This is a genomic window from Microbacterium sp. CFBP9034, from assembly GCF_034045255.1.
GTDB lineage: Bacteria > Actinomycetota > Actinomycetes > Actinomycetales > Microbacteriaceae > Microbacterium.
This window is the reverse complement of sequence record NZ_JAXCWC010000002.1, coordinates 400,571-455,732: the sequence shown is the minus strand read 5'-3', so window position 1 is coordinate 455,732 and position 55,162 is coordinate 400,571. Positions and strand designations below refer to the sequence as shown.

General features: G+C 70.1%; 56 protein-coding genes and 1 pseudogene (2 of these 57 cut by a window edge). 20 read left to right on the top strand and 37 right to left on the bottom strand.

The features are described from left to right. On the bottom strand, window positions 1-311 hold the 5' end (the start) of the coding sequence (locus SOM19_RS13365) for a hypothetical protein (RefSeq protein ID WP_320487089.1). It extends 595 nt beyond the left edge of the window; the window shows 311 of its 906 coding nt (coding positions 1-311); its start codon is at window positions 309-311; its stop codon lies off the left edge, out of view. A 137-nt stretch (window positions 312-448) separates the two neighbouring features. On the opposite strand from SOM19_RS13365, the gene SOM19_RS13360 reads away from it, so the two are divergent. After that, window positions 449-1,894 carry an MFS transporter gene (locus SOM19_RS13360; protein ID WP_320487088.1) on the top strand — a complete coding sequence of 482 codons (1,446 nt, stop codon included), beginning with the start codon at window positions 449-451 and terminating at the stop codon, window positions 1,892-1,894. A gap of 15 nt (window positions 1,895-1,909) precedes the next feature. Here SOM19_RS13360 and SOM19_RS13355 read toward each other — a convergent pair whose 3' ends face one another. Continuing rightward, a complete protein-coding gene (locus SOM19_RS13355) occupies window positions 1,910-2,458 on the bottom strand; it encodes a type 1 glutamine amidotransferase domain-containing protein (RefSeq protein WP_320487087.1) in 549 nt (182 codons plus the stop codon). Window positions 2,459-2,571: 113 nt separating this feature from the next. Here SOM19_RS13355 and SOM19_RS13350 point away from each other — a divergent pair, with 113 nt between their 5' ends. Beyond that, complete coding sequence (locus SOM19_RS13350; protein WP_320487086.1) at window positions 2,572-2,841, top strand: hypothetical protein; 270 nt, start codon at window positions 2,572-2,574, stop codon at window positions 2,839-2,841. A 109-nt stretch (window positions 2,842-2,950) separates the two neighbouring features. Here the strand turns inward: SOM19_RS13350 and SOM19_RS13345 are convergent, their stop codons facing one another. Then, window positions 2,951-4,723 (bottom strand): alkyl sulfatase dimerization domain-containing protein, encoded by a 1,773-nt coding sequence (locus tag SOM19_RS13345; protein WP_320487085.1) that lies wholly within the window; start codon window positions 4,721-4,723, stop codon window positions 2,951-2,953. Between the two features lie 130 nt (window positions 4,724-4,853). Further along, on the bottom strand, window positions 4,854-5,069 hold the full coding sequence (locus SOM19_RS13340; RefSeq protein WP_320487084.1) for a three-helix bundle dimerization domain-containing protein: 216 nt from the start codon (window positions 5,067-5,069) through the stop codon (window positions 4,854-4,856). A gap of 149 nt (window positions 5,070-5,218) precedes the next feature. Between SOM19_RS13340 and SOM19_RS13335 the strand changes: the two genes are divergently transcribed. Next, a complete protein-coding gene (locus tag SOM19_RS13335) occupies window positions 5,219-5,845 on the top strand; it encodes a chemotaxis protein CheY (protein WP_320487083.1) in 627 nt (208 codons plus the stop codon). Here SOM19_RS13335 and SOM19_RS13330 read toward each other — a convergent pair. The 3 genes from SOM19_RS13330 to SOM19_RS13320 are packed head-to-tail and all read right to left on the bottom strand — an operon-like array spanning window position 5,799 to window position 11,981. After that, window positions 5,799-7,100: a M1 family metallopeptidase gene (locus SOM19_RS13330; protein WP_320487082.1), complete on the bottom strand. Its 1,302-nt coding sequence runs from the start codon at window positions 7,098-7,100 to the stop codon at window positions 5,799-5,801. The genes SOM19_RS13335 and SOM19_RS13330 overlap by 47 nt on opposite strands. Next, entirely contained in the window at window positions 7,097-11,044 is a 3,948-nt protein-coding gene (locus SOM19_RS13325; protein ID WP_320487081.1) for a Pls/PosA family non-ribosomal peptide synthetase, read from the bottom strand. Before SOM19_RS13325 ends, SOM19_RS13330 begins: the two co-directional genes overlap by 4 nt. Before the next feature lie 10 nt (window positions 11,045-11,054). Further along, window positions 11,055-11,981, bottom strand: a complete 927-nt coding sequence (locus SOM19_RS13320) for a hypothetical protein (RefSeq protein ID WP_320487080.1) — start codon at window positions 11,979-11,981, stop codon at window positions 11,055-11,057. A 93-nt stretch (window positions 11,982-12,074) separates the two neighbouring features. Here SOM19_RS13320 and SOM19_RS13315 point away from each other — a divergent pair, with 93 nt between their 5' ends. Next, a complete protein-coding gene (locus SOM19_RS13315; RefSeq protein ID WP_320487079.1) occupies window positions 12,075-12,419 on the top strand; it encodes an ArsR/SmtB family transcription factor in 345 nt (114 codons plus the stop codon). Continuing rightward, window positions 12,416-13,720 (top strand): MFS transporter, encoded by a 1,305-nt coding sequence (locus SOM19_RS13310; protein ID WP_320487078.1) that lies wholly within the window; start codon window positions 12,416-12,418, stop codon window positions 13,718-13,720. The genes SOM19_RS13315 and SOM19_RS13310 overlap by 4 nt, the downstream gene beginning before the upstream one ends. Before the next feature lie 8 nt (window positions 13,721-13,728). On the opposite strand, the gene SOM19_RS13305 is transcribed toward SOM19_RS13310, so the two are convergent. Continuing rightward, window positions 13,729-15,108 carry a serine/threonine-protein kinase gene (locus SOM19_RS13305; protein ID WP_320487077.1) on the bottom strand — a complete coding sequence of 460 codons (1,380 nt, stop codon included), beginning with the start codon at window positions 15,106-15,108 and terminating at the stop codon, window positions 13,729-13,731. A gap of 222 nt (window positions 15,109-15,330) precedes the next feature. Here SOM19_RS13305 and SOM19_RS13300 point away from each other — a divergent pair, with 222 nt between their 5' ends. Further along, window positions 15,331-16,431: a fatty acid desaturase family protein gene (locus SOM19_RS13300; RefSeq protein ID WP_320487076.1), complete on the top strand. Its 1,101-nt coding sequence runs from the start codon at window positions 15,331-15,333 to the stop codon at window positions 16,429-16,431. A gap of 421 nt (window positions 16,432-16,852) precedes the next feature. On the opposite strand, the gene SOM19_RS13295 is transcribed toward SOM19_RS13300, so the two are convergent. Both SOM19_RS13295 and SOM19_RS13290 read right to left on the bottom strand, forming a co-directional pair. After that, window positions 16,853-18,232, bottom strand: coding sequence for a sensor domain-containing protein (locus tag SOM19_RS13295; protein WP_320487075.1), 1,380 nt, complete (start codon window positions 18,230-18,232; stop codon window positions 16,853-16,855). Further along, window positions 18,229-19,041: an alpha/beta fold hydrolase gene (locus SOM19_RS13290; protein ID WP_320487074.1), complete on the bottom strand. Its 813-nt coding sequence runs from the start codon at window positions 19,039-19,041 to the stop codon at window positions 18,229-18,231. The genes SOM19_RS13295 and SOM19_RS13290 overlap by 4 nt, the downstream gene beginning before the upstream one ends. A gap of 148 nt (window positions 19,042-19,189) precedes the next feature. Here SOM19_RS13290 and SOM19_RS13285 point away from each other — a divergent pair, with 148 nt between their 5' ends. Then, a complete protein-coding gene (locus SOM19_RS13285) occupies window positions 19,190-19,969 on the top strand; it encodes an EAL domain-containing protein (protein WP_320487073.1) in 780 nt (259 codons plus the stop codon). Window positions 19,970-19,978: 9 nt separating this feature from the next. On the opposite strand, the gene SOM19_RS13280 is transcribed toward SOM19_RS13285, so the two are convergent. The 8 genes from SOM19_RS13280 to SOM19_RS13245 all read right to left on the bottom strand — a co-directional run bounded on the left by SOM19_RS13280 (window position 19,979) and on the right by SOM19_RS13245 (window position 23,769). Further along, on the bottom strand, window positions 19,979-20,239 hold the full coding sequence (locus tag SOM19_RS13280; RefSeq protein ID WP_320487072.1) for a hypothetical protein: 261 nt from the start codon (window positions 20,237-20,239) through the stop codon (window positions 19,979-19,981). A gap of 37 nt (window positions 20,240-20,276) precedes the next feature. Further along, a complete protein-coding gene (locus tag SOM19_RS13275; protein ID WP_491715924.1) occupies window positions 20,277-20,600 on the bottom strand; it encodes a DUF7882 family protein in 324 nt (107 codons plus the stop codon). Between the two features lie 106 nt (window positions 20,601-20,706). Continuing rightward, window positions 20,707-21,054 (bottom strand): hypothetical protein, encoded by a 348-nt coding sequence (locus SOM19_RS13270; protein WP_320487070.1) that lies wholly within the window; start codon window positions 21,052-21,054, stop codon window positions 20,707-20,709. Between the two features lie 83 nt (window positions 21,055-21,137). After that, entirely contained in the window at window positions 21,138-21,344 is a 207-nt protein-coding gene (locus SOM19_RS13265) for a multidrug transporter (protein ID WP_320487069.1), read from the bottom strand. Window positions 21,345-21,406: 62 nt separating this feature from the next. Then, window positions 21,407-22,129, bottom strand: a complete 723-nt coding sequence (locus tag SOM19_RS13260) for a GAF and ANTAR domain-containing protein (protein WP_320487068.1) — start codon at window positions 22,127-22,129, stop codon at window positions 21,407-21,409. Then, window positions 22,126-22,911 (bottom strand): GAF and ANTAR domain-containing protein, encoded by a 786-nt coding sequence (locus tag SOM19_RS13255; RefSeq protein ID WP_320487067.1) that lies wholly within the window; start codon window positions 22,909-22,911, stop codon window positions 22,126-22,128. The genes SOM19_RS13260 and SOM19_RS13255 overlap by 4 nt, the downstream gene beginning before the upstream one ends. Window positions 22,912-22,978: 67 nt before the next feature. Beyond that, on the bottom strand, window positions 22,979-23,332 hold the full coding sequence (locus tag SOM19_RS13250; RefSeq protein ID WP_320487066.1) for a hypothetical protein: 354 nt from the start codon (window positions 23,330-23,332) through the stop codon (window positions 22,979-22,981). A 104-nt stretch (window positions 23,333-23,436) separates the two neighbouring features. Beyond that, on the bottom strand, window positions 23,437-23,769 hold the full coding sequence (locus SOM19_RS13245) for a hypothetical protein (RefSeq protein WP_320487065.1): 333 nt from the start codon (window positions 23,767-23,769) through the stop codon (window positions 23,437-23,439). A 110-nt stretch (window positions 23,770-23,879) separates the two neighbouring features. On the opposite strand from SOM19_RS13245, the gene SOM19_RS13240 reads away from it, so the two are divergent. Then, a complete protein-coding gene (locus tag SOM19_RS13240; protein ID WP_320487064.1) occupies window positions 23,880-24,584 on the top strand; it encodes a GAF domain-containing protein in 705 nt (234 codons plus the stop codon). After that, window positions 24,581-25,306, top strand: a complete 726-nt coding sequence (locus SOM19_RS13235) for a GAF and ANTAR domain-containing protein (RefSeq protein ID WP_320487063.1) — start codon at window positions 24,581-24,583, stop codon at window positions 25,304-25,306. Before SOM19_RS13240 ends, SOM19_RS13235 begins: the two co-directional genes overlap by 4 nt. A gap of 8 nt (window positions 25,307-25,314) precedes the next feature. Here the strand turns inward: SOM19_RS13235 and SOM19_RS13230 are convergent, their stop codons facing one another. The 4 genes from SOM19_RS13230 to SOM19_RS13215 form a co-directional block, all read right to left on the bottom strand. Further along, window positions 25,315-25,632: an ArsR/SmtB family transcription factor gene (locus tag SOM19_RS13230; protein WP_320487062.1), complete on the bottom strand. Its 318-nt coding sequence runs from the start codon at window positions 25,630-25,632 to the stop codon at window positions 25,315-25,317. Further along, entirely contained in the window at window positions 25,629-26,102 is a 474-nt protein-coding gene (locus SOM19_RS13225; protein ID WP_320487061.1) for an SRPBCC domain-containing protein, read from the bottom strand. Before SOM19_RS13225 ends, SOM19_RS13230 begins: the two co-directional genes overlap by 4 nt. A gap of 117 nt (window positions 26,103-26,219) precedes the next feature. Further along, on the bottom strand, window positions 26,220-26,885 hold the full coding sequence (locus SOM19_RS13220; RefSeq protein WP_320487060.1) for a GAP family protein: 666 nt from the start codon (window positions 26,883-26,885) through the stop codon (window positions 26,220-26,222). A gap of 74 nt (window positions 26,886-26,959) precedes the next feature. Beyond that, window positions 26,960-28,369, bottom strand: coding sequence for an aminotransferase-like domain-containing protein (locus tag SOM19_RS13215; protein WP_320487059.1), 1,410 nt, complete (start codon window positions 28,367-28,369; stop codon window positions 26,960-26,962). Between SOM19_RS13215 and SOM19_RS13210 the strand changes: the two genes are divergently transcribed. Both SOM19_RS13210 and SOM19_RS13205 read left to right on the top strand, forming a co-directional pair. After that, a complete protein-coding gene (locus SOM19_RS13210) occupies window positions 28,368-29,297 on the top strand; it encodes a DMT family transporter (protein ID WP_320487058.1) in 930 nt (309 codons plus the stop codon). The genes SOM19_RS13215 and SOM19_RS13210 overlap by 2 nt on opposite strands. Beyond that, window positions 29,297-29,908 (top strand): FMN-binding negative transcriptional regulator, encoded by a 612-nt coding sequence (locus tag SOM19_RS13205; RefSeq protein ID WP_320487057.1) that lies wholly within the window; start codon window positions 29,297-29,299, stop codon window positions 29,906-29,908. Before SOM19_RS13210 ends, SOM19_RS13205 begins: the two co-directional genes overlap by 1 nt. 12 nt (window positions 29,909-29,920) lie before the next feature. Here the strand turns inward: SOM19_RS13205 and SOM19_RS13200 are convergent, their stop codons facing one another. The 3 genes from SOM19_RS13200 to SOM19_RS13190 are packed head-to-tail and all read right to left on the bottom strand — an operon-like array spanning window position 29,921 to window position 33,078. Next, window positions 29,921-31,027, bottom strand: a complete 1,107-nt coding sequence (locus SOM19_RS13200; protein ID WP_320487056.1) for an ABC transporter permease — start codon at window positions 31,025-31,027, stop codon at window positions 29,921-29,923. Then, window positions 31,024-32,034: an ABC transporter ATP-binding protein gene (locus tag SOM19_RS13195; RefSeq protein WP_320487055.1), complete on the bottom strand. Its 1,011-nt coding sequence runs from the start codon at window positions 32,032-32,034 to the stop codon at window positions 31,024-31,026. The genes SOM19_RS13200 and SOM19_RS13195 overlap by 4 nt, the downstream gene beginning before the upstream one ends. A gap of 33 nt (window positions 32,035-32,067) precedes the next feature. Then, a complete protein-coding gene (locus tag SOM19_RS13190; RefSeq protein WP_320487054.1) occupies window positions 32,068-33,078 on the bottom strand; it encodes a glycerophosphodiester phosphodiesterase family protein in 1,011 nt (336 codons plus the stop codon). Between the two features lie 157 nt (window positions 33,079-33,235). On the opposite strand from SOM19_RS13190, the gene SOM19_RS13185 reads away from it, so the two are divergent. The 3 genes and pseudogenes from SOM19_RS13185 to ligD all read left to right on the top strand — a co-directional run bounded on the left by SOM19_RS13185 (window position 33,236) and on the right by ligD (window position 35,970). Continuing rightward, window positions 33,236-34,162 (top strand): Bax inhibitor-1/YccA family protein, encoded by a 927-nt coding sequence (locus SOM19_RS13185; RefSeq protein WP_320487739.1) that lies wholly within the window; start codon window positions 33,236-33,238, stop codon window positions 34,160-34,162. A 105-nt stretch (window positions 34,163-34,267) separates the two neighbouring features. Continuing rightward, the gene (locus SOM19_RS13180; RefSeq protein WP_320487053.1) at window positions 34,268-34,603 is read left to right on the top strand and encodes a helix-turn-helix domain-containing protein; all 336 of its coding nucleotides are present in this window, start codon (window positions 34,268-34,270) and stop codon (window positions 34,601-34,603) included. Between the two features lie 119 nt (window positions 34,604-34,722). Beyond that, window positions 34,723-35,970: pseudogene (ligD, locus tag SOM19_RS13175) on the top strand (non-homologous end-joining DNA ligase). Here ligD and SOM19_RS13170 read toward each other — a convergent pair. Continuing rightward, window positions 35,916-36,506 carry a TetR/AcrR family transcriptional regulator gene (locus SOM19_RS13170; RefSeq protein ID WP_320487052.1) on the bottom strand — a complete coding sequence of 197 codons (591 nt, stop codon included), beginning with the start codon at window positions 36,504-36,506 and terminating at the stop codon, window positions 35,916-35,918. The pseudogene ligD and the gene SOM19_RS13170 overlap by 55 nt on opposite strands. Before the next feature lie 79 nt (window positions 36,507-36,585). Between SOM19_RS13170 and SOM19_RS13165 the strand changes: the two genes are divergently transcribed. Then, window positions 36,586-37,299: an MBL fold metallo-hydrolase gene (locus SOM19_RS13165; RefSeq protein ID WP_320487051.1), complete on the top strand. Its 714-nt coding sequence runs from the start codon at window positions 36,586-36,588 to the stop codon at window positions 37,297-37,299. A 422-nt stretch (window positions 37,300-37,721) separates the two neighbouring features. Here SOM19_RS13165 and SOM19_RS13160 read toward each other — a convergent pair whose 3' ends face one another. From SOM19_RS13160 to SOM19_RS13115, 10 genes are all read right to left on the bottom strand, one after another. After that, complete coding sequence (locus SOM19_RS13160) at window positions 37,722-38,306, bottom strand: ClpP family protease (RefSeq protein WP_320487050.1); 585 nt, start codon at window positions 38,304-38,306, stop codon at window positions 37,722-37,724. Then, window positions 38,303-38,932 carry a ClpP family protease gene (locus SOM19_RS13155; RefSeq protein WP_320487049.1) on the bottom strand — a complete coding sequence of 210 codons (630 nt, stop codon included), beginning with the start codon at window positions 38,930-38,932 and terminating at the stop codon, window positions 38,303-38,305. Before SOM19_RS13155 ends, SOM19_RS13160 begins: the two co-directional genes overlap by 4 nt. Window positions 38,933-39,149: 217 nt before the next feature. Next, complete coding sequence (locus SOM19_RS13150) at window positions 39,150-40,544, bottom strand: glycosyltransferase (protein ID WP_320487048.1); 1,395 nt, start codon at window positions 40,542-40,544, stop codon at window positions 39,150-39,152. 168 nt (window positions 40,545-40,712) lie between these two features. Continuing rightward, window positions 40,713-42,296: a glutamine-hydrolyzing GMP synthase gene (gene guaA, locus SOM19_RS13145; protein WP_320487047.1), complete on the bottom strand. Its 1,584-nt coding sequence runs from the start codon at window positions 42,294-42,296 to the stop codon at window positions 40,713-40,715. Then, window positions 42,293-42,796 (bottom strand): DUF3817 domain-containing protein, encoded by a 504-nt coding sequence (locus tag SOM19_RS13140; protein ID WP_320487046.1) that lies wholly within the window; start codon window positions 42,794-42,796, stop codon window positions 42,293-42,295. Before SOM19_RS13140 ends, guaA begins: the two co-directional genes overlap by 4 nt. A gap of 52 nt (window positions 42,797-42,848) precedes the next feature. Further along, on the bottom strand, window positions 42,849-43,682 hold the full coding sequence (locus tag SOM19_RS13135; RefSeq protein WP_414683654.1) for an SURF1 family protein: 834 nt from the start codon (window positions 43,680-43,682) through the stop codon (window positions 42,849-42,851). After that, entirely contained in the window at window positions 43,679-44,797 is a 1,119-nt protein-coding gene (locus SOM19_RS13130) for a GuaB3 family IMP dehydrogenase-related protein (protein ID WP_320487737.1), read from the bottom strand. The genes SOM19_RS13135 and SOM19_RS13130 overlap by 4 nt, the downstream gene beginning before the upstream one ends. 61 nt (window positions 44,798-44,858) lie before the next feature. Continuing rightward, window positions 44,859-46,547: an ABC-F family ATP-binding cassette domain-containing protein gene (locus SOM19_RS13125; RefSeq protein ID WP_320487045.1), complete on the bottom strand. Its 1,689-nt coding sequence runs from the start codon at window positions 46,545-46,547 to the stop codon at window positions 44,859-44,861. An 86-nt stretch (window positions 46,548-46,633) separates the two neighbouring features. Continuing rightward, window positions 46,634-46,912, bottom strand: coding sequence for a DUF2277 domain-containing protein (locus SOM19_RS13120; protein WP_320487044.1), 279 nt, complete (start codon window positions 46,910-46,912; stop codon window positions 46,634-46,636). Between the two features lie 86 nt (window positions 46,913-46,998). Next, complete coding sequence (locus tag SOM19_RS13115) at window positions 46,999-47,643, bottom strand: TetR/AcrR family transcriptional regulator (RefSeq protein ID WP_320487043.1); 645 nt, start codon at window positions 47,641-47,643, stop codon at window positions 46,999-47,001. A gap of 94 nt (window positions 47,644-47,737) precedes the next feature. On the opposite strand from SOM19_RS13115, the gene SOM19_RS13110 reads away from it, so the two are divergent. Next, on the top strand, window positions 47,738-49,198 hold the full coding sequence (locus SOM19_RS13110) for an MFS transporter (protein WP_320487042.1): 1,461 nt from the start codon (window positions 47,738-47,740) through the stop codon (window positions 49,196-49,198). A gap of 98 nt (window positions 49,199-49,296) precedes the next feature. Further along, window positions 49,297-50,409: an FAD-dependent oxidoreductase gene (locus SOM19_RS13105; RefSeq protein ID WP_320487041.1), complete on the top strand. Its 1,113-nt coding sequence runs from the start codon at window positions 49,297-49,299 to the stop codon at window positions 50,407-50,409. Here SOM19_RS13105 and guaB read toward each other — a convergent pair. Beyond that, on the bottom strand, window positions 50,406-51,908 hold the full coding sequence (guaB, locus tag SOM19_RS13100; RefSeq protein WP_320487040.1) for an IMP dehydrogenase: 1,503 nt from the start codon (window positions 51,906-51,908) through the stop codon (window positions 50,406-50,408). The two genes, SOM19_RS13105 and guaB, sit on opposite strands and share 4 nt — an antisense overlap. A gap of 322 nt (window positions 51,909-52,230) precedes the next feature. On the opposite strand from guaB, the gene SOM19_RS13095 reads away from it, so the two are divergent. The 3 genes from SOM19_RS13095 to SOM19_RS13085 all read left to right on the top strand — a co-directional run. Continuing rightward, window positions 52,231-53,535 (top strand): branched-chain amino acid ABC transporter permease, encoded by a 1,305-nt coding sequence (locus SOM19_RS13095; RefSeq protein WP_320487039.1) that lies wholly within the window; start codon window positions 52,231-52,233, stop codon window positions 53,533-53,535. 3 nt (window positions 53,536-53,538) lie between these two features. Continuing rightward, window positions 53,539-54,537 (top strand): branched-chain amino acid ABC transporter permease, encoded by a 999-nt coding sequence (locus SOM19_RS13090; RefSeq protein ID WP_320487038.1) that lies wholly within the window; start codon window positions 53,539-53,541, stop codon window positions 54,535-54,537. A 166-nt stretch (window positions 54,538-54,703) separates the two neighbouring features. Further along, on the top strand, window positions 54,704-55,162 hold the 5' portion of the coding sequence (locus SOM19_RS13085; RefSeq protein WP_320487736.1) for an ABC transporter ATP-binding protein. Its footprint extends 417 nt past the window's final position; only the first 459 of its 876 coding nucleotides appear in the window; the start codon lies at window positions 54,704-54,706; the stop codon falls past the right edge of the window.

The window sequence follows — 55,162 nt, the reverse complement described above, 5'->3', positions numbered from 1 at the left end:
GAGCCGCCGGCGCCCCGAGCTCGCACCGGAATCGCGAGCAGCACCAGAGCCACGATGCCCAGCGCCAACGGCAGCGTGTATCGATGGTCCAGGAGCCAGATGAGGACGGGAATCGGCGGGTGCCACCCGGGGAAGCCCCAGAGCCGAGGCCAGAGGTCACCGACAATGGCGATCACGCCGGCGAGCCCGGTGCACAGGGCAGCCAACCCGGGTGAGAGGCTTGTTCGACGCCCGCGAGTCATCCGCCAGATCACACCGATCGCCACTCCGACAACAACGGGCGCAGCGACCACGATCAGGATCCACGTCATCGATCAGTCCTTCGCTTGTACTGAGCAGATGATACATGCGAAATGTAGCACTACCTCGGTACATCGAGCACCCATGGCCGCGGCTAGGCTCCAGGTGTTGGAGGCGAATGCATATGCGTAGATCCTCGACTCTGCCGATGGTCCTCACCCTGGTTGCCGCGCAGTTCGTGGTGATGCTGGACTCCAGCATCCTGAACATCGCCCTGCCGTCGATCGCGACGGACCTCGGCCTCAGCCCCGTCGGAACCGCGTGGGTCTTGAACGCCTACTTCCTCACCTTCGGCGGGCTGCTGCTGATCTCAGGCCGGGCCGCCGACGTCTTCGGCCGCCGACGGATGTTCCTCTTCGGAGCCGGCATCCTGGTCGTCGGCTCCGTGCTCGGCGGCTTTGCGACAACCGACCTGATGCTGATCGCGGCCCGTCTCGTGCAGGGGGCGGGAGCGGCGATGCTGAGCCCGGCGGCCATGTCGGTGATCCTCGCCAACTTCACCGGGCCGGCGCGGGTGCGGGCGATGAGCGGCTGGGGCGCCGCTTCCACCGTGGGAGGTGCGGCCGGCGTCACCATCGGCGGACTCCTCACGGCCGCATTCGGCTGGCAGAGCGTTCTCTTCGTGACGGGGGCGGTCGCAGCCCTCATCGGGGTCGCGGGCTGGGTGGTCCTCCCCCCAGGAAAGGGCGCGGCGAGGCGGCCGTTCGACGCCGCCGGGGCATCCCTCCTCACCGGCGCGGCGGTCGCGATCGTGTTCGGAGTGCTCTCCGCACCGCACAGCGGACTGATCTCGGTGGAGGTCATCGGTGCGACCCTCGTCGCCGTGCTGTGCCTCGCCGGATTCGGCCTCGTCGAGAAGCGAACCGCGGACCCCGTGCTTCCGCCACTGATCCTCCGAGACGCCCGCGTGAGCGGTGGGATCGCGGTCAACCTCCTCGGAGGTGGCGCCCGGGTGGCCTGTTTCGTGCTCGTGGCCCTCCTGCTGCAGCAGGTTCTCGAGTACGACCCGGCCATCGCGGGGCTCGCCATGCTTCCGACCTCGCTCGCGGGGTTCGCGGTCAGCATCCTCGTCCTGCCGAAGGCACTCAACAGGCTCGGACCCCAGCGAGTCGCGGCCATCGGGCTCGTGCTTCTCGTCGTTGCCCATCTCCTGCTCGCGGCGGTCGACAACGGCGACTCGTACCTGCTTCGCGTCCTCCCGGCGCTCATCGTCGCCGCGACGGGCGTCGCCTTCAGCTTCACGCCCACGACACTCGTCATCGCCGAAGGCATCGCGGCCCGTAACTCTGGCGTCAGCTCGGGCCTCGCGTCAGCGACGGCTCAGATCGGCGGGGCCATCGGGATCGCCGTCTTCGGTGCGGTCGACGCCGCGAGGCGCGCATCCACCCTCGATGCGGGTGGCACTTCGCTCGCAGCCGCGGAAGCCGGGCTTCAGGCTGCCAACCTCGCGGCGGCCATCGCCGCTGCCGCAGGGGTCGTCGTGGCGGTCCTCACATTCCCCGCACTCCGGCCGGCGATGAAGGGGCGACAGCGCGGAATCGAAGCGGATGCCGATACCCGAAGGTTCGGTCGACAGTCCCAGGGCGACCAGTAGGAAGGCCGCAAACCCCTACGCGGACTGCGCCGAGTGCCGGCCCTCAGCGATCTCCTCCACGACCTTCGCGTTGAACGCCGGGAGGTCGTCGGGCGTGCGGCTCGTGACGAGGCCGTCTTCGACGACCACCTCTTCGTCCACCCAGGTGGCGCCCGCATTCCGCAGATCCGTCTGCAGGCTCGGGTAGCTCGTGAGCGTGCGACCGTCGACGACCTTCGCTTCGATGAGCGTCCACGCGGCGTGGCAGATTGCCGCGACGGGCTTCTGCTGCTCGAAGAACGCCCGGGCGAAGCCGACCGCGCTCTCATCCATGCGAAGGTGGTCGGCGTTGACGACTCCGCCGGGCAGCACGAGGGCATGGAAGTCATCCGCGTCGACGTCGGCGGTGACGGCATCCACCGACTGCGTGTGGCCGTTCTTGCCCTTGATCGAGCCCGACTTCGGTGCGATCAGCACCGCGGTGGCTCCGGCATCCGTCACCGCCTGCCAGGGAGACGTCAGCTCGCTGTCCTCGAATCCGTCGGTCGCGACGAACGCGACGCGCTTTCCACTGAGATCGGTCATGGTTTCACGCTAGGAGCCTGAGCCGCACGGCCCGAGGGGGTTGACATGCTCCGGTGGCGCCGACCAGGGGTGTCCGTTCGACGGCGTGCAGGCGCGGACGGGATAATGGACGTATGTCCTCCTCTGTCGAACGCCGCTCCAACCCGACGGCCTGGGCCGCGTTCTGGGTCGCGCTGGCCGGCCTCCTGCTCATGCCCATCCCGCTGTTCATCGGGCTGATCCTCGGCGGCGGCCTTTCCATCGTCGCCGCAGTCCTCGCCGTGATCGCCCTCCTCAAGGGGCTCGCGCGCAACGGCAAGGGCATCGCTCCCGTCGTGTTCGCCGCGATCTTCATCGCGCTCACGTGGGCCGGCATCTCCGTCGGTGGCGGCACCATCTGGTAGGTCGGCGCCGAGTATCAGTTCCATCAGGCGGTCGACCGAGGAATGCCGGCCCCACGAGTGACGAGCTCACTCTCCTCGGCTTCGTCCGCCGAACCACGCCGGTGTGCCCTCAGCGGTCGGCGAGGTGAAGGCGTTCCTCGCTGCGGCGGTCGAAGAGGTCGAAGAACGACTTCGCATCGTCCACAGTGCCGCCTCGCACGGTCAGCGCACCGGAGTCCGTTCCGTGGTCGAGCGTCCGGCGCGCGTCGACCAGGACGATGGGGGCGATGAGCTGCTTCGGAGCTGTGATGGTGAGAGCCGCATCCTCGGGACTTGACCCGGTGACTTCCAGCACGCCGTTACGGACGATGAGTCCGACATGCTCCCCGGTGTCGGCAACCTCGACCGCCATCGCCGTGAAGATTCCGGCGGCCTTGTCGGGATCGATTCGGAACCTGAGGCTCTCAAGCAGCGCGGAGCCCGGCATCGCGGCGATCTGGTCGGGGGCGTCGATCTGTATCGCGAGGGAGTAGTCGATGGTGCCGTCGAGTTCACGGGCGGCGGTGAGGTAGAAGTTGCGCCAGTTCGAGTTGGGCGTGCCGTAGCCCAGGATGCGAAGCGCCGACGCCTTGAGCGCCCGTGCGTCGGTGTCGGCCGCGTCGATCCGGACGAGGTGGCTCACTAGTTCCGCCGCCCACTGGTGGTCACCGGCATCCGCCGCCTTCTTGGCCTCTGCGAATACGGCGTCGCGGCCGCCGATGAGGTCGACGTAGCGGCGTGAGGACTCGCGGATGTTCAGTGGGGCGAGCGTGGTGGGGTCGGCGTTGAACCAGCCGAGCTCGCCGACGTAGATCTGTCGGACGGAGTGCGGCACGCCCCCATAGAAGTTCCCGAGCCATTCACTCTGCGCGAGCTCGGCAGGGAGCTGGACCTTCTCGACCAGGTCGTCGGGGAGCAGCCCTCTGTTCATCCAGCGGAGCGTCTGGTCGTAGACGTACGAGATCGCGTCACGGTAATCGGTGAGCACCTTGGCGACCTCGGCGCGGCCGGCGACGGGCCGACCGTGCGAGGGGATCATGAAGTCGGCGGGGAGAGGGCGAAGGTTCTTGTCGATCGACGTGAACCACGCCTGCGGGTCCCGGTAGCGGCTGCCCCGGATCGAGTGCAGGTTCGGGAACGACTCACCCTGAATGACCTCGGCGGACTGCAGCACACCGAGATCCGGGAACCACGTGACGATCTCGTCGATCGCTTCCGACGGTGCCCAGAAGATCTCCATACGGACACCGGCGATCGTGAGCTCGAGCTTGTCGTCGACGAGTGTGTTCGGCGTGACGAGCGACATCGTCTCCATCACGAAGTCCGGGCCGAGTCCACCGTTCACCCTCCCTTCCGGGCCGACCTCGAGAAGGCTGCCGAGGGAGTAGTCGGCACGGACAGCGATGATCGGGCCGTCGCCCGAGATCGAGTTGGCGATGATGTTGCTCATGAAATCGCGATGCGCGATGACCTTCACCTCACCGCTATCGGCCTGCTCCTGCGTGATGAAGGCCTTCACACCGGCGTTGTGGTCGGTGTGCCAGTGCGAGTAGATGACCGCCCGGATCGGCTTGTCCGAGATCGTCCGCAGCACCTCGTACTGACGCCGACCCTTCTCGACATCTTCCGGCGGGTCGATGAGGATCAGCCCGTCGTCACCCTCGACGACGGTCATCGCCGACAACGCGTACCCGAAGATCTGGAACACACCCTTGCCGAGGACCTCGAAGACGCCGGTGTCCATGGTGCGGGAATGTTCCGTCATCTCGGGGGGAACGGTGTTCGCGAAGTCGGTGTATGCCGTGTTCTCACCCGACGGTGTGAACCGGATGCCTTCATCAGCGCCGAGCCAGTACTTCGTCATGTATCCACCAATCACCACGGAGTGCGTCAGCCGAGCCCGCTCTCAGTCCGTCGACAGAACCCCGGCACTCGCCTACCGAGCCTAGCCAGCCTGCGAGCAGCGAGGCGTCTGTCGCCGGCGGCGCTGCGGGTCAGACGTCCTGCTTGCGCTCCTGCTTGATCCGCGTCTTGACCTCGCGCTCGGCCAGGACCGGAACGAAGTCGCGCACCTTGGCCGACGTCATCTCGGTTCGCACCTGTGCCACGATCTCGGCGATGCGGGCGGGCGGAAAGTCGGGATACTTCTGCGTCATCCGCTCAACGATCTCGCCGAAGGCGATGTCCTCGTCGATGCCTTTGTCTGCCACGGGTCCTCCTGTGTCGCGGGATGAGCGCATCGTATCGGTCGCAGCGGTCTCGTTGGGGCTGGTCTGATCGAGTTCGACGAGGATCGTGCCGTGGGACGCTGGGAATCCGAGGCTGGCAGGCAACAGAGGCGATGGACGGTGAGGACTTCGTGAGAGATGACATCATCGCGCTGCAAGCGGTCGAGCGCGCCGGCTCCCTCGAATTCGAGCTGACCACCGTCCCGCCCACGCGCGTCCGACTGCGCTGGAGCGTCGTGGCGGATGGCGTCGCACGACGCGTCGTGGCGTGGGAGCTGCTGCTCGGGATGCTGGCCCCCGGTGCCGAGCTCTCGAATCCGTGCCCACGGTGCGGTCGGCCGCATGGCCCGGTTCGGACGACGGATGCCGCGGCCCGGCCCGCCGTCGCCTATGCCGGCGGGATCGCCGTTGCCGCCGTCGCCGACGCGGGACCGGGCACGTTCGCGATCGACGCCGAGCTCGAGACCGACCCCGTGCGAGACGTCGCCGGCCTGGATGGCGTCCTCGGCGCCCGGATGAACGTTCACCTGCGGGACTGGGTGCGCGCGGAGGCCGCGCTCAAAGCCGACGGGCGCGGGCTCAGAGTGGACCCCGGCGTGGTTGCGGTGGACGCTGTGACGCGCACCGAGTGGCGTGCCGTCGTTCCCGGCGGTGCGCCCGTGGCGGGATGGGATCTCGACCGCGTTCCGGGAGTCGTGGTCAGCGCCGCCATCAGCGGGGCAGAGGCGGGAGCCCCGGGCGATCCAGCCAAGCCGTGAGAAGATCCTCCGCGCCCGCACCGATCACCCGCACCGCAAGCGCGCGGAAGTCTGCGGTCGTGACAGACTCGCCCGCTCGCGAGCTCACCCATGCGTGCAGCAGCTCCGAGAACCGGGTGTCGCCCGCGGCACGACGCAACGCGTACAGGGTGAGCGCACCGCGTTTGTACACGCGATCGTCGAACATGAGCCCAGGGCCGGGGTCGGCGAGCACGAGATCCTGGGGCAGGCCGGCGAGCCGGGCATGATGCCGCGCAGCCTTCTCCTGCACCGTCTGGCGGCCGGATGCCTCTGACCACATCCACTCCGCGTAGCACGCGAATCCCTCGTTGAGCCAGATGTCGCTCCATCGGGCCACGCCGACGCTGTTGCCGAACCACTGGTGCGCGAGTTCGTGCGCGATCAGGCGCTCGGAGGCGATGTCGAGGTGGTTCGAGCCGAATACCGCCATCCCCTGAGCCTCGAGCGGGATCTCCAGCTGGTCGGGCGTGACCACGAGCGTGCAGGCGTCTTGGGGATATACCCCGAACTCCGCCTCGAAGAGGGCGAGCATCTGGGAGACGGGCGTGAAGGCGTAGTCGACCTCACCGCGGAGCCCGGGCGGATGCACCACTGTCACCGGCACGCCGCGACCGACCGTGATCGGCAGCGCCCGAGTCTCGTAGCGGCCGATGTGAAGGGCGGTGAGGTAGGTCGCCGTGGGCACCGCCGACCGGTAGGTGCGCGTCTCGAACTGGCCGCGCCGTCCGGTGGCGACGAGGGCCCCGGTGGCGACGGCGGAGTAGCCGGCGTCGGTCGCAACGGTGATGGTGTAGCCGGCACGGTCATCCGGGCGGTCGTTGCACGGGAACCACGTCGGCGCTCCCACGGGCTGGGCGGCGACGAGCGCTCCGTCCTCGAGCTCCTCGAAGCCGATCGTGCCCCACCGCGTGCGGCGCGGGCCGGGAGCGCCGGCGTAGCTCAGCTCGATCGAGAATCGCTCGCCCGGCTCCATCCGCCGCGGGAGCGTGACCCGCACCTTGCGAGAGCCCTGGACGTAGCGGGTGCGACGGTCGCCGTCGACCCTCACCCGGATCGCACGCAGCCCGATGAGGTCGAGCGCGATCGACGAGATGGCGACGGAGGCCACGGCGTTGATGACCGCGACTCCGTCGAGCCGGTTGGTCCTCACGCGGTAGGTGAGGTCGAGCTCGTACGACTCCACGTCGTACCGCGGATCGCCGCTCTGCGGTGTGTATGCGTCGTGGTCGCTCACGATGTCGACTGGTACGCGCGCACCTTGACCGCGCGCCAGGGCCCGATCGGGTTCCCGCTCCATCGAGAGCCGACGGGCACGGTCTCGCCGCGCATCACGAGTGATGCGGGTCCGACCGTTGCGTGCGCCCCGATCGTCGCCCCGGGCAAGATCACGCTGTGCGGACCGAGCGTCGCTCCGGCCTCCAGTTCGACTGAGTCCATGCTCATGATTCGATCATGGAACAGGTGGGTCTGCACAACGCAGCCACGGTTCACAGCCGAGGCGTCGCCGAGGGTGACGAGGTCCGGCTCGGGAAGCCAATAGCTCTCGCACCACACGCCGCGGCCGATGGTCGCTCCCAGCGAGCGCAGCCAGACGGCGAGCGCGGGCGTTCCGGCCGCCGCACGGGCGAACCACGGGGCGGCGACCATCTCGGTGAACGTGTCCGAGACCTCGGTGCGCCAGACGAAGCTCGACCACAGCGGCTGCTCACCGGCTCGGATGGGGCCGACGATCAGCCACTTCGCGGCGGTCGACACCCCGGCGGCGACCGCGCCGGCCGCGAGCATGACGAGGCCGGAGACGAGAAGCGTCCAGACCGGGCCGAGCGACACCCACAGGGCCGCGAGCACGAACAGCACAGAGAGCCCGATGGCGCAGGTCACCACGACCGGCACGAAGCGGCCGATCTCCCACAGTGTGCGGGCAAGCCGAAGTCCGACCGTCGGCCGGTAGGTGCGGCTCTCGTCGCCCTCGGCCGACAGGCGGCGCAGGCGCACCGCCGGGGAGCCGAGCCAGGACGAGCCCGGCTTGGCTTTCAGCGGCGCGGCCGAGAGCACGGCGACCAGCCCGTCGCGGGGCACGCGGTGTCCCGGAGCAGCCATCCCGGAGTTGCCGAGGAACGCCCGCTTGCCGATGCGCACAGGTCCGAGCCGCAGCCATCCGCCGCGAAGCTCGTACGAGCCGACCATCGTGTCGTCGGCGAGGAACGCTCCGTCGTCGATACGCGTCATGGAGGGAATGAGCAGAACGGTGGATGCCTCGACATCGCGACCGACCCGGGCGCCGAGCAAACGGAGCCACACGGGCGTGAAGAGGCTCGAGTACAGCGGGAACAGCACGGTGCGCGACGAGTCCAGCAGCCGCTCGACGCTCCACGCCTGCCAGCCGATCCGGCTGCGCACGGGGTGCGTGCCCTCGCGGAGCCCGATGGACAGCAGCCGCACCGCGACCACGACGGACACTCCGAACACGATGCCCACGACGATCACCGCCGGCACGAGCCACGCGAGCGCCGCGACGAACGCGACGCCGAGGTTCGCGGCATCCCGAATGCCCTGCGCGATCACCAGCCCGCCGGCCGCGAACGCGACGATCGGCAGCAGCGCGAGCGCCACGGAAGAGGCCGCGTACGCCCAGAGCCATCGGGTCGGCGCGGGGGCCCGCTCGGTCGGCCACCCGGACTCGACTCCGCCCACCCGTTCGGCCGGCGATCCCGCCCAGGACTGGTCGGCACGCACGCGACCGAACACCGCCGAACCCGGCGCGATGTCGGCCCGCTGCCCGACGCGGGTTCCGGGAGCCAGGGTGCTGCGGGCGCCGATCGTCGCGTCGGCGCCGATGCGGACTTCGCCGATGCGGAGCACATCACCGTCGATCCACGTGCCGGTCAGATCGACCTCCGGCTCGACCGCGGCGCCGTCGCCGACCTCGAGCATCCCCGTGATCGGCGGCAGCGTGTGCATGTCGACACCGCGACCGATCTTGGCGCCCAGGGCACGCCCGTAGTACGTCACCCACGGCGCGCCCGCGAGCCCGACCGCGTCGATCTGGTCGGCGATCTGCTCGGCGAGCCACAGGCGCAGGTGAACGCTCCCGCCCCGCGGATAGTCGCCCGGCCGCAGGCCGGCCAGCAGGAGGCGAGCGGCGACGACGGCGATCGCCATCCGCCCGAACGGCGTGGCGAACACGGCCAGCCCGATCAGCAGCGCCCACCACGGGATGCGGGGCAGGGCCTCGAATCCCGGAACGAGCTGCAGCAATGCGCTGGCGGTGAGCAGATACAGCAGCCAGCGGATTCCGGTGATGATGAACAGCGGCCCGCCGAGCAGGGTCTGCACCCACTGCGTCGTCCGCGGCGTGGGGACCGGCTTGTGGAAGGAGGCCGGCCCGTCGTCCTCGAGCGGCCCGAGCGCTGCTGCCATCGCGCTCAGACGGGGCACGTCGTAGATATCGGCGACAGAGAACTCCGGCACCCGCCGGCGGATGCGCGACACGAGCTGGGCAGCGGCGAGGGACCCGCCGCCGAGATCGAAGAAGTCGGCGGATCGGCCGGGCACCGGCATCCCGAGCACCGCCTGCCATTGCTCTGCCAGCCACGCCTCTGCGGGCGACAGTCCCGCGAGCGGCGTCTCGACGCCGGGAAGCGGCCACGGGAGCGCGGCGCGATCCACCTTGCCCGACGTCCGGACGGGGAGCTCGTCGACGACCGCGAGCAGCGGCACGATCGCAGCCGGCAGCCGCTCGGCGAGGAGGGCGCGGGCATGCGCCCGGTCGAAGTCGGGTCCGTCGTCGGCGACGAGGTAGCCCACGAGCACCGGCACACCGGCGTCGGTCGAGCGCACCGCCGCCGCCGCGGCGGTCACGCCCGGAAGATCCTGCAGCGCGGTCTCGACCTCGCCGAGCTCGATGCGCCGCCCTCCCACCTTCACCTGGTCGTCCGCCCGGCCCATGAAGATCAGGCCTTCGGGCTCGTACCTCACGAGGTCGCCGGAACGGTAGGCGCGGTCCCAGCCGAGAGTCGGCATCGGCGCGTACTTCTCGGCATCCTTCACGGAATCCAGATAGCGGGCGAGACCGACGCCGCCGATGATCAGCTCGCCGGTCTCCCCCTCGGCGACACGGTGCCCGGCGGCATCGACGACGGCGAGCACCCACCCGTCGAGGGGCAGTCCGATGCGCACCGGACCGGCGCCCAGCGGCGCGGCGCAGGCGACGACGGTGGCCTCGGTCGGCCCGTACGTGTTCCAGACCTCCCGGCCCTCGGCGGCCAGTCGGGCGGCGAGCTCGGGCGGGCATGCCTCGCCGCCGAAGATCAGCAGCCGCACATTCTCGATCGAGTCCTCGGGCCACATCGCCGCGAGGGTGGGCACGGTCGAGACGACGGTGATCCCCTGGCGGATCAGCCAGGGAGCGAGGTCCTCCCCCGAGCGGACGAGCGCACGCGGCGCCGGCACCAGACACGCGCCGTGACGCCAGGCGAGCCACATCTCCTCGCAGGATGCATCGAACGCCACGGAGAGGCCCGCCAGAACGCGATCTTGCGGGCCGAGCGGGGCGTCTTGCAGGAACAGGTTCGCCTCGGCATCGACGAAGGCGGCGGCGGAACGATGTGAGACGGCGACACCCTTGGGCACGCCCGTCGACCCAGACGTGAAGATGATCCATGCGTCGTCCTCCACCGCGGGCGGTGGCACCGTCACGAGGGCCGCGGTGCTCGGGTGCGGGGCCTCTCCCGAGAACAGTGGAGCGGATGCCGCGACCTCGGCCGGTGCATCCTCCTGGTCGTCCATCGACGTATAGCCGTCGTCGGTGATGACCCCTCGCACCCGAGCCTCTCCGAAGACCAGTCGGGCGCGTTCATCGGGGTCGTCCACGTCGACCGGCACGTACGCGGCTCCAGCCGCGAGCACGCCGAGGATCGCGATGTAGAGCTCCTTCGATCCCGATGGAACCCGCACGCCCACGCGGTCGCCGCGGCGCACCCCCGCAGCATTCAGCCGCGCCGCTGTCCGTCCGACACGGGCCAGGAGGTCCCGGTAGCTCAGCGAACCGGAGCCGTCATCGAGCGCGGATGCTTCGGGATGCCGTGCCGTCGTCTCGCGCAGGATGTCGAGAAGGGTTCGGCTGCGAGTCGCGGCCCCTGACCTGTCGAGTTCGAGCTGCCCTGGCGGCGCCCCCACCGACTGCACCTCAGGACAGGAGCGCGACGAGCTGCGCCTTGCTCAGACGCGAGTATCCCGTCTTGCCGGACGCCCGGGCGCGGTCCCGCAGCGCGGTGACCGTGAGCGACGAAAGGTCGGATGCGCTGTCCCCGCTGGTGGCCGCAGCGACGCGCGCCGTCCGCGTACGGGACGCAGCGGGTGCACTCTTGGCGTCGGACGACGCGGCGGGCGCGATCCCGGCGGAAGCGGGCCGTGCGGGCGCCTTCCGCGGGGCAGCCTTCCTGGGGGTTGCCTTGCCAGTGGCTGCCTTGCTCGAAGTTGCCTTGCTCGGGGTTGCCCTGCGCGGCCTTGCGGTAGCGGGTGCCGTCGAATCGGCCGACGCGGTAGCCGCCGCCGTGCCGGATCCTGCGCTCGGCTCAGCGGAGACCGGCTCAGCGGCGGCCGGCTCGGCGGTGTCCGGCTCGGCGGTGTCCGGCCTGGCGGCGTCCGCCTCCGCAGGACCAGCCAGCTCGCTCTCGAGGACCAGCTGCGCCGCTGCGGCCTCGCGGTCCGCGCGCTCCGCGGCCTTCGACGCTCTCGCCGCCTGCTTCTTGGCCGCTTTCGCTTGTGCGACGCGCTCCTCTGCCTCTGCCTTCACCCGGTCGGCTTCGGCCGCGGCGCGCTCGGCCTCGGCCCGCAGGCGGGCCTTCTTCTCCGCCTTGGCGACAGCGTCTTTCGTTGCCTTGACGAGCTTGTCGGCCGCTCGGGTGGCGCGCCTGGCAACTTTGCCCGGGCTCTTGCGGAGCGCCTTCTTCGAGGCATCCGCGGCGTCCTTGGCGTCGTCCGAGAGCTCGCGCAGCTTCTTGGCGGTCTTGGCGGGCAATGCCTTGGCCGCCTTCTTCGCCTGCTTCGCCGCCGCCGCGGCCTCTTCCATCGCGTCCAGCGCCTGGCGCTGGGCTTTCGTCGTCTTGGCCATAGCCGCACTTTAGCGCGGACGGGTTAACGGCCGCCTTGTCGCCTCGCGGCGGACCGCAACCTGGGAGTTGGCCGCTTCACTTAGTATCTACGTATGCACGCAGATACTAAGTCCGAGCATGTGCAGCCGCAGAGCGAGTTCGTCGAGATCGCGGTGGAGGTGTTCCGGCTCCTCGCGGATGCCACCCGTATCCGGATCGTTCTGGCGCTGCGAGAGGGCGAGCTGTCGGTCAACCACCTGGCTGACATCGTCGACCGCACCCCGGCAGCGGTCTCGCAGCATCTCGCGAAGCTGCGCTGGGCGAAGGTCGTCCGCGTGCGTCAGGACGGCAATCGGATGTTCTATCGCCTGACCGATGAGCACGCTGTCCGGCTCGTGACGGAGGCGATCTTCCAGGCCGAGCACACCGTCGAAGCGGAACCGAGTCATCACGCATGATCGGCGTGCTGCGCAATCCCACCTACCGCGCGCTGTTCAGCGCACAGGTCATCGCGCTGCTGGGCACGGGCCTGCTCACGGTCGCGCTGGGACTGCTCGCCTTCGAACTCGCCGGCGACGCCGCCGGATCCGTTCTCGGAACAGCCCTGACGATCAAGATGGTGGCGTACGTCGGGGTCGCTCCGCTGGTCGCCGCGATCGTGGATCGGCTGCCGAAGAAGGTCGTCCTCGTCGGTGCGGACGTGGTCCGGCTCGCGATCGCGCTGTTGCTGCCGTTCGTGAGCGAGGCATGGCAGATCTATGTGCTGGTGTTCGTGCTGCAGTCGGCGTCCGCGACGTTCACGCCCGCGTTCCAGTCGCTGATCCCGACGGTGCTGCCCGAGGCGAAGGACTACACCCGGGCGCTCGCGCTGTCTCGGGCGGCCTACGACCTCGAAGCCCTGTTGAGCCCGGCCATCGCTGCCCTGCTGCTCACCGTCGTCAGCTACGACAACCTGTTCGTCGGGACGGCGATCGGGTTCGCGGCATCCGCTGTGCTCGTTCTCTTCGCCGCCATCCCCGCTCACCTCGGCGACGGGGCTGCCTCGACGTTCTGGGAGCGGCTGCCGACCGGCGCGAAGGTGTTCGCCCGCACTCCCGGCCTGCGCTTTCTGCTCGCGACAAACGTGGTCGTCGCTGCGGGCACCGCCCTGGTGCTGGTGAACTCGGTCGTCTACGCGAAGAGCGTGTTCGGGCTCGGCGATGCCGCTCTGGCGATCACGCTCGGCGCGTACGGCGTCGGCTCGCTGCTCGTGGCCGTGAACATTCCATGGATCGTGGACCGCATCGGTGTGACCCGCACCATGCTCACCGGCGTCGTCATCGTGCTGGTGGGACTCGCGGCCGCGATCGCGGTCACCGTCCTCGCCGTCGCCGCGGCAACAGGATGGTGGGCGCTGCTGGCAACCTGGGTGCTCCTGGGCGCCGGCACGTCACTGATCAACACGCCGTCGTCGCGGCTGCTGGCGGATGCCTCGACTCCCGCGAACCGCAACCTCGTCTACACCGCCCAGTTCGCCTTCTCCCACGCCTGCTTCCTCGTGACCTACCCGTTGGCGGGCTGGATCGGTGCCGCCAGCATGCCGGCCGCGGTCATCGCACTCTTCGTCATCGCCGTCGCCGGTGCGGACACCGCTCGCGCGGTCCGCGCTCACGCCATCCGCGGCGATCACTACTGGGAGTCGCCCGGCCGCGCTCCGCAAGAGCCGCCGACACCATCCGCCGAGCACGAGCGACCTGGGCCGGGGACTCGCGCTCGCTGACGTTCGAGTCAGCCGTCGTCCTCCTCGCCCTTCCTCTCCTCATTGTCGAGCCTCTTCTGCTCGTCTTCGAGCTTCTTCTGTTCTTCCTCCGCTTGCTTGCGCTGCTCCTCTTCGAGCTTCTTCTGCTCTCGCTCGGCTTTCTTCTGGGCTTCGTCGGCGGCCTTGCGCTCTTCCTCGGTCATGCCGGGATCCTCGACGACGACCTCGTTGCCGGTGCCGTCGTCCTCGGCCGGGGCTTCGGAAGGGTCGGTGTCGGCGGGGACGGTGAGCGCCGGGTCGGGCGTCTGGCCGGGTCCGCCGAGGGCCGAGAACCCGATCACGGCCGCGAGCGCCACGGCGACGGCTGCGAGAGCGCCGACGACCGTGGTGATGAGGCGCCGGCGGCGGCGGCGAGCAGGCTGATCGGGCAAGGTCGACGGGAGCGACGGCGGCCGTGGATCTGCGGATGCCACTGCCGGGGTCGCAGCGAGGCCGGCCGCCGGAGCGATGAGCGTTGCGGCCGTGAGGGGAACCGTTGCCGCCGTCTCGGTCGCCGGCACTGCGTCGCTCGAGCCCTGCTCGGCGAGCCCGGCTGCGGCCGTCGCGACATCGAGCGCAGTCGGCCGCGCCGCCGGATCGGACTGCAGCATGCGTGTCAGCAGATCCCCCCATCGCCCGCCCAGCGACACGGGAACGGTCGGCGGGTTCTCGAGACGGGCGAGCGCGGCTGCCATGCCACCGCCGTGCGGGTGCTCTCGCTCACCGGTGAGCGCCTCCAGCAGCACGAGGCCCAGGGCGTAGATGTCGGACGCCGGCGCCGGCTCACCGCCGCGGATCTGCTCCGGCGCCAGGTAGGCGACGGTGCCGATCACCATTCCCGGGGAGGTCAGCCTGGAGGCATCGAGCAGATACGCGATCCCGAAGTCCGCGAGCTTTGCCCGCGGGCGAGCGCCCGGGAGCTGCGCCGGGCTCAGCAGGACGTTGGAGGGTTTGATGTCGCGATGCACGATGCCCGCCGCGTGCACGACATGCAGCGCCTCGGCGAGCTCGGCGGCGAGGTGCGCCACCATCGCGGGAGGCAGAGCGCCCGAAGCCAGTCGAGCGCCGAGCGTCGGCCCGTCGACGAACTCCATGGCCAGATACTCGGGCTTTCCGGGGACGAGGCTGGCGTCGAAGAGGGTCACCAGCGACGGATGGTTGAGCGAGGCGAGCACCGTCATCTCGCTGCGGGCACGCTCCGAAGAGGCGCCGTCGACACCCGGGCGAATGAGCTTGATGGCCACCGTCCGGCCGAGGACGACGTCCTCCGCACGGTAGACGCGGGCCATGCCGCCTTCGCCGACGCACTCGCCCAGCCGATAGCGACCGTCGAGCAGCGGCGCAGTCTCACCGACCTCCGTGTCGCCCATGTGCCCTCCCCGGCTGTCGGGATGCGGACCCTCCCGACCCTTCAACGCTAATCGCATCCCAGGTTCCCGCACGTGCCGCGAACTGCCCCCGCAGCTCGGTCCCACTTCGTGCAGAGGGAGACGCGGGGCGCGGTGGCGGCGTATCGTGGAGATCGGATGTCCTGGACCCTGTCGTCCCCGTGACGCGGGTCGCGCGTCGCACACCGACCGACAGGTTCCGACATGGACACCACGCCCGCGCGTGCTCACCCGCCGCACGTCGCGTCTGCTCCCGAACACCGTCCGAACGACTACACCGAACTGTCGCGGATGGTCACCGCCAGCGGACTCATGCGCCGAAGGTACGGCTACTACTGGACGAGGCTGATCGCCGCACCGGTCGCGCTGGCGGCGCTCGTCGTCGCCTTCGTCGCGATCGGGGACACGTGGTGGCAGCTTCTCACGGCGGTGGCGCTGGCGATCGCGCTCACGCAGGTGGCCATGCTCGGCCATGATGCGGCGCATCGGCAGATCTTCCGCTCGGGTCGATGGAACGACTGGACCACTCTGGTGATCGGCAACCTGCTGGTCGGGATGAGCTACGGGTGGTGGCAGCACAAGCACACCCGACACCACGCGAACCCGAACAAGATCGGCTCCGATCCCGACATCGACCTGCCCGTCATCTCCTTCACACCGGACCAGGCCGACCGCCGCCGGGCAGCCAGAAGGGGGCCCCTGGGCTGGTTGATGGCCCACCAGGGCGTCCTGTTCTTCCCGATCCTGCTGCTGGAGGGGCTGTCGCTGCACGCGTCGAGCGTGCGGCGCGTGTTCTCGCGAGAGCCGCTCCGGCGCCGTCCCGTTGAGATCGCGTTCATCATGCTCAGGATCATCGGGTATCTCGCCCTGGTGTTCCTGGTGCTCTCCCCCGGCATCGCGTTCGCGTTCCTCGGCGTGCAGCTGGGGCTGTTCGGGGTCTACATGGGCATGGCGTTCGCGCCCAACCACAAGGGAATGCCGCTCGTCCCCGCCGACGTCAAGGTCGACTTCCTTCGCCGACAGGTGCTGATGAGCCGCAACATCCGCGGGAACAGGTTCCTCGACACCGTCATGGGCGGCCTCAATTACCAGATCGAGCACCACCTCTTCCCGTCCATGCCGCGACCGCACCTTCGCGCGGCATCGGGCATGATCAGCGCCTACTGCGGCCAGCAGGGCGTCGCGTACACCCAGACCGGACTGTGGCAGTCCTACGGGATCGTCGTCCGCTACATCAACCGCGTGGGGCTTGGGGAGCGCGACCCGTTCGACTGTCCCCTGCTGCAACAGCGACGGGCGGTGTGAGAGACACGAACCATCAGGGACCGGGGAATGTCAAGGGGTTTCCGCCGTCCGGATCGTCCAGGCACTCTGGCGCGCGGAGGAGGGACCATGTTCGAGCATGGCCAGTGCGTCGTCACGCCGGCTGGGGAAGCCGGGAAGGTCGTTGCGCCTTTCGGAAGGACGGCGGCCGACTTCTACGAGACCGGACCCGACCGGCTCATCACCGCCCGCGCCGTCCGACAGGACGGCGACGTGCCGCGGTGCGTAGAGGACGCGTTCGAGCCGCTCGCCCGGCCTCCGCACGATCGCGGGGAGGTTGACCCGATCGTGCTCCGCGTGGGTCCGCGCTAGCCGGGGGGCTCGGCGCGGACCCACGTCTCCCCGCTGCTCGCGGACGGATGCCGGCATCCCGCAGGCCTGGCACCCCGGCTCGCCGCTTCCCCTACGCGCTCGCGGTCGGCTCCATCGTCACCCGGTTCTTGCCGGCGCCCTTGGAGTCGTACATCGCGCCGTCCGCGCGGACCAGGAGGTTCTCGCCGGTCGGGGGTTCATCGACGTCCGGCCGGTACAGTGCCACGCCGACGCTGACCGACGCGGCGATGACGCCCTCGGACACCGCGATCGGGCTCTGAGTCATGGTGAGGATGCGCTGCGCGATGGCCGCCGCGGCCGTGACGTCGGCGTCGGCGCAGATCGCGACGAACTCATCGCCGCCGATGCGTCCGACCACATCGCCGGCGCGCACGCCGCCGCTGAGGCGAGTGGCGAGCTCCACGAGCACGGCGTCGCCGGTGGCGTGGCCGAACTGGTCGTTGATCTCCTTGAACCCGTCGACGTCGAGGAACAGCACGGCCAGCGGCTTTCCCGTGGCGGCGGCTCGCGCGATGGCATCGTCGAGGCTCTGCTCGAGCAGCTGCCGATTGGCGACGCCGGTGAGCTGGTCATGGAGTGCGAGGTAGGCGAGCCGGCGCTGCAGGCGAACGCGGACGAGGGTCTGCGATGCCTGCCGTCCCAGCGCCTTCTGCAGGTCGAAGAAGTGGTCGTCGAACTCGGTGCGGCGTCCGAAGAAGCACACGAGGATCCCGAGCCGCTCGCCGTCGGCCAGGAGCGGCGTGATGCTGAGCGACGCGAGTCGGTTCTTGCGCATCGCGGCCGCGAGTTCCGGGTACTCCTCCCGGGCGGTCGACTCCTCGACCACCGTCACCCTCGGGGTGTTGCGCAGGGAGAGCACGGGCGCCACCTGCCCCTCGAGCGGGTTGGTTCCAGCCACCGGAACGAGCTCACCTCCTTCGCCGATCAGCATCACCATGGTGTGCTTGGCGACGAAGGCCTCCCGCGCCACCTCGGCGAACGAGTAGGCGACGTCTTCGTCGCTCGCGCTCACTCCGAAGGTCGAAGAGACGTCCTGCAGAACTCTGACTCTCGCCTCGGAGGACTCCGCGGCCCTTCGGGCATTCAGCAGCTCCGACTCGTACAGCAGACGTTCGCGAGCGTTGAAGAGCGCGGTCCGGACCAGGTCCGCGTCGCGATCGAGCGATGAGTTCACGAGCATCGGCAGCGTCGAGCCGTCGGCGGCGAGCACCGTGAGCGCCACCTCGGTCACGGTGCCCTCGAGGTGGATGGTCTGCTGGTGGCGGGTGTCGTAGAAGAGGGCGCTGCCGGCGTCCAGCAGCGAGACGAACGGCCGCCCGACGATGGTGTCGAGCTCGTACCCGGTCCAGGTGAGGAAGGTCTCGTTCGCCTCCAGCACCACTCCGTCGAGGGACATCGAGATGAGGCCGCACGGCGCGGCCTCGAACCACCGTTCGGTCGGCGTGCTCACGAGAGGTACGCGCGCATCTCGGACACGACCTCTTCCGGCCCCGACAGGATGGGGACGTGGCCGGTGGTGTTGAGGATGATCAGGCGACTGCCGGGGATCGCAGCGTGCACGAAGTACCCGACCTCGGTGGGGGCGATCGCATCGGCGCTGCTCTGCATCACCAGCGTCGGCACCGTCACTGCGGCGAGATCCCGCCGGTTGTCGGACAGGAACGTGACGTGGGCGAAGTGGCGCGCGATCTCCGGGTCGATGCTGCAGAAGCTCGTCGTCAGGCGGTCGCCCAGCTCCGGTCGATCCGCGTTCCCCATGATCACGGGGGCCATCGCCCCGGACCAGCCGAGGTAGTTGGCGTCCAGCGTGTCGAGCAGCGCGGCGATGTCGTCGGGCTCGAACCCGCCGCGGTAGGACCCGTCGTTGATGTACCGCGGCGAGGGGCCGATCAGAATGAGCCGGCTGAATCGCGAGGGATCCCGGTTGGCTGCCAGGACGCCGATCATCGCGCTGACGGAGTGCCCGACGAAGATGACGTCGTCGGCGCCGAGGGCGTCGAGCATCTCCAGGATGTCATCGGCGTAGCCGTCGAGAGAGTCGTACTTCCCCCGGTCGTAGGCCTCCGGATCTGACTCGCCCGCTCCGACGAGATCGAAGAGGACGACGCGATGGTCCCGCTCGAAGTGCGGCGCCACGAGATCCCACGACGCCTTGCTGCACCCGAATCCGTGGGCGAACACCATGACGGGACCGTCGGGGTCGCCGGTCACCGTGACGTTGTTCCGGTGCAGCGGATTCGTCGTTGGAGAGACTGCCATCGAAACTCCTGGGGGGAAGTCGGGTTCAACCGACGCGCGGGCTCACTGAGATCGTAGGTGATGGTGCAGGCAGGCGTACGCAGAAATGAGGTCGGCATACTATACGCCAGCGCGGACCGGGCCGCTGGTGGTTGCGCGAGACGGGTCCATGCGACTGACTGGAGGTGTGGTGACGAACGCGGAACTCGTGTCGGACTTGGGGGAAGCCTCCGCCCGGGGTGAGCTGTTCGCGGTGTTCCAGCCCCAGTTCGACCTCGCGAACGGATCGATCGTCGCGGCAGAGGCGCTGTGTCGGTGGAGGCACCCGAAGCACGGGATCGTGCCGCCCGACACGTTCATTCCCCTCGCCGAGGCGACCGGGGCGATCGGGGCGATCGGACGGTTCATGCTGGACCAGGGCTTGCGCGCGGTCGTCGCCTGGCGGCGACTGGGGCTGCCGATCGGAGTCTCGGTGAATGTCTCGCCCGTGCAGCTGTCGACCGAAGACCTCGTGGACCATCTCGGCGAGCGGATCGAAGCGCATTCGCTGCCCGCGGGAGCTCTGACGGTCGAACTCACCGAATCTCGTCCGCTCGACGACTTCGCCGACATCGCCGATCGTCTGAGGAGAGTCCGGGCGCTCGGGATCGGCGTCGCGCTGGACGACTTCGGCGCCGGGCACGCCTCGCCGGAACATCTCGAACAGCTCCCCGTCACCGAGGTGAAGCTCGACAAGTCGATCGTCCAGTCCGGCACCGATGCGACGTGGCGGGAACTCGCCGAGCGGCTTCGAGGCGCGCGTGCGCGTGATCTGACGGTGGTCGCGGAAGGGATCGAGACCCCGTCGCATCTGAGGCGCGCCCGAGACCTGCTCTGCGACCGCGCGCAGGGGTTCCTGCTCGGCCGCCCGCTCGAGCGAGCGTCCTTCGACGCCCTCCTGGCTCGCTAGCCGCGGCTGTCAGAGGTCGTGGAAGTCAGTCGAGCCGGCGTCCTCGTCCTCGTCCTGCGCGGGCTCGCCGCCGACGTCGATCTGCGTCCACGTGACGGGCATCCCCGGCGAGAACAGGATGTCGATACCGGGACCTGAGCGCAGCGGCGGAATGTTCACGTAGCCTCCGCCGGAGCGGATGGCCTCCAGGATCTTCCCCCGGAGGTCGTCGACCGGATCGGGCAGGAAGTAGTCCCGCCCGTCGACGGTGAGACGGTTCACAACAGTCATAGCCTCGCTCTTCCTGGCGCCTCCGGGCGCCCCTTGCTCAACGCGCGTCGGTCCCTGCGTCATGTTGCGGCTCCGGTACGAGCTCGAGCCCGGTGGTGCTGTTGGCCTTCGCCATCAGCGCCTCGACCCACAGCCGATTGAGGGCCGGTTCGCGCCCTCCGAAGAAGACGAACTGCAGCGGGATGGCCTGATGCAGCCAGATCGAGTTGCGCCCCATACCGCTGCTCGAATCGGAGTTCCACGACAGGGAGAAGGACTCCCCCCGACGCAGCTTCGTCATGATCACGAGTCTCAGATGCGCCAGCTCTCGGTCTTCGAACTCGATCGACCATGTCGGAGCCCCATAGATCAACTTGCCCACGGCAGCACCTCCTGTCCTCGCAAGTCTGGCATGCGCACGTCCGTCGTCCGGATCGATGGCTCACGCGGGCACGGCGTGCTATGCGCACCCGGTGCGCGAGACGCGCTCAGAGCTCGTAGTCCGTCCAGGTCTCGATGTCCTCCCGGTGCGTCGTCTCCGCGGCGGGGGACGGCGAGCCGTGATGGCGGAGCTGTTCCGCCTCATTCTTCATGCGCTTGACCAGGACCTCGTCCCTCACCTCGTCGAAGCGGGACTTCTCCTCGCTTGCGATCAGCTGACTCGCCGGCCCGATCAGGATCTCCGAGCGCCCCATCGATCCGTCCTCGTTCCGGATCGGCACGTCCACGGTGGCAGATGCGCCCACCTGCGCGAGTGCTTGCGCGTAGTCGATGAGGGCGTGAGCGATCGCAGTGCCCGTCAGGATCGAATCTCCCGCGTAGTGAATCCTGTCCATGGGATCCTTCCTACTCCTCGACGGCTCCGCCGTCGGGCCCCTTTTCTTCTGGGCGACCGTCCGCTATAGGCCCGCGTGGAAGGTCAAGACGGGTCAGCCTCGCCCTCCGCGCCCGGGCCGGGACCGGGCCTCACCGCGGCGGAGTCGGCGATGTCGATCCGGGTGACATCGTCCTCACGGGAGGTCACGATGCGCGGCGCGGCGTCGGCCTCTGTCGATTCGGCCGCTCTCAGCAGCTGGTCGCGGCGCTTGTCGTCGTCGGTCATGGGGTCGGGAGTCGCTTCGCTCATGCGCCCACGGTAGGACGCCGCCCCCGGCGCGACGTAACCCTGGAATCGGGCCGGGGAACGTGCTAGTCGTCCTCGATCGAGAGTTCGCGCCTCACGAGCCGGGCGGCGACGCTGCTGAGGGTCAGCCGGTGCCGTCGCGCGTAGGCGCGGATGATGCCGAATGCCTCGTCGACCGGCACGTCGCGGGTGAACGACACCACGCCCTTCGCCTGCTCGATGATGATCCGGCTGTCCAGGGCGAACCGGAGCTGCTCGGCCAGCACCTCGGTGCGACGCACCGAGCGCTCGTGGAGGATGCCGATCGTCGCCACATCCGCGAATGCCTGGGCCGCAACGACATCCTCTTCACGCATTCGTCCCTCGGAGGCATTCAAGAGGTTGAGCGTGCCGATCGTGTTCTCTCGCAGACGGAGCGGCAGCGCCTCGGCGGAGGCGAAGCCCTGCGCGAGCGCGCCGGCTCGGAACTGCTCCCACCGCTCCGGGGACTCCGCGATGGCGGGCACGGACACCGCCCGCCTGCTGCGGAAGCACTCGATGCAGGGACCGGCCTGCGCGCCCAGCTGCATGATCTCCACGATCCTGCTGGCCTCGCTCGTCGAGGCGATCAGCTCGAGCTCGCCGGTCTCATCGGCGATCAGGATACCCGCGGCGGTGGCACCGAGGATGTCGCGGCAGGCGTCGACCAGCACCTGCAGGAGCTCGACCACGTCGTAGTCGTCCACCAGCGTGTCCGCCAGGGTGGCGAAGGTCTGGAAGAGCCGCGTGTCACGGGTGGTCTCCGTCATTCCGTCGCCTCGATCCGGCCGCTGCGGCGGAGGAATCGCAGTCGGCCCTCGGTGATATCCGCGGCGACGTCCATCATCGACCGGCTGGTCGCGAACGCATGGCCCTGGATGACGAGCCGCGCATCCTCAGGGGCGATCTGCAACTGTGCGAGCACGATCCCGGTCGCCTGGTGCACCAGTCGCCGCGACCGGGGGTTGAGGTCGTCGACCGATCCGTCGAGATCCTCCAGGGCTCCGCGCAGCACCCGGCGCCCGATGACCTCGGCCATCGCCGATGCGCGCCGCACCTGGCTTCGATCGAGGGTCACGGGCCGCAGCGAGTAGAGGTCGATCGCGCCGAGCCGGAGCGTTCCGACGGCCAGCGGGAAGGCGAAGATCGAGGCGACGGACTCGTCGCGGATCGCCTCGGTGAAGGCGGGCCAGCGGCGGCGGCCGACCGACGCGAATGCGGGCTCCGACACGGGTGCGAGCGAGCGCATCGCATCCCAGCACGGCCCTTCGCCGAGGTCGAACTGACGCTCGTCCAAGCGAGCGGCCCGGTCGTCGGTGGCCGAGATGGTCTCGCTTCCCAGCACGTCGCCCAGCGTCGAAACGGCCGCGCCGGTGACGGGCAGCACAGTCGTGAAGGCGTCGCTGTAGTGCTCGGCGGCATCGGCAGCGCCTTCGAGAATCGCCATCATCTCGGTGAAGGAGTCGCCCATCCCTGCCTCTCCGGCGGACTGTCCGTCGCTCTCCCGACGGAAGGCGCCGCTCTTGCCGGTTCCAACGTAGAAGTGAGCCACGACCGGACCTACCGCCTTGACGCAGGCCAGGCCCGGTGCTACTTCGGCTCGGTCGACCGCGAGACCGTCAGGCGTCGCAGCGGAGCGCCTCGACGTCGTCCCACATGAGGTCGGCGACTTCCTCCGAAGTGAAGCTGCGGCCGGGCGGACCGTCGAGCGCCGCCGCCTTCGCGCGCAGCAACGTGATCGTCTCGATCTCCGTCAGCTCCTCCGTGGAGCTCTCCGAGGAGGTGCTGGCGTAGTCCGTCAGCCAGCCGATGGTCAGTTGCACCCGAGCGGGGGCGCCGCTCTCCGCGATGAACGGGATCTCGACCAGGTCGACCTGCTGACGCTGGGCCAACGCGAGACCATAGGTCATGACGGAGTCCGCGATCGCCGTGCCGGTCAAGTAAGCGCCGTGGCCGTTGGTGAGGGTCTTCATGTTGAGTACCTCGGTTCGCATCAGGCGATGCCGGGGTCCGGGGCACCGGTTTTTTCTCTCCCTCCCTCCAGGATACTCCTCGCCGGCGGCACCGGCGGGAGCGGCTAGAGGCCGAAGTCGTGCTCCCGGTCCATCTCGGGCTCGATGGACTGGGCGTTGGGCGGCGACATCCGCAGGGCGATCTGCTCGCGCATGTACGCGGTGACATCATCGTTGTCGGGCTCCGCGAGGTCGGTGTGCGCGGTCTCGGCCATCAGGGGAGCACCCGTGTTAAGCAGCATCTTCGCCGTTACCTTGTCGCCCGTGACGGTGTAGGCAACGATGTCGACGGTGTCGGCGTCGCCAGCCCGCGCGAGGACGGCGCAATACTCGACCAGGAGGTCGGCCGTCTCATCTCCCGTCAGCAGACTCTTGTCGGCGAATGTCACGTGCTTCATGCGACGCACGCTAGATCGGCGCAGACGCGTCGACCAGGGGGTTGCATTTCCCGCGAGGGGGCGTAACAGACGCCTGCGAACAGGCGCTACTTTGGTCGTCGGAGAGGCACATGCGAGATTCATTCACTGCGGCGATGGACGCCCTCGAGGACGAGGGCTTCACGGCCGCGCGATACAGTGACCCGTTCGTCGCGGTGCTGCCCGTGACCGGCGCCGCGGTCTCCACGCTCGGACACCTCCTCGGCAGCGAGACGATCTCCGCGACGGATGCCGGAGCCGCCCACCTGGACGAAGTGCAGTTCGACCTCGGCGAAGGCCCCTGCTGGGACGCCCTCCGGCTCGTCAGGCCTGTCACGGAACCCTCCTTGACGACCCGGGGAAGGCTTCGATGGCCTGCCTTCGCAGCCGCCGTCGTCGACGATGCCGTCCGGTCGGTCTTCGCGTTCCCGCTCGCGGTGGGCACGCTGCGGATCGGGGCTGTCGACCTCTACTCGAGGGAGTCCATGATCCTCGATCCGCTGCAGATGCAGCGCGCCGAGGCGATGGCGGAAGTGGTGGGACGCCGAGTGCTCCGCGATGCCCTCAACGAGGTGAACGGCGGGAGTGCGAGCGTGAATCCGCGGTCGCGCCGCATGGTGCATCAGGCGACCGGCTTCGTCATCGCTCAGCTGCAGGTCGCCGCGGACGATGCGCAGCTGGTGATCGAGGGCCACGCGTTCGCCGCCAGCCGGTCGACGATGGACGTCGCCCAGGACATCATCGACGGACGACTGAGCTTCGTTCGTCGTGACGGCCGGATCGAGGCGATCGGATGACGGTGTCCACCCGCTCTGCCCGCCTTTTCCAGACGTTCGCGACGCTCGCCGACACTCTCGTCGACGACTACGACGTCGTCGAACTGCTGCAGACCCTCGTCGACGCCTGCCATGACACGCTCGGCAGCACGGCCGCCGGGATCCTGATCGCCGACGAGCACGGCGAGCTCGAGCTCGTGGCGTCGACCAGCGAAGCGAGCAGACTCGTCGAGATCATGCAGCTCAGCGCCCAGTCCGGCCCGTGCATCGACTGCTTCGTCACCGGCGCCCCGGTCTCCGTGCCGTCGATCGCAGAGTCCCCTACCCACTGGGCCGAGTTCCGGACCAGTGCGCTGTCGCACGGCTTCGCATCGGTGGAGGCGCTCCCGCTCCGGCTGCGAGACACCACGATCGGCACGCTCAACCTCCTGAGTGCACAGCCCGGACCTCCCCCGCGCGAGGACGTCGTCGCGGCTCAGGCGTTCGCGGATGTCGCTACCGTCGGCATCCTGCACGAGCGGTCGCTGCGAGAGACGGCTCTGCTCGCGCAGCAGTTGCAGCTCGCGCTGAACAGCCGGGTGGTCATCGAGCAGGCGAAGGGCGTCGTGTCGTTCACCCGGGGCGTCCCGGTCGACGACGCGTTCGAGCTCATCCGCGACTTCGCCCGCCGCAACCGGCTGCCGCTGAGCAGGGTCGCGGCCGGGCTGGTCTCGCGCGAGATCGTGATCGACGACCGCTTCTGACCGATCGGTCAGAGTCCTTCGGCGATCTCCTTGATCGCGGCGAGGCGGCGGTCCCACTCGGCTCCGACGGCGTCGAGACGTCGGGCGGTGGCGCTCAGGCGTGCACCCACGATGCGGAACCGCACCTCGCGGCCCACACGCACGGATTCGACCAGCCCGACCTCCTGCAGCACGGCGAGGTGCTTGGCGATCGCCTGGCGGGACACGGGCAGGCGCCCGGCGAGGGCGGATGCCGAGGCATCCCCGTCGCCGAGCGCCGCCAGGATGCTCCACCGGGTCTCGTCTCCGAGTGCGGCGAACACCGGGATCAGCGCCTCGGTCGTCACGAATCGCTCTCGAGCAGTGCGACCAGCTTGTCCAGCTCGCCGTTCCAGCCCTGGCGGTGATCCGCGAGATTCGCGGCCGGGTCCGATGTGGTCTCGAAGCCCGTCTCGACGACGGTCAGCTCCGTTCCGCCGGGCACCGCGACCAGCGTGAAGGTGAAGACGGTCGAGTGCGCGTCGTCGAGCTCGTCCGGGACGACCCCGCTCGCGTCGTCGTTGCCCCACCGGTACGAGACCGTCCGAAGGGCGTCGATCGCTTCGATCCGCACCGGGATCGGGTCACGTCCGGGCCAGGTGAGGGTGCCTCGGGCTCCGGCATCCGTCCCCGCGAATGCGGCCTGGCCGAACCACCGCGAGATGTGGGCGGGCTCGGTGACCGCACTCCAGACCTTCTCAACGGGTGCGGCGATCCGGATGGTGCGTCGGACCGAGAACGCGGCGTCGTCGACGACCGACGACGGGTTCACTGTCATGCTCACAATGATCGTTCCTCTCTCCACAGTTGTGCAACTTTTAGGTTGCATTTGATTGCAACCCTATGGTTGCACTGCGGGGAGGTAATTGCAAGCCTTCGGTTGCAATTAGCCTCGTCAGAAGCGCGCGATCCCCATGCCGATCACGACGATGCCGATGAAGAACAGGATCAGGCTCGTGAGCAGTCCCCCGTTCCGCGTGAGCCACTCGCGCGCGTCGACCAGCTTGGGCTCCATCTTCTTGGGCGCCGCGAGCGTGGCGATGATGGGAACGGCGACGCTCGAGGCGCCGATCACGGTGTAGATCGCGATCGAGATGAGCGCGTCGCTGGTCGAAGAGGCGTCCGCGCGGATCGACAGGCCGGCCGCGATCGCCAGCAGCAGTGCCTTCGGTCGGAGGTTGAGGACGAAGGCGAGTCCGAACGCCTCCCACGGGCCGAGCGACCGGCGGGCCTTCAGCGGATCCGGCATCGCCGGCTCGGGGTGATGCCGCGACCGGCGGAAGGAGATGACCGAGAGGGCCACGATCACGACCCCCACGAGGGTCTCGAGCACCGCGACCGCTGTGTCGGGCTGTCGCTGCGTACGCGCGGTGGGCACGACCTGGGCGACGAGCGTGAAGACCGTCACCACGAGAAGGATGCCGATCACCCAGCCGATCAGGAACGGCAGGGCGGCACGGGCACGGTTCGGCGAGAGGAGGATGAGGATCGTCGCCATGATCGGCACGGAACTGACCGCGACGGCTACGGCGATCGGGATGATGTGGCCGATGGCCTCCACTCGGCACACTCCTCACGCGAGATCGGTTCGTGCTCCAGTCTGCCCGAACCCCCTCCCCCACGCGGGGTGATCCCTCAGCGCGCGCGCTCGACCTCCTCGCCGATCACGCGCGCCGCTTCGGGGTAGCGATCGGGGCTCGGTCCCGAGTAGTTGACCCGGATGTGAGGAGCGGATGCCTCGGCCGGGAACCACTCCGTCCCATCGGCGACGATCACGCCCCGGCTCTCGCACGCCCGCACGAGGCGTTCGACGTCGGTGCCGTCCGGCAGCCGCAGCCACAGGTTGAGTCCACCGGCCGGGATGAGGTCGAGATGCGCAGCGGGAGCGTGGTCGCGCAGGCTCGCGATCAGGAGATCGCGGCGCGCGCGCAGGAGCGGCTTCACCGTCCGCAGGTGCGTGCGCCAGGCGGGCTGGGTGACCACATCGAGCGCCGCGGCTTGGAGCAGGCCGCTCACGTACATCGACTCGGCCGCGCGGTCGGCGAGGATCCGGTCGCGCGCAGGCCCCCGTGCGGTCGCCGCCGCCACACGCAGCGCCGGCGACACGCTCTTCGTGAGCGAGCGCAGGTAGATGACGTGCCCGTCGTCATCATGTGCGGCGATGGGCGTGGGCTGCGTGTCGATGGACAGGTCGTGAGCCCAGTCGTCCTCCACGAGGTAGGCGCCATGACGGCGCGCGATCTCGAGGACGTCCCGCCCTCGCTGCACGGTCCACTGCGCCCCGGTGGGGTTGGCGTACGTCGGCTGCACGTAGAACGCCCGTGCGCCGGTCAGCTCGAACGCACGCTCGACGTCCTCGAGATCGGGTCCGTCGACCCCGGAGGCGACGGGGACCAGAGTCACGTTCGCCTGGGCGGCGGCGAGAATGGCACCCCAGTACGTCGGCGACTCGATCAGCAGCGGCTGGCCGGGGCCGACGAGAGCGCGGAAGATCGAGCTCAGCCCGCTCTGGCTCCCCGCCAGGATGAGCACGTCGCGCGCGGACGGCGGCGTGATGCCCGCCGGCGCCGCGTCGGCCAGCTCGCTCGCGAACCATGCCTGCAGATCGGGGAGCCCCGCGACGGGAGATCGGGTGGTGGCGGCATCCGTCCGCGCGGCGCGCGCGATCGCGGCGCGCACGAGCCGCTCCGGCAGCAGTTCGCGGTCGGGATAGCCGGTGTGGAGCGCGATCGCATCGGGTGAGGGGGTGCGCTGGGCCGAGGGCAGCGCCGTCAGCCGCGACGGGGGCGCCCCGAGGGCGGCGGTCTGCCAGCCGTAGTCCACAGGCCGGGGCGTGCGGGCAGCCCGCACGAAGGTACCCACGCCGGGCCGGCTCTCGACGAGGCCCAGGCTCGTGAGCGCTCGCATCGCCTTCTGCACCGTGACCGGACTGGCCCCGTGCCGAGCGGTGAGCTCGCGGTTCGAGGGCACGCGCGCCCCGGGCGGGGAGACCGCGATCCACCGACGCAGTTCGTCGACGATTCGATCAGTGCTATCGTTTGCCATGTCGGAACAGAGTAGCGTTACTGTTGAGATCCCGCCAGTGCTATCGCTCTCCCGCAGCGGCGGGTGGGGGTGGGGGTTCGTCGGCGTCGCCGCCTTCTCATTCACGGTGCCCTTCACCCGTGTCGCGCTCGGCGACCTGTCGCCGCTGTTCATCGGATCGGGCCGCGCCGTCGTGGCCGCGCTCCTCGCTGCCGCCGCCCTCGCGCTCACGCGACAGCGCCTGCCCACCCCGCGCCAGTGGGCCCGGCTGGCCGTGGTCGCCGGCGGAGTCGTCATCGGGTTCCCGCTGCTCACGTCCTACGCCCTCACGACCGCCTCGGCGACGCACGGCGCCGTCGTGATCGCGCTCCTGCCGGCGGCCACGGCGGTCATGGCGGTGCTCCGCGCCAAGGAGAGGCCCGCGCGGTCCTTCTGGGCCTTCGCTGCGCTGGGAGCGGTGGCGGCGGTCGTCTTCGCGGGGCTCCACAGCGGCGGGGTCGACCGGCTGCAGTGGTCGGATCTGCTGCTGTTCGGCGCGGTCGTTGCCGCCGCGGTGGGCTATGCCGAGGGAGGGATGCTGTCGCGCGAACTCGGCTCGTGGCAGACGGTGTCGTGGGCACTCGTGCTCGCGTCTCCCCTGATGATCGCCCTCACCGCGGTCTCGATCGCGCAGCAGCCCCCGCAGGCATCCGGCACGGCGTGGGCGGCGTTCGGCTATCTCGGCGTCGTCAGCATGTTCCTGGGATTCTTCGCGTGGTACCGCGGACTGGCCATCGGACCCATGGCGAGTGTCAGCCAGATCCAGCTGATCCAGCCGGTGATGACGATCCTGTGGGCCGCCCTCATCCTCGGCGAGCCGCTCACCTGGCCGACAGTCGTGGGCGGCGCCGTCGTCATCCTCTGCGCCGGACTCGCCGTGCGCACCCGTCTCGACAGGAAGGCCGGCTGATGCGCCACACGCCCCGCTATCTCATGACAGACCCCGGGGAGGTGAAGCGGCTGATCCGCAACCACCCCTGGGCGGCGTTCATCTCGCCCGCGGCGGGAGGTCTCGTCGCATCGCACTGCCCCGTGCTCCTCGAGGAGGGCGAGGGCATCACGATCGCCACCCATTTCGGGCGCCCCGACGAGATCACGCACGAGATCGGCCGGCATGAGGTGCTGGTGATCGTGCAGGGGCCGCACGACTACGTCTCGCCGAGCTGGTACGCCCCGGGCGATCTCGTGCCGACGTGGAACCACGTCACCGCACACCTGTACGGGGTGCCCGAGCTGCTGTCCGACGAGGAGAACTACGCCATGCTCGCCCGCATCACGGATCAGTTCGAGCATCACCGCCCGGGTGGGCGAAGCCTGAGCGAGGACGAGGAGGGCACGCGGCGCATCGCAAGGGGCACCGCCGGCATCCGGCTGCACGTCAAGCGGTTCGAGGCGCGCGCGAAGCTCAGCCAGAACAAGCAGCCCGAAGTGCGCGCCGGCGTGATCGCGGAGCTCGAGTCGCACAACCCCGCGCTGGCCGAGCAGATGCGGCTAGCCGCCGAGCTCACGGCGCGACGATGACGCTCACACCGGTCAGGCGATGCGCGTTCCCGGCGGGAGCCGTCGGGCGGGCGTGTTCGTGCGTGCCCACGCCCACCACAGCAGCCCGGCCGCGAGCAGTAGCTGCAGCGCGATGCCGACGAACCAGCTCGGGGTCGTCGTCGCGATGATCTCCTCGGCCGTCGGCGGATACTGGTCCTGGGGAGTCGGGCTGCAGTCGTCGTAGGTGGTCTCGGCTTCCGGAGGCACCTGCGCCATGCGCACACCCGACTTGATCTGCCCGAACAGGTCGACGGGGTAGCCGTTGGAGTCGAACTGCGTCGGCGTCGCGTCCGCCAGGATCACGAACGGATTCGCAGCGAGGATCCACCACACCCGATCGAAGCGCGGCACCTCGTAGGTGCTCGTCTCCCATTCGCCGCACTCCGGGCTCGGGTCGTCGTCGCACGGGTAGTCCTCCGTCGGCTCCTCTCCCTGCATGCACGGGAAGGTGCCCTCCTCCTCATAGGAGGCGTAGTCGATGGAGCGGTAGTTGTTGACCTGCTCGGTGCGCATCGTGGCCCCGAGCAGCCCGAACGAGATCACCGTGCCGACCACGAGCGCCGCCACGACGAGATAGGTCGCGGCGACCGAGAACAGGGGCCGGGCGATCACACCGCTCAGCCCCACGCCGATGGCCGCGATGACCGCGACCTCGACGACCAGGACCGCGAGTGACACGATGACCGTCGCGGCGTCCGTGCCGCCCGCGAGCGTCGCGGCGACGAGGAACGGAATGGACACGACCACGAACGCCAGGCCGGTCGTCCACGCCGCGAGGAACTTGCCGAGGATGATCTCGCCGGTCGTCGCGAGCGTGACCTGCACGGGCGCGAGGGTCGCGGCATCCCGATCGCCGTTCACCGAGTTGCCGCTCAGCGTCGGAGAGACCAGGACGATGAGCAGCAGGGTGATGTAGACGATCGTCGAGAAGATCGCGGAGCCCCGCTGCTCCGGCACCCAGCTGAACGCGATGAACGACAGCACGGTCACGATCAGGAGGAGCACGGCGAACACGCCGAGCAGCACGTACCAGGCGACGCTGCGCGTGCGCTGCGTCAGCTCGAGGCGCACGATGGTGCCGAGGCGCTGGCCGCTCATGAGATGGGCTCCTCGTCGTCGGAGGGAGTCTGGGGGGTCGTCCCGCCGGGCGGGGGCGGCACGGGCGCCGCCTGCGGTGGAGCGCCGGTTCCCAGGTCGAGGAACGTGTGCTCGAGGCTTCCCTGCGCGGCCGCGAACTCGGCGACGGGCAGACCGGCTCCCACGAGATCCCGCAGCGCCGCTGCCGCGGCCTCGTCGGATGCGAACTCCACCACGACGTCCCGGCGATCGGTCGCGATGCCGGTGGAATCGAGTCCCAGTGCGGCCGAGATCCGCTCGGCGGCGACGGATGCCTCCACCCCTGCCAGCCTCACGCGCCAGGCGCGCGCTCGCTCGGCGGCCGCCTGGACGCGACCGGCATCGACAGTCTCGCCCGCGACGAGGAACACCGCGTCGTCGACGACCTCCTCGAGCTCGGAGAGGATGTGGCTGGACACGAGGATCGTGCGGCCGTCCGCGGCGAGACGTCGCAGCAGCACCCGCAGGTCGATGCGGGCCTGCGGGTCCAGGCCCGACGCCGGCTCGTCGAGCAGCAGCACGCGGGGCTCGTTGACGAGCGCGCGGGCGAGCCCGAGCCGCTGCTTCTGGCCCCGGGACAGCACGCGCGCGGCCGAGTCCGCGAGCCCCACGAGGCCGACCTCTGCGATCAGCGCCTCTGCTCGTGCGGCGGCGGCGGACTTGGTCATCCCGTAGAGGCGCCCGGTCACCACGAGCGTCTCGCGGGACGTCAGCGAGCCCCAGGCGCCCAGCGCGTCCGGCATCCACCCGATGAGCCCGCGCGCGGCGTGCGGATCGGCGACGGGATCGATGCCGTCGATGCGGATCGTGCCCGCGTCGGGCGCGAGGAGCGAGGCGAGCATGAGCAGGAGGGTCGTCTTGCCTGAGCCGTTGGGCCCGACGAGTCCGGTCACGCGTCCGGCGTGCGCCTGCAGCGTGACGCTGCGCACCGCCTGGATCTCACCGAAAGCACGACGGACTCCATCGACGACGATGCCGGGGGAGGTCACGGCCCCACCCTAGCCATACGCCGCGAGCGGGGATCAGGATCGGAAGAACGCCACGCCGAGGTCGGGGTGGTCGACGAAGACGCCGTCGACTCCGGCATCCCGGATCACGGTCCACTCCGACTGCCAATCGCCGAACGCGGAGGCACCGCCCCGGCCACGGAACTGGCCGATGAGGAAGCTGTTCTCGGGCCGGCAAGTCCAGGTGTAGACGCGCAGGCCGCGCTCGTGCGCGTCGGCGACGACGGCGGTGGGGCCGCCGAGCCGTCCGAGCTTGTCGGGAGCGAGGATCATCCGCTTGTCGACGCTGATGCCGTCGACCCTGCCGGCGAGCCCGTCGAGCCCGGCCGGCGCGGCGGTCTGCCGGTACGTCAGCGCGCTCTTCCCGTGGGCCGAGAGGAGGTCGAAGGGGCGGCCGGCCGCCTCCAGCAGGTACACGTACGTCGCGACCACTCCGCGTTCCTGCAGGGCGAACAGCACGGTCGACTCGAACGCCTCGATCGTGAGCGGCAGCTCGCCCGCCGCCCAGCCTGCCTCGCGCAGCTCGGCGTCGACGAGGGCCGCGACATCCCACCCGATCGAGGCGAAGTACGTGGCGTGCTTGATCTCGAGCACCACGCCGATCTCCCGGCCCTGGGCCAGCGACGCCGCGCGGACCAGGTCGAGCACGTCGCGCAGGCGCAGCACGGGCTGCTCGTCGTCGAAGCTCGCGCTCGAGGGCCGGAGCTGGGGCAGACGCTCACGGCAGCGGAGGGTCGACAGCTCCTCCCACGTGAAGTCCTCCGCGAACCAGCCGGTGAGCTCCGCGCCGTCGATCGTGCGCGTCGTGCGCCGGTCCGCGAACTCCGGCCGGTCGGCGACGTCGGTCGTGCCCGAGATCTCGTTCTCGTGGCGGACGACGAGAACCCCGTCGCGCGAGACGACGATGTCGGGCTCGACCGCGTCGACGCCGAGCTCGAGAGCCAGGGCGTACGACGAGCGCGAATGCTCGGGACGGTAGCCCGGAGCACCGCGGTGGCCGATCACGAGCGGGGTTCGGCGCGGCATCGTCTCAGGCTACCGGCGGGGCCGGGGCGGCCGGATCGGCTGCCAGGCCTCATAGCCCACTCCCAGCAGGCGACACGCCGCGCGGGGCCGGGTGTCGGATAATGTTGATGAACAGCATCGTGCTGTTCCTACCCCTTTGACTTGGAGTGTGAGAGCAGTGGCCCTCAACAACCCCGCGTTCAACAATCCGGCCTTCCAGGACCCCCGGGCCGTTCAGACGTACCCCGGAGGCTCGAAGGCCGCCGGCTTGACGCCTCCTGCCGCACAGACGCAGTACGCCTCGGCCCAGCATGCCGGAACGGATGCCGCGGCCCAGGCCCACCTCGAGGGCATGTACACCGCTCCCGCCGCCGGTGCCATCGAGACCGACCGCATGACGGTCGAAGACACCGTGTGGAAGACCGTCGGGCTCTTCGCCGTCCTGGTCGTCGGCGCCGTCGCCGGCTGGGTGTGGACGATGGCCCCCGTGGCCGCGACCGGCGAGCCCACGCTCATGCCGTGGATCATCGGCATGATCGGCGGCTTCGTGCTGTCGCTCGTCGTGATCTTCACCTCGCGCAAGACGATCCGCCCGGCGCTCATCTTCGGCTATGCCGCGTTCGAGGGCCTCTTCGTCGGCGGCATCTCGGCGTTCTTCGAGATGCTGTACGAGGGCATCGTGCTGCAGGCGACCCTCGCCACCCTCTCGGTGGTCGGCGTGACCCTGGCGCTGTTCGCGAGCGGCAAGGTGCGCGCGTCGAAGCGCGCCACCAAAGTCTTCATGATCGCGATGCTCGGCTACCTGGTGTTCTCGCTGGTCAACCTGGGCCTCATGATCTTCAACGCCCCCATCGCGGGCGGCGCGTTCGGCCTGCTCAGCGAGAAGGGCCCCCTCGGCATCCCGTGGGGCGTCATCATCGGCGTCTTCGTCGTGATCATGGCCGCGTACTCGCTCGTGCTCGACTTCGACATGATCCAGCGCGGCGTCCGCAACGGCGCCCCCCGCAAGTTCGGCTGGCTCGGCGGCTTCGGCATCATGGTGACCGTCGTGTGGCTCTACGTCGAGATCCTCCGCATCCTGGCGATCCTGCGCGGCAGCAACTAGCCGCGCAGTCACACCGCTGCAACGGCCGTCCGGTTCTCCGGGCGGCCGTTCTGCTGTGAGCGGAAGGGGTCGGCGGTCGCGGCATCCGCGTTCTATCGTGACCGCATGGCCGAGATCATCCCGCTGCCGACGACCTCCTCGCGACCCGCGCCCCGTGCGCCGGAACCGCTCTGGCGCGACGCGCTCGGCGATCAGCTGCGGCGGCTCCGACATGACCGCGGCGAGCGGCTGGCCGACACCGCCGAGCGGGCCGGTGTCTCCCCGCAGTACCTCTCCGAGATGGAGCGCGGGCTCAAGGAGCCCTCGAGCGAGATGATCGCCGCCGTCGCCGGAGCGCTCGAGGTCACTCTGGTCGAACTGACTGCCGCGGTGGCGGACGAGCTGCGGGGTCGCACGGCCGAGCGGGCGTCCGCACGCGTGTTCTACTCCCTCGCCGCCTGAGAGCTCGCGCCCGTCTGTGCGAAGTCGACCTTCCCGGCGCCCGCGAGCCTCGAACTCGCACAGATGAACCGATGGGTCGGCCTCTGGCCGAGCCGGAACGGCGCCGCTAGCGTGGGCGGATGAGCCCCGCACGCAAGGAAGAGATCCTCGAGGTCGAGGGGCACCAGGTGCGCATCTCGAGCCCGGACAAGCCCGTGTTCCCCGAGCCCGGCCTGACCAAGCTCGACGTCGTGCGCTATTACCTGGCCATCGCCGAGGGGGCGCTGCGCGGTGCCGGCGGCCGGCCGATGGTGCTCAAGCGGTTCGTGAAGGGAATCGATCAGGAGGCCTTCTTCCAGAAGCGCGTGCCCGAGAACCACCCCGACTTCATCGACACCGCGACGCTGCAGTACGCCCGGGGCACCTCGGCCGAGGAGGCGGTGATCCGGGATGCCGCGGGCCTCGCCTGGGTCGTCAACCTCGGCTGCCTCGACCTCAACCCCCATCCGGTCCGCGCCGAAGACCTCGATCATCCCGATGAGCTGCGCATCGACCTCGATCCGATGCCCGGGGTGGACTGGTCGCAGATCGTCGACGTCGCCTTCGTCGCCCGCGAGGTGCTCGACGACGTGGGGCTCGTCGGCTGGCCGAAGACGAGCGGATCCCGAGGCCTCCACATCCTGGTGCGCATCGCGCCGCACTGGGACTACAAGCAGGTGCGTCTGGCCGCCGAGACGCTCGCGCGGGAGGTGGAGAACCGCGCCCCCGGGCTCGCGACGGCCCGGTGGTGGAAGGAGGAGCGCGGCGAGAGCGTCTTCGTGGACTTCAACCAGAACGCCAAGGATCGCACCGTGGCATCGGCCTAGTCCATCCGGCCGCTGCCCGACGCGCGGGTCTCGACGCCGATGGACTGGGACGAGGTGCCCGACCGACGGCCCGAGGAGTTCACGGTGCGGACGGTGCTCGAGCGGTACGCCGCGATCGGCGACCCGCACCGGGGCATCGACGACGCCGTCGGCACGCTCGACGGGCTGCTCGCCCTCGCCGAGGAGCTCGGCCCCGCCGAGAAGCCGCCGCGCGCCGGCGACGGCTCGGGCCGGCGAGCATCCACCATGCCGCTGATCGAGATCGCCCGCACCAAGACCAAGCCCGAGGCGCTGGAGGTGCTCGACGAGTGGCGATCGCGGCATCCGTCCGTCGTTCCCCACCTGCATCCGGCGGACGTGCTCGTCGACGGCATGCGCGGGTCCAGCTCGCTCTGGTACCGCGTCCGCGTGAACCTGCAGCACGTGCCCGAGGCCGAACGGCCGCCGCAGGAGGCGCTCCTCGCCGACTACGACCCGTGGGCCGGCAAGGTGTGGCCCGGACGCGACGAGGCCGGCGGCTGACCGTCGACGTCGTGCGGCGCGATGCCCGCTGACAGCCGGGCGAGGCCGTAGTCGAAGGCGGCGTCGACGTCGCCCCCGAGGCGGAACGCGCCGGCGAGCTCCATGCTGACGAACCCCGTCACCCACGCGGTCACGAGGCGGGCTTCGTCCAGGGCTCGGTCCGCCCCGACAAGCTCGCGGGCCGCGCGGAGCACCGGGACGCTGGCCCGCTCGAGTGCCTCGGTGCTCGTCCCGATCGCGTACATGAGTCGGAAACCCTCCGGACGGGCGTGCGCGAACGCCCGGTAAGCGCGCGCGAGTCCGGGAAGGGAGCCATCGGATGCCGCGACCCGCGCTCTGAGAGCATCCACGGTGGCGTCGGCGACGAGCTGCAGCAGGGCGTCACGGTCGCGCACCCGCTTGTACAGCGAGGGTGCGCGGACGCCCACCCGCTCGGCGACGGCCTGCATGGTGACCCTCGACGGGCCGCCGAGTTCGAGGAGATCGCATCCCGCTTCGACGATGGCGGGGAGTGAGGTTCGATCCGGGGTCGGCATGACGTCTCCTGTGATGGCTATTGACGTAAGCCATGATAGCTACGTACCATAGCCAGCACAACCACTTTCGGAGGATGCCATGCGACTCGGACCACACCTGCACCGGATCGGCAACGACACCGTCGCGGCCTACCTCATCGTCACGGCGGAGGGCATCACCGTGATCGACGCCGGTCTGCCCGGACATTGGAACGATCTCGTCGCCGAGCTGGAGTCCCTCGGCCGTTCGGTGGACGACGTCCGGGGCGTGGTGCTCACCCACGGCGACAGCGACCACCTCGGGTTCGCCGAGCGGCTGCGTCGCGACCACGGGGTGCCGGTGTACGTTCACGCCGCCGACGCCGAGCGCGCCCGTTGCGGCGACAAGCCGAAGACGCCGATGGGCCCCATGCGCGTGGGCCCGACGCTCGGTTTCTTCACCTACGCGCTGCGCAAGAAGGGCTGGCGCACGGAGTACGTGAAGGAGGTCGTTGAGCTCGCCGACGGCGACGTGCTCGACCTCCCCGGCGCGCCCCGGGTGATCGGGCTTCCCGGGCACTCCCCCGGAAGCATTGCCGTGCACGTGCCCCTCGCCGAGGCGGTGTTCGTCGGCGACGGGCTCACCACACGCCACGTGCTCACCGGCCGCACCGGCGTGCAGCCGGCGCCGTTCACGGACGACCCCGACCTGGCCCTCGAGTCGCTCGACCGGCTCGCCGACGTCGGGGCATCCTGGGTCCTGCCGGGTCATGGCGCGCCGTGGCAGGGGTCGCCCGCCGACCTCGCGGCGCAGGCGCGGGCCGCTCGCGGCTGACGCCTGCCAAGCCCTGCCCGCCGCCCGGCCGCGCGTCCGCGAGTCAGAACTCCTGCTCGACGCCGAGGCGCGCGGCGGCGGACCGCGGATTTCCGCCCGGGCGCTGCGCACCGCGCCCACGATTGGGAGGAGTTGTGACACGGCCTCCGTGCCGGACGCCTCGGGGCCGCGCCCCCCGTTCCGCCCAACCGGGCCTGAGCGGGGTGTCACAACTCCTGCTCGACCCGTTGGCCTGCGGCCGCCGCCCGCGGATCTCCGCCAGGCGCGGCCGAACGGGCCACGCCCAGGCGGAGTTGTGACACGCCGAGGCGGTGTTGCGGCACGGCGCCCGCGGCCGACCGGGCCCACGCCCAGGCGGAGTTGTGACACACTCGCCGCCCAGCGGGCCGGCTCGGCATTGAGCCGTCCACCCCTGCTCGGGCTCAGCGCTCGAGGATCCGGTCCGCGATGCCGTAGGCCACGGCATCCGGTGCGGTGAAGATCCGGTCACGATCGGTGTCGGCGCGCAGCTGCTCGGGTGACTTCCCGGTGTGCCGGGCGAGGATCGCCTCGACCTCGCCGCGCACGCGCACCAGTTCGTCCGCCTGGAGGATGAGGTCGGGGATCGCGCCCCGGCCCTGACCCGCGGGCTGATGCAGGACGACCCGGGCGTGCGGCAGCACCGCGCGCTTGCCGGCCGCGCCCGCCGCGAGCATGACCGCGCCGACGCCGATCGCCTGCCCGACGACGGTGGTGGCGACATCCGGCCGCACGTGCTGCATCGTGTCGTACACCGCGAGCATCGCCGCCGGATCGCCCCCCTCGCAGTTGATGTACAGCTGGATGTCGCGCTCGGGGCTGTCCGCGTCGAGGTGCAGGAGCTGCGCGATGAGCGCATTCGCGACGCCGGCATCGATGCCCGTGCCGAGGTACACCACGCGCTCGGCGAGGAGGTGCGAGTAGACGTCCATCACGCGGTCGCCGCGCGGATGCTGCGCCACGACGTTGGGGATCGTGTACGAGGTCATGCCGCCACCTCCGCCGGTCCGACGCCGAGCCCGGCCGCTCTCCGGCGCCGCGGCACGACCTGCGCGAAGTCCTCGACGATGCCGTCGATGAAGCCGTAGGCGCGAGCCTCGCGTGCGGTGTACCAGCGGTCGTGCAGCGAGTCCTCGAAGATGCGGTCGACGCTCTGCCCGGTGTCGGCCGCGATCAAGCCGAGCACCGTGTCGCGCATGTGCCGCAGGTCTCCGGCCTGCACCTCGACGTCGACCGTCGACCCGCCGATGCCCGCCGAGCCCTGATGCATGAGGATCCGGGCGTGCGGCAGCGCACGGCGCTTGCCCGGCGTGCCGGCCGACAGCAGGAACTGCCCGGCGCTGCAGGCCAGTCCGAGCGCGAGGGTCGCGACGTCGTTGGGGATCAGCCGCATGACATCGCGGATCGCCAGCATCGACGGCACCGATCCGCCCGGCGAGTGGATCCAGAGGGAGATGTCGGATGCCTCGTCCTCGGCCGCGAGCGCCAGCAGCTGGGTCGCGATCAGGGTGCCGTTGTCGTCGTCGAGCACGCCGTCGAGCACGAGCACCCGCTGGTGGAACAGCTCGCGCCGTGCGTCGGCCCCGAACTGTGGGATCTTTCCTTCTTCAGCCATATGCCCAGCCTGCGCCGGGGCGCGGGGCGCGGCATCCGGTTCCGCCCCCGGCGGCTCCGCCCAGGGCGGATCGCTCGTTCCGCGCTGGACGGCCCGCGCCCCGCCTGGATCTCGAGTCGCCAAGACACGCCGACCCCCGGCGCCCGCATCCGGCGTGTCTTGGCGACTCAGGTAGAGAAAGGGCGCGCCCGCGCCCGCGCAGGTCGCACGGCGGGGATCAGACGCGGCGCGAGGGGGCTGCGAGCACGTCCTCCACGGCCTGCACCAGGGCGGCGGTCACCCGCTCGGGGTCGACCCGCCGCGTCATCTGGGCCGCCTCGCGTGCGAGCCGGGCGTGCTCCTCGGGGTCGGCGATCACTCGCACGATCGCCGCGGCCAGCGCGTCCTCGTCGCCGTCGGGCACGAGCACGCCGCCGCCGCCGGCCAGGTGGTCGCGCGGACCGTAGGGCACGTCGTACGCGACGACGGGGCATCCGTGCACCATCGCCTCGACGATCGCGAGCGCCTGGCCCTCGAACGCCGACGTGGTGAGGAACGCGGATGCCTGATCCAGGACGCCGCTCGGATCGTCGGTGATGCCGCGCAGCACCACGTGGGCGCCGAGGCCGAGCTCGTCGATGAGCTCCTGCAGCCGGTCGTGCTCCACGCCGCCGCCGTAGATGTCGAGGGTCGCGTGGGGCACCTGTTCGAGCACCGCCCGGAACGCGCGCACGGCGTGGTCCACGCGCTTCCCCGGCGCGAGACGGTTGAGCATGACGACGCGGCCGGGGGCGCGCTCCGAGCCCGGAACCACCGAGGAGGCCGCCGGCACGCCCGCCGGGATCACGAGGTGCACCCCCTCGTCGCCGAACCGCTCGATGACGTCCGCACGCTGGGCCTCGCTCAGCCACAGCACGGCATCGAAGCGCTCGGCGAGGCTGAACCACCGCGTCCACAGCGGGTTGAGTGGAGCGTCGGGCGTGTGGGGCGGCTCGAGGTGGATGGTGTGGATGGAGTGGATGAGCCGGACGCCGGGATCGCTCCATCCCGCGATCAACTCGCCCAGCTGGCGCGACTCGCAGATCACGACGACCGGCTTGTCGCTGCCACCGGCACGGAGCTGCCGCACGACGTTCTCGAGCCACGCCCGGTACAGCGCGCCGAAGCCGGCGACCACTCCGGCCACTCGTCCGTCGGCACCGTAGACCGCCACGGGCGCCGTGGTGATGTGCCAGTCGGGGTCGCCGTGGATCACCGGCAGGCCGACGACCGGCCGGCCCGCCTCGTCGTCGATGCGCCGGTACGCCAGGGCGGCATCGGGCTCACCCGGGTGCGCGGCATCCCGCAGCCACGCCGCGGCGCCTCCCGCGGGATCGGATGCCTCGTCGAACAGGTTGCGCATGCGCTCAGGGTCGACGATCAGGGCGCGCTCGTCGAACGCCCGGCGGTGCCGCGCATGGTCGGCGGGCGTCCCCGGGTCGAAGGTGAGCAGCAGCGGTCCGCGGCCCTCGTGCACCCCGGCCGCCGCCATCTGCCGGGCCCGCGCGAGGATCGCCAGTCCGTAGCCGCCGTCGTGGTCGGGGATGAGCCGGCTCGACAGGATCAGGTACTCGGCATCCGGGAACGTCGTCACCCTCCCATCCTCCCCCACGAAGCTCGCCCGCTCAGCCCGCTCATCTGTGCGAGATCGACCCTTGCGTCTCTGCGCGGCGTCGATTTCGCACAGATGAGCACCTTCACCGGCGAGCGAGAGCACGGGAACGACGGATACCGCGGACAGAAGTCCGCGGCATCCCTCAGATCACTCCCACTCGATGGTCCCCGGCGGCTTCGACGTCACATCGAGCACGACACGGTTGACCTCGCGGACCTCGTTGGTGATGCGGTTCGAGATGCGGGCGAGGACGTCGTAGGGCAGCCGCGTCCAGTCCGCGGTCATCGCGTCTTCCGACGACACCGGGCGCAGCACGATCGGGTGGCCGTAGGTGCGGCCGTCGCCCTGCACGCCCACCGAGCGCACGTCGGCGAGGAGTACGACGGGGCACTGCCAGATCTCGCCGTCGAGGCCGGCCTTCGTCAGCTCTTCGCGGGCGATCGCGTCGGCGTCGCGCAGAATCTCGAGGCGGTCAGCGGTGACCTCACCCACGATCCGGATGCCGAGGCCGGGGCCCGGAAACGGCTGACGGGCGACGATCTCCTCCGGCAGGCCGAGCTCGCGGCCGATGGCGCGCACCTCGTCCTTGAAGAGGGTGCGCAGCGGCTCGACGAGCTCGAACAGCAGGTCCTCGGGGAGGCCGCCGACGTTGTGGTGCGACTTGATGTTGGCGGTGCCCGTGCCGCCGCCGGACTCGACGACGTCGGGGTACAGGGTGCCCTGCACGAGGAAGCGGATCGGCTCGCCGTCGGCAGCGGCCTCGGCGACCAGCTCGCGCTCGGCGGCCTCGAACGAGCGGATGAACTCGCGGCCGATGATCTTGCGCTTCTGCTCCGGGTCGCTCACGCCTTCCAGCGCGTTCAGGAACTGCTCGCGGGCATCGATCGTGATCAGGCGGACGCCGGTGGAGGCGACGTAGTCGTTCTCGACCTGCTCGCGCTCGCCCTTCCGCAGCAGCCCGTGGTCGACGAAGATCGCGGTGAGCTGATCCCCGACGGCCTTGTGGACCAGTGCGGTCGACACCGCGGAGTCCACGCCGCCCGAGAGGGCCGAGATCACCCGGCCGGAGCCGATCTGCGCCTGGATGCGCTCGACCTGCTCGGCGATCACGTTGCCGCTGTTCCAGTCCGCCGGGAGGCCCGCTGCCTTGTGGAGGAAATTCTCGATGACCTGCTGACCGTGATCCGAGTGCTTCACCTCGGGGTGCCACTGCACCCCGTAGAAGCGCTTCTCGTCGCTGCCGAATGCGGCGACCGGCGTGGCCGTGGTCGACGCGAGCACGTCGAAGCCGTCGGGTGCCTTCGAGACCTGGTCGCCGTGGCTCATCCACACGTTCTGGTCGACGGGCTGGCCGCCCAGGAGCACACCGCCGTCGCCCGTGACCGCGGCATCCGTCGCCCCGTACTCGCGGAGTCCGGTGTTGGCGACCTCGCCGCCGAGGGCCTGCGCCATCACCTGGAAGCCGTAGCAGATGCCCAGCGTCGGCACACCCAGGTCGAACACCCCCGTGTCAAGCGCGGGTGCACCGGGCTCGTAGACCGACGAGGGTCCGCCGGAGAGGATGATGCCGACCGGGTTCTTCGCCGCGATCTCGGCCGCCGAGGCGGTGTGCGGCACGATCTCGCTGTACACGCCCGCCTCGCGGACCCGCCGTGCGATCAGCTGCGCGTACTGCGCGCCGAAGTCGACGACCAGGACGGGACGCTGGGAGGTTTCGGTCTGCTCGGTCAACGCTTGTTCTCCGTGGGGATCGCGTGGGTGAGGGATGAGTGCTCGGCGCGCGAGTGCAGCTCGGCGTCTTCGCGCTCCTGCAGGTAGTGCTTGACCTCGCGGGCCACGCGCGCCTCCATGAAGAACGACAGGAACGGCACGATTCCACCGGCGGCGAGCATCGCCAGCCGCCAGAGGTTCCACCGCATCAGGCTCCACACGCGGAAGCACGAGATGAGGTAGACCACGTAGAACCAGCCGTGGGCGACGAGGATGCCGAGCGACAGGTTGATCCCGTCGCCGGTGGACTCCAGACCCTCGGGGCCCTCGACCACGGGCGCGAACCACAGGAACCCGCCGGAGCCGCCGAGGAAGAGCTCGAGGTGCAGCGGCGTGTACTTGAGGATCATCTCGCCGACCAGGAGCAGCAGCATCGTTCCCGTGATGACGGAGCAGATCTGGTAGAACTTCAGGGCTCCGCGGATCGCCGGAAACGTAGCGAGCTTGGGGGCGCGGGGCATGGCCCCAGTCTACCCGCGGCATTCCGCGGTGCCGTCCGGCCGGGAGCGGGCCTCAGGTGGCGGCATCCTCGAAGTCCTCGACCTCCTTCTCCCACGCGTCGCGCGCGAGACGGTACCAGAGGTAGAACGCGAAGCCCGCGAAGACCGCCCACTCGGCGGCGTAGAAGATGTTCAGCCAGTTGACGCCGGATCCCTCCTCGGGCGCAGGCGACGAGATCGCGTCGAGTCCGCCCAGCGGCTCGGTCGATGCGATGTACGGGCGATAGACGTCGAGCTGCTCGACGTCGTGCCAGCGGCCGAGCAGCGCGGCCGGTGACATCCGCGTCATGGTCTGCGGATCGGCGCTCTTCGGCGGCAGCGCAGGGCCTTCGTCCGAGATCAGGCGCCCGCTCACTTCGACGGGCGGGGAATCGGATGCCGCGGCCTCCGCCTCGAGCCGCTCCACCGCGGCGAGCGCCTCCTCCTCCGTCTCGGCCCAGCCGAGCGCGACGGCGACCGAGACCCGTGACGCCGGATCGGCGATCCGCAGCTGTCCGGTCACCCAGTAGCCCTCGACATCGTCGTTGAAACGGGAGGCGACAAGCAGGAAGTCACCGGGCACCCACGCGCCCTCGGTGCTCACGCGCTGGCCGACGCTCGGCTCGGGGAGGTACGCGCCGGGCTGGGTGACCTCGGCGAGCGGCACGACCTCCTCGGTCGCGCCCGGAGGAGCCGGGTTCGTATCGACCGCGCGGCCCAGCTGCCACTGGCCGAGCCAGGCGAACACGCCGGCGACGGTGAGGCAGAGCAGCAGCATCCCGATCCACTGCGGCCGCAGCATGACCTCGCGCAGCGTCGGCGGGAACGCTTCGGCCTCGGGAGCCGTCGGGGTGCCGGGGCCGGTCATCCCGCGCTGTAGGGCGCCACGACGACCTCGACCCGCTGGAACTCCTTGAGGTCGGAGTACCCGGTCGTGGCCATCGACTTGCGCAGCGCCCCGATGAGGTTCGCGGTGCCGTCGGCCACCGGGGCCGGGCCGTAGAGGACCTCCTCGAGCGAGGCGACCTGGTCGACCTTCACGCGGCGGCCGCGCGGCAGCTTGGAGTGGTGAGCTTCGGGCCCCCAGTGGAAGCCCTGGCCGGGGGCATCCGTCGCCCGCGCGAGCGCGACACCGAGCATCACGGCATCCGCTCCCATCGCGAGCGCCTTGACGATGTCGCCCGAGGTGCCCACGCCGCCGTCGGCGATGACGTGCACGTAGCGGCCGCCCGACTCGTCGAGGTAGTCGCGGCGAGCGCCGGCGACGTCGGCGACCGCGGTCGCCATGGGCGCGTGCAGCCCGAGGGTCGCGCGGGTGGTGGATGCCGCGCCCCCGCCGAAGCCGACGAGCACGCCCGCTGCGCCCGTGCGCATGAGGTGGAGGGCCGCGGTGTAGGTCGCGGCGCCGCCCACGATGACGGGAACATCGAGGTCGTAGATGAACTTCTTGAGGTTGAGGGGCTGGTCGACGGACGAGACGTGCTCGGCCGAGACGGTCGTGCCACGGATGACGAACAGGTCGACGCCGGCCGCGACGACGGTCTCATACAGCTCCTGGGTGCGCTGCGGCGTCAGTGCGCCCGCGACCGTGACGCCGGCCGCACGGATCTCGGCAAGGCGCTCGCGCACGAGTTCGGGCTTGATCGGCTCGGAGTACAGCTCCTGCATGCGTCGCGTGGCGGCCGTCTTTTCGAGCCCGGAGATCTCGGCGAGGAACGGCGCCGGGTCGTCGTAGCGGGTCCACAGGCCCTCGAGGTCGAGGACGCCCAGGCCGCCGAGCTGGCCGAGCATGATCGCGGTCTGCGGGCTGACGACCGAGTCCATCGGGGCCCCGAGCACCGGGATGTCGAACTGGAAGGCGTCGATCGTCCAGGCGGTCGACACGTCCTCCGGGTTGCGCGTGCGCCGTGACGGCACGACCGCGATGTCGTCGAACGTGTACGCGCGTCGCGCGCGCTTGGCCCGGCCGATCTCGATCTCCATGCTCACGTCCCCAGCCTACCCGGGAGGGTCCGCGGACCCCGATTCCTCGGGCATCCGCTCGTCATCGTTCGCGTGCGACGCGCGTCTCGTCCCACACGGGTGCGTCGGACTCGAACACGCGGCCGTCCGACCCGAACACGACGAAGCGGTCGAACGAGCGCGCCAGCCAGCGGTCGTGGGTCACGGCCAGGACCGTCCCCTCGAAGCGCGCGAGCGCGTCCTGCAACGCTTCGGCCGACACGAGGTCGAGGTTGTCGGTGGGCTCGTCGAGCAGCAGCAGCGTCGCGCCCGACAGCTCGAGCAGCAGGATCTGAAGCCGGGCCTGCTGACCGCCCGACAGGTTGTCGAACGTCTGCTCGGCCTGGCCGACAAGCCCGTACCGGTCCAGGGCGCTGCTCGCGGCATCACGTGGGAGCCCCACCCGGGCGTCTTCGCCGCGGTGCAGGATGTCGAGCAGGGTGCGTCCGGTGAACTCCGGATGCCGGTGGGTCTGCGCGAACCATCCCGGCACCACCCGGGCCCCGAGGATCGCCCGGCCGTCGTGCGCGACGGGTTCGAGCGCGGTGCCCGTGGTCGTCAGGTGGCCGAGCCGCCCGTCGGGATCGGTGCCGCCCCGCGCGAGCAGGCGGAGGAAGTGCGACTTCCCCGAGCCGTTCGAGCCGAGCACGGCCACGCGGTCGCCGAACCACACCTCGAGGTCGAACGGCTTCATGAGCCCGGTGAGCTCGAGCTGCTCTGCGACCACGGCCCGGCGCCCGGTGCGGGCACCGCGCAGCCGCACGTCGAGGTCCTGGTCCTTCGGCCGCTCGAGCGGCGGGCCGACCTCCTCGAACTTCCGCAGCCGGGTCTGCGCGGCGCGGTACCGCGAGGTGAAGCTGTCGTTGGCCGTGGCCTTGACCTTCAGCGCGGCGACGAGGGCCTTGAGCTTGGCGTGCTGCTCGTCCCAGCGCCGGCGCAGCTCGTCGAGGCGCGACATCCGCTCGTCCCGTGCCCGGTGATAGGTGCGGAACCCGCCGCCGTGCACCCAGGCCGTGCTGCCGGCACCGCCCGCCTCGAGTGTGACGATGCGGTCGGCGGCCCGGGCCAGCAGCTCACGGTCGTGTGACACGAGTAGCACGGTCTTCGGGGTCTCGCGGAGGCGCTCCTCGAGCCAGCGCTTGCCGGGAACGTCGAGGTAGTTGTCGGGCTCGTCGAGCAGGAGCACCTGGTCGGGTCCGCGCAGCAGGGCCTCGAGGGCGAGCCGCTTCTGCTCGCCGCCCGAGAGCGTCGTCAGCTCGCGGAACCGGGCCCGGGCGAACGGGATGCCGAGGGCCGTGGTCGTGCAGGTGTCCCACACGGTCTCGTACTCGTACCCGCCGGCCTCGGCGTAGTCGGCGAGCGCACCCGCGTAGCGCATCTGGGTGTCGAGGTCGTCGTGCTCGATGATCGCGGCCTCGGCATCCTCGAGCTCGCGTGCCGACCGGCGCACGCGATCGGGTGCCACGGAGATCAGCAGATCGTGCACGGTCTCTCCCTGCTCGCCATGGCCGACGAACTGGTCCATGACGCCGAGTCCGCCCTCGATGGAGACGACCCCGGAGAGCGCGGGGATCTCATCGCGGATGATGCGCAGCAGGGTCGTCTTTCCGGCGCCGTTCTGGCCGATGAGCGCCGTCGTCGAGCCTTCGCCCACGCGGAACGAGACCTCGTCGAGCAGCGGCCGGCCGTCGGGCAGCGCGTACGAGACGGCGGCGATGTCGATGTACCCCACGATGATCCTGTCTGCTCCGCACGGCAGCCGTCGCCGTTCGGGGAGCCGACCAGACTATCGCAGCGTCAGCGGTCAGCGGTCAGCGGTCAGGCTGCGGCGTACCGGCCCGACTTGATAGCCCGAGCGCGGGCCTTCTCGGCCTCTTCCTCGCGGTTCTTCGCCGGCACCGTCGCGACGAGGTCGTCGAGGAGATGCTGCGTGAGATGGGCGATCTCATGCACGGCGTGGTCGAAGGCCGCCTGGTTGGCCTTGGACGGCTTCGTCGTGCCCGCGATCTTGCGCACGTACTGGAGGGCGGCGGCGTGGACCTCATCGGACGTCGCGGCGGGCTCGAAGTTGTGGAGAGTGTGGATGTTCCGGCACATGCCCCCGACGATACGCCGGGATCCTCACACGCGGAACCGTCGATCCGGACCCCCCAGGCTGGTGCGGAGGGGTCTCGCGCTGACGGCTACCAGCGTTCGTCGCCGCGGGGCACGACCTCGAGCACGTGCGGGAGCTCCGTCGGGAAGCACGCCCGGAAGAGCTCGGTGATCTGGGGGTCCGAGCCGTAGTCGTCGACCAGCCGCAACCCGATCATGGTGCTGATCAGCATCCCCTCGGCCATGAAGGCACGGGCCTCGTCGGCTTCGAGCTTCAGCTCGTCGCGGAAGAAGCGCCACACCGCCGCGAAACCGCGCCGCGCCGCCGGACCGATGACGGGGTGGCTTCCCATCAGGTAGGCGTTCGCGAGGGTCTGGTGCAGGCCGCGGACCTCGATCAGGTCGACGTACGCCTGGCCGATCCGCTTGCCGGCGGGCTCGCCCTCGGTGCCCTCGTCGGCGAGCGCCGCACGGAACGCGGCCAGCAGACGGGCCAGGGCATCCTCGATGGTCGCGAGGAAGAGATTCTCCTTCGAGCCGAAGAGGCGCACCACGTAGGGCTGGCTGACACCGGCGGCGCGAGCGACCTCGTCGGTCGTCGCCCCCTCGTAGCCGCGGGCGCCGAAGACCGCGAGGGCCGCCCGCAGGATCTGCCGTCGGCGCTCGTCGGAAGACAGGCGCTTCGCGGGATCGGGACGGTCCTCGATGACGGCGTCCGCGGGCTGAGTGCTCATGTCGTCAGGTTATCAGCGAATGACTTGACTTTGTAATCATGCGATTACTACATTGGCTTCCGCAAGTAATCATCCAATTACTACCGGAGACCTCATGACCCTCGCAGCCACTACGCCATCCGCCCGACGGGCCCGGCCCTTCGCCCTGATCGTCGCCGCGGCATCCCTCCCGATGTTCATGGCGACGCTCGACAACCTCGTGATGACCAATGCCCTCCCCGTGCTGCACGAGCAGATGGGCGCCTCGGTGGAGGAGCTGCAGTGGTTCGTCAACGCGTACACGCTCGCCTTCGCCGGGGCGATCCTCATCGCCTCGGCACTGGGCGATCGCTTCGGACGCCGCACGGTCTTCGCGATCGGCATCGCGGTGTTCGGGATCGGATCGGTGCTCGCCGCACTGAGCACCGACCCCGGTCAGCTGATCGCCGCGCGCACCGTGCAGGGTCTCGGCGCCGCCGGCGTGATGCCGCTGTCGCTGGCGCTGCTGAGCGGCGCGGTCCCCGCCGCCCGCCGACCTCTCGCCATCGGCATCTGGGGCGGCATCTCCGGCCTCGGCGTCGCCGTCGGACCCCTGGTCGGCGGCGCGATCATGGAAGGCTGGGACTGGCAGGCGATCTTCTGGATCAACGTCCCCGTCGCGATCGTCGCGATCCCCCTCGCGCTCATCGTGCTCGCCAACGACTTCGGCGCCCGTGCGCGCATCGACGTGCCCGGCGCGCTGCTCGCCGCCGCCGGCGTCCTCGCGCTGGTGCACGCCATCGTGCGAGGCAACGACGACGGCTGGGACTCGCTCGGGGTCATCGTCGAGCTCATCGCCGGCGCGCTGCTCATCGTCGGCTTCCTCTGGTGGCAGACGCGCACCCGCGCACCGCTCGTGCCGCTGCGCCTCTTCCGCGACCGGTCGTTCTCGGTCACCAACGTCATCGGCTTCGCGTTCAGCTTCGGCACCTTCGGCTCGGTGTTCATCCTGATCCAGTACCTGCAGGTGGTGCAGGGCTCGACGCCGTTCGAGGCCGCCCTGCAGACCACGCCGTGGACACTCGCCCCCATGTTCGTCGCCCCCATCGCCGGCATCCTGGCACCGCGGGTCGGCACTCGCGTGCTCATGGTGGTCGGGCTCGGGCTGCAGGCCGTCGCGCTCACCTGGATCGCGGCGATCATGTCGACCGACCTGGACTACCCCGCGCTCATCGTGCCCTTCGTGATGGCGGGCGTCGGCATGGCGCTGGTGTTCGCGCCGTCGGCGACCGCGCTGCTGGCCACACTCGGCCTCCTGGACCACGCCAAGGCGTCGGGCGTGAACTCCACCGTGCGCGAACTCGGCGTCGCGCTCGGCACGGCCGTCATGACCGCGATCTTCGTGAGCGCCGGTGGAGCGCTGACACCCGACCTGTACGTCGACGCGGCGCGACCCGCCGTCTTCACCGGGGCGGCCGTGCTGCTCGTCGCCACCATCGCCGCGCTCTGGCTCCCCGCGGGCAGGTCGGACAGTGCAGCGGATGCCGCGGCCCCGGCCGCCGCGGAGGACTCCCCCGAGCTCCAGCCGGTCGGCTGACCACCGCGCAGGGCGAGTGGCGGCAACCGTGCCCGTCACTCGCCCTCCCGCGCAGTATCGAAGGGCGCACGCCGCGCTCTCCCTGCGAGGATGGGCGGATGAGCTCGCGGGAAGTGCACGTCGTCATCGGAGCGGGCGCGATGGGCCTCGCGACGACCTGGCAGCTGGCGCGGGCGGGGCACGAGGTGGTCGCGCTCGAGCGGTTCGAGCGCGGACACGCGCGCGGCGCCTCGCACGGTGCCACCCGCAACTTCAACAACGCGTACGCCGAGGACCACTACCTCGACCTGCTGGCCGCCGCCCGCACCGGCTGGGACGAGCTCGCGCGCACGACCGGCGAGCCGCTGCTGCGGCTGCACGGACTCGTCACGCACGGCGATGACGCTCGTGTCGCGGACACCCACGCCGCGCTGACGTCGCGCGGCGAGCGCGCAGAGGTCCTGGAGCCCGCCGAGGCGGCGCGGCGCTGGACGGGCATGCGGTTCGAGGACGACGTGCTCTTCACGCCCGATGCGGGGGTGGTCCGCGCGGCAGCGGCACTCGAGTCACTCGAGCGGGCGGCGCGGTCGTTCGGCGCCGACGTGCGGTTCGGGCACCGCGTCGTGGGCATCGAGGAGACGGCACACGGGGTGACGGTTTCCGTCGACGCCGACGGCGGGCGGTACGACATCGAAGCCGACACCGTGGTCGTGACCGCCGGGGCCTGGACGGCGTCGGTCCTTCCGGACGGGTTCTCCCTCCCGCGGCTGACCGTGACCGAGGAGAGCCCCGCGCACTTCGCACCTCGGGACGCCGCGGCGGTGTGGCCGTCGTTCAATCACTTCGCCCGAGGCCGCGAGCATCACACCGGCAACGTCTACGGCATGCCCACCCCCGGCGAAGGGGTGAAGGTCGGCCTGCACCTGGTGGGGCAGGTGGTGGATCCGGATGCGCGGACCTTCCAGCCGCTGCCCGAGCGGGCCGCCGAGCTGCACGACTACGTCCGGGAGTGGTTCCCCGGCCTCGACCCCGCCACCGCAGCGCCGATCAGCTGCACCTACACCTCCACCGACACGGAGGACTTCCTCCTCGACCGGCGAGGGCGCATCGTCGTCGGCGCCGGATTCTCCGGCCACGGCTTCAAGTTCACGCCTGCCGTGGGCGCGGTTCTCGCCCGCCTCGCGATGGACGATGCCGCCCGGGCGGCCGCGCCCTTCCGCCTGACGGACTAGCGCTTGTAGTTCGGCGCCTCGACCACGATCTGCACGTCGTGGGGGTGCGACTCTTTGAGCCCGGCCGCGGTGATCCGCACGAACCGGCCCTTTGCCTTGAGCTCGTCGATCGTGCGGGCGCCGACGTAGAACATCGACTGGCGGAGGCCGCCGACGAGCTGGTACGCCACAGCCGACACGGGACCGCGATAGGCCACCTGGCCTTCGATGCCCTCGGGGATGAGCTTGTCGTCGCTGGGCACGTCGGCCTGGAAGTAGCGGTCCTTCGAGTACGAGGTCTTCTTGCCGCGCGTCTGAAGCGCACCGAGCGAGCCCATGCCCCGGTACTGCTTGAACTGCTTGCCGCCCTGGAAGACGATCTCGCCCGGCGACTCGTCGGTGCCCGCGAGGAGCGAGCCGAGCATGACGGTGTCGGCGCCGGCGACCAGCGCCTTGGCGATGTCGCCCGAGTACTGCAGACCGCCGTCGGCGATCACCGGCACGCCCGCTTCGCGCGCGGCGAGATAGGCCTCGTAGACCGCGGTGACCTGGGGCACGCCGACGCCGGCGACGACGCGGGTGGTGCAGATGGAGCCCGGTCCGACGCCGACCTTGACGGCGTCGACGCCGGCGTCGATCAGCGCCTGCGCACCCTCGCGGGTCGCGACGTTGCCGCCGATGACGTCGATGTGGTCGAAGCTGGCGTCGGCCTTGAGCCGGCGAACGACGTCGATGACCCCGGCGGACTGGCCGTTGGCGGTGTCGACGACGAGCACGTCGACACCGGCGTCGCGCAGCGCCTCGGCGCGCTGCCACGCGTCGCCGAAGAAGCCGATCGCGGCGCCGACGCGCAGCCGGCCCTGCTCGTCCTTGGTGGCCAGCGGATACTTCTCGCTCTTGTCGAAGTCCTTGATCGTGATGAGCCCGGCGAGCTTGCCGTCGTCGTCGATGAGCGGCAGCTTCTCGACCCGGTGCTTCGCGAACGTCGCGATGACGTCGTTCGCCCCGATGCCGACCTTGGCGGTGATGAGCCCGTCGGTCGTCATGACGTCCTTGACGAAGGTGGTCTGGCGCTCGAAGCCCGAGACGAAGCGCATGTCGCGGTTGGTCACGATGCCGACGAGGCGGCCGTCGGCGTCGACGACGGGGAGGCCGGAGATGCGGTACGTGGCGCAGAGGTCGTCGACCTCTTCGATGGTCGCGTCCGGCGTGGTCGTGATGGGGTCGGTGATCATGCCCGACTCGCTGCGCTTGACGCGGTCGACCATCGACGCCTGCTCCTCGATGGAGAGGTTGCGGTGGATGATGCCGAGCCCGCCCTCACGAGCGATGGCGATGGCCATCCGCGACTCGGTCACGGTGTCCATCGCGCTGGAGATCAGGGGCGTGGCCACCGTGATGCGGCGGGTCACGCGCGACGACGTATCGGCTTCACTGGGGATGACGTCGGTGTGCCCGGGCAGCAGCAGCACGTCGTCGTACGTCAGTCCGACGAAGCCGAAAGGGTCGTTGTGCTCCATGTGTTCTCCTGCGCTCGCGGCGCGTTTCTCGGGGTGGACGACGACGGCCGGTGCGCGGGAACGCTCCGTACTCGATTCTAAGCGGCGGCGACGGCCATTTGTTCCCGCGTACACGGCGGGCGCGCGATCCTAGCCGGTCGGACACCGCTGTGGATAAGTAGGCGAAACACCGCCGACACATTACATTCGTACTGTCGTCTCACGGCCGATGCGACCCGAAGCTTCGGCGACGCATCGTGCCGCTACTGGAGGTTTTGTGGGTCCTACGACTGTGATCGCGAGGAGATACGCCCGTTGGGCTGTCGTCCTCGTCGGAGTGCTGATGGCAGCGGCGATGGTGCTGCTGGCTTCGCCGACAGGCGCGTACGCGTCGGCGACCGCCCCCGACACCCCCGGCGGTGACCAGGAGGCCACGCCGTTCTACTTCGGCGGCGTCATCACGTTCGACGACGAGCCCGTCCCCGATGTCGTCGTGACGGTCGAGGGCGGCGGCTTCGAGGCCGAGACCATCACCGACGCCGAGGGCAAGTGGCGCCTCTACGTGCCGGAGAAGGACGACTACGTGCTGGTCGTCGACGAGGAGACGCTGCCCGACGGCGTCATCGTGGATCCCGCGCTGCTGCCCGAGGGCATCGCCCCGATGCAGGGGACGACAGCGTCCTTCGAGGTGTCCTTCGGCGCCACCGGCACGAAGATCGTCAACCTCTTCCTCGGCGAGGGCGAGCGCATCACGACGTCGTTCTGGGACCAGTTCACCGAGCGCTTCGTCAACGGCCTCAACTTCGGCCTCCTGCTGGCACTCGCCGCGGTCGGCGTCTCGCTCATCTTCGGCACCACCGGGCTCACCAACTTCGCCCACGCCGAGATGCTCACCTTCGGCGCCGTCATCGCCCTCATCTTCGGCGTCAACTTCGCCCTGCCGATGTGGCTCGTCATCCCGATCGTGATCCTCTTCGGCGCCGCCTTCGGCTGGACGCTCGACGCCGGGCTCTGGAAGCCGCTGCGCCGAAAAGGCATCGGTCTCGTGCAGGCCATGATCGTGAGCATCGGCCTGTCGCTGGCGATCCGCTACGTCTACCTCTTCTTCCTCGGCGGCGGCACGTATCAGCTGCCCGGAGCGGGCGCCGGACGCGACATCCGCCTCGGCCCCATCTCGCTGTCGTGGATCGACCTGGTCTCGATGGGCATCTCGATCGTGCTGCTGCTCGCCGTGGCGTTCTGGCTGCTGCGCACCCGCATCGGCAAGGCGACGCGGGCCATCTCCGACAACCCCGGCCTGGCCGCGGCATCCGGCATCAACGTCGACCGGGTCATCCGGATCGTGTGGGTGCTGTCGGCGTCTCTCGCCGCCGTCGCCGGCGTGCTGTGGGCCTACTTCCGCCCCGGCGTGAAGTGGGACATGGGCGTCCAGGTCCTGCTGCTCATCTTCGCGGCGGTGACGCTCGGCGGGCTGGGAACGGCCTTCGGCGCCCTGATCGGCTCCATCATCGTGGGCCTCCTGGTCGAGCTCTCGACCCTCCTCGGCATCCCGCCCGACATGAAGTACGTCGGTGCACTCGCGGTGCTGATCATCATTCTCCTGGTGAGGCCGCAAGGCCTGCTGGGTCGCAAAGAGAGGCTTGGCTAGGCCATGGATTGGGGACAGATTCTCAACAACACGGCCTACTGGCTGTTCAGTCCTGAGACGATCGCGTACGCCCTGGCGGCGACCGGTCTCGCGGTGCACTTCGGCTACGCCGGACTGCTCAACTTCGGTATGGCCGGCTTCATGGCCCTCGGCGCGTACGGCTACGCCATCTCGATCCTCACGTTCGGGTGGCCCTGGTGGGTCGGCATCATCGTCGGCTGCCTCGCGTCGGTGGTCTTCGCGATCATCCTCGGAATCCCGACGCTGCGGCTCCGCGCGGACTATCTCGCCATCGTGACGATCGCGGCGGCCGAGATCGTCCGGCTGGCGCTGACCACCCAGCTGTTCGACGAGTTCACGAACTCCGCGGACGGGCTCGGCAACTACCACGCGGGCTTCCGTGCGGCCAACCCGTTCCCGAGAGAAGCGGCGGACGGATCGGTCATGACCTACGGCTTCGGCCCATGGACCTGGACGGCCGATCAGCTGTGGGTGCGCGTCTTCGGCATCATCCTGCTCGCGATCGCGGTCTACCTCGTGTGGGCGCTCATGCGCAGCCCATGGGGTCGCGTACTCAAGGGCATCCGAGAGGACGAGGACGCCGTGCGATCGCTCGGCAAGAACGTCTTCGCCTACAAGATGCAGGCCCTCATCATCGGTGGTGTCTTCGGCGCCCTGGGAGGCGTGGTCTTCGCGCTGCCCTCGGCCGTGGTGCCGGCGACCTACACGACGAGCCTCACGTTCTTCATCTGGACGATCCTGCTGCTCGGTGGCGCCGCCACCGTGTTCGGGCCCGTCGTCGGCTCGGTCATCTTCTGGGTGATCATGGGCTTCCTCGGCAACGTGCTCCCGGCGATGTCGTCGGCGGGCCTCCTGCCGATGACGGCCGCCCAGGCCGGCGCGCTGCGCTTCATCCTCGTCGGGGTGGCGCTCATGCTGATCGTGATCTTCCGCCCTCAGGGCATCTTCGGCAACAAGAGGGAGCTGACCTTTGTCAAGTAACAGCACGCCTCCGGAGTCCGTCACCCCGGGTGACGCGTCGCCGCCGACCGGCCCCGCGCCCGTCACGGGCGCGGTGAGCACCGCGACCGGCAGCGTCCGGCGGCCCAAGACGGGCGGACTCGCCAAGGGCGACAACGTCCCCGGTGTCGCGAAGAACGACCCCATCATGGTCATCGACAACGTGACGCGTCGCTTCGGCGGCCTCACCGCCGTCGATGTCGACCACCTGGAGATCCCGCGCGGGGTCATCACGGCGCTCATCGGCCCCAACGGTGCGGGCAAGACCACCCTGTTCAATCTGCTGTGCGGCTTCGACAAGCCCAACAGCGGCACGTGGTCGTTCGAGGGGAAGAACCTCTCGGGCATCCCCTCGTTCAAGGTCGCCCGCATGGGCCAGGTGCGCACCTTCCAGCTGACGAAGGCGCTCTCGCTGCTCACGGTGCTCGAGAACATGAAGCTCGGCGCGACCGGCCAGAAGGGCGAGAACCTCCTGTCGAGCATCATCCCGGCGATCTGGCGCAAGCAGGACGACGCCAACGAAGAGAAGGCCATGGAGCTGCTCGCGCGGTTCAAGCTCGACACGAAGGCCGACGACTACGCGGCCTCTCTCTCCGGCGGCCAGCGC

Excerpts from the sequence above, each read along its gene's own strand:
- SOM19_RS13120 (WP_320487044.1), bottom strand. The coding sequence starts at position 46,912 with ATGTGCCGGAACATCCACACTCTCCACAACTTCGAGCCCGCCGCGACG.
- SOM19_RS13260 (WP_320487068.1), bottom strand. The coding sequence starts at position 22,129 with ATGACGGAGACCACCCGTGACACGCGGCTCTTCCAGACCTTCGCCACC.
- SOM19_RS13200 (WP_320487056.1), bottom strand. The coding sequence starts at position 31,027 with ATGAGCGGCCAGCGCCTCGGCACCATCGTGCGCCTCGAGCTGACGCAG.
- SOM19_RS13115 (WP_320487043.1), bottom strand. The coding sequence starts at position 47,643 with ATGAGCACTCAGCCCGCGGACGCCGTCATCGAGGACCGTCCCGATCCC.
- SOM19_RS13215 (WP_320487059.1), bottom strand. The coding sequence starts at position 28,369 with ATGGCAAACGATAGCACTGATCGAATCGTCGACGAACTGCGTCGGTGG.
- SOM19_RS13110 (WP_320487042.1), top strand. The coding sequence starts at position 47,738 with ATGACCCTCGCAGCCACTACGCCATCCGCCCGACGGGCCCGGCCCTTC.
- SOM19_RS13235 (WP_320487063.1), top strand. The coding sequence starts at position 24,581 with ATGACGGTGTCCACCCGCTCTGCCCGCCTTTTCCAGACGTTCGCGACG.
- SOM19_RS13165 (WP_320487051.1), top strand. The coding sequence starts at position 36,586 with ATGCGACTCGGACCACACCTGCACCGGATCGGCAACGACACCGTCGCG.
- SOM19_RS13190 (WP_320487054.1), bottom strand. The coding sequence starts at position 33,078 with ATGCCGCGCCGAACCCCGCTCGTGATCGGCCACCGCGGTGCTCCGGGC.
- guaB (WP_320487040.1), bottom strand. The coding sequence starts at position 51,908 with ATGGAGCACAACGACCCTTTCGGCTTCGTCGGACTGACGTACGACGAC.
- SOM19_RS13355 (WP_320487087.1), bottom strand. The coding sequence starts at position 2,458 with ATGACCGATCTCAGTGGAAAGCGCGTCGCGTTCGTCGCGACCGACGGA.
- SOM19_RS13225 (WP_320487061.1), bottom strand. The coding sequence starts at position 26,102 with ATGACAGTGAACCCGTCGTCGGTCGTCGACGACGCCGCGTTCTCGGTC.
- SOM19_RS13285 (WP_320487073.1), top strand. The coding sequence starts at position 19,190 with ATGCGACTGACTGGAGGTGTGGTGACGAACGCGGAACTCGTGTCGGAC.
- SOM19_RS13245 (WP_320487065.1), bottom strand. The coding sequence starts at position 23,769 with ATGAAGCACGTGACATTCGCCGACAAGAGTCTGCTGACGGGAGATGAG.
- SOM19_RS13170 (WP_320487052.1), bottom strand. The coding sequence starts at position 36,506 with ATGCCGACCCCGGATCGAACCTCACTCCCCGCCATCGTCGAAGCGGGA.
- SOM19_RS13315 (WP_320487079.1), top strand. The coding sequence starts at position 12,075 with ATGCACGCAGATACTAAGTCCGAGCATGTGCAGCCGCAGAGCGAGTTC.
- SOM19_RS13305 (WP_320487077.1), bottom strand. The coding sequence starts at position 15,108 with ATGGGCGACACGGAGGTCGGTGAGACTGCGCCGCTGCTCGACGGTCGC.
- SOM19_RS13280 (WP_320487072.1), bottom strand. The coding sequence starts at position 20,239 with ATGACTGTTGTGAACCGTCTCACCGTCGACGGGCGGGACTACTTCCTG.
- SOM19_RS13350 (WP_320487086.1), top strand. The coding sequence starts at position 2,572 with ATGTCCTCCTCTGTCGAACGCCGCTCCAACCCGACGGCCTGGGCCGCG.
- SOM19_RS13345 (WP_320487085.1), bottom strand. The coding sequence starts at position 4,723 with ATGACGAAGTACTGGCTCGGCGCTGATGAAGGCATCCGGTTCACACCG.
- SOM19_RS13290 (WP_320487074.1), bottom strand. The coding sequence starts at position 19,041 with ATGGCAGTCTCTCCAACGACGAATCCGCTGCACCGGAACAACGTCACG.
- SOM19_RS13180 (WP_320487053.1), top strand. The coding sequence starts at position 34,268 with ATGGCCGAGATCATCCCGCTGCCGACGACCTCCTCGCGACCCGCGCCC.
- SOM19_RS13140 (WP_320487046.1), bottom strand. The coding sequence starts at position 42,796 with ATGCCCCGCGCCCCCAAGCTCGCTACGTTTCCGGCGATCCGCGGAGCC.
- SOM19_RS13160 (WP_320487050.1), bottom strand. The coding sequence starts at position 38,306 with ATGACCTCGTACACGATCCCCAACGTCGTGGCGCAGCATCCGCGCGGC.
- SOM19_RS13205 (WP_320487057.1), top strand. The coding sequence starts at position 29,297 with ATGCGCCACACGCCCCGCTATCTCATGACAGACCCCGGGGAGGTGAAG.
- SOM19_RS13320 (WP_320487080.1), bottom strand. The coding sequence starts at position 11,981 with ATGGCCAAGACGACGAAAGCCCAGCGCCAGGCGCTGGACGCGATGGAA.
- SOM19_RS13210 (WP_320487058.1), top strand. The coding sequence starts at position 28,368 with ATGTCGGAACAGAGTAGCGTTACTGTTGAGATCCCGCCAGTGCTATCG.
- SOM19_RS13135 (WP_414683654.1), bottom strand. The coding sequence starts at position 43,682 with ATGACCGGCCCCGGCACCCCGACGGCTCCCGAGGCCGAAGCGTTCCCG.
- SOM19_RS13265 (WP_320487069.1), bottom strand. The coding sequence starts at position 21,344 with ATGAGCGAAGCGACTCCCGACCCCATGACCGACGACGACAAGCGCCGC.
- SOM19_RS13300 (WP_320487076.1), top strand. The coding sequence starts at position 15,331 with ATGGACACCACGCCCGCGCGTGCTCACCCGCCGCACGTCGCGTCTGCT.
- SOM19_RS13250 (WP_320487066.1), bottom strand. The coding sequence starts at position 23,332 with ATGAAGACCCTCACCAACGGCCACGGCGCTTACTTGACCGGCACGGCG.
- SOM19_RS13310 (WP_320487078.1), top strand. The coding sequence starts at position 12,416 with ATGATCGGCGTGCTGCGCAATCCCACCTACCGCGCGCTGTTCAGCGCA.
- SOM19_RS13090 (WP_320487038.1), top strand. The coding sequence starts at position 53,539 with ATGGATTGGGGACAGATTCTCAACAACACGGCCTACTGGCTGTTCAGT.
- SOM19_RS13105 (WP_320487041.1), top strand. The coding sequence starts at position 49,297 with ATGAGCTCGCGGGAAGTGCACGTCGTCATCGGAGCGGGCGCGATGGGC.
- SOM19_RS13360 (WP_320487088.1), top strand. The coding sequence starts at position 449 with ATGGTCCTCACCCTGGTTGCCGCGCAGTTCGTGGTGATGCTGGACTCC.
- SOM19_RS13130 (WP_320487737.1), bottom strand. The coding sequence starts at position 44,797 with ATGGAGATCGAGATCGGCCGGGCCAAGCGCGCGCGACGCGCGTACACG.
- SOM19_RS13240 (WP_320487064.1), top strand. The coding sequence starts at position 23,880 with ATGCGAGATTCATTCACTGCGGCGATGGACGCCCTCGAGGACGAGGGC.
- SOM19_RS13155 (WP_320487049.1), bottom strand. The coding sequence starts at position 38,932 with ATGGCTGAAGAAGGAAAGATCCCACAGTTCGGGGCCGACGCACGGCGC.
- SOM19_RS13095 (WP_320487039.1), top strand. The coding sequence starts at position 52,231 with ATGGCAGCGGCGATGGTGCTGCTGGCTTCGCCGACAGGCGCGTACGCG.
- SOM19_RS13270 (WP_320487070.1), bottom strand. The coding sequence starts at position 21,054 with ATGGACAGGATTCACTACGCGGGAGATTCGATCCTGACGGGCACTGCG.